The sequence below is a fragment of the Terrabacter sp. RAF57 genome (assembly GCF_052113925.1).
GTDB lineage: Bacteria > Actinomycetota > Actinomycetes > Actinomycetales > Dermatophilaceae > Terrabacter.
The window spans coordinates 55,831-112,775 of the sequence record NZ_JBFRDT010000006.1; the positions used below are offsets into that span (position 1 = coordinate 55,831).

A 56,945-nucleotide genomic window follows, 5' to 3' on the forward strand; every position below is an offset into this window, starting at 1 on the left:
CCCGCACACCGGGTCCGACCTCGGCGGCGCCTACCACCGCAGCGTGCAGTGGTGGTCGCAGCAGGTCGCCTCGGTGGCCGACGACCAGTGGGGCCTGCCGACGCCGTGCAGCGAGTGGACGGTGCGGGACCTCGTCAACCACGTGACGGGCGAGGACCTCTGGACCTCGCCGCTGATGCGCGGCCGCACCATCGCCGACGTCGGCAGCCGGCTCGACGGCGACCTCCTCGGTGAGGACGCCCGGGACGCCGCGGCGTCGGCCGCGACCGAGGCCCTCGGCACCGTCGCCGAGACGCTCCCCTCGCACGGCACCGTGCAGCTGTCCTACGGCGAGGAGTCGATGGACGAGTACGTCCGCCAGCTCGTGGCCGACCACCTCGTGCACGGCTGGGACCTCGCCGCGGCGATCGGGCAGGGCCGCGCGCTCGATCCGGGGCTCGTGGCCGACGTGGCGACGTGGTTCGCCCGCATGGAGGAGGCCTACCGCTCCGGCGGGGCCGTCGGACCGCGTATGCCGTCCAGCGGCGACGCGCAGACCGACCTCCTAGCGCGCTTCGGACGGGATGCCACGTGGGGCCCGAACCATGCGGGTTTCACCGCCTTCGTCGCGGCGTTCGGACGGGGCGACGTCGACGCGATCATGTCGCTCATGACCGACGACTGCGTCTTCGAGGCCACCGGACCGGCGCCGGACGGCCTACGCCATGAGGGCGCGACCGACGTGCGCTCGGTGTGGGAGTCGCTCTTCACCGAGACGGGCAGCCCGCTCTTCACGGCCGAGGAGTCCTTCGTCGCCGGCGACCGCGGGGTGCTGCGCTGGCGCTTCTCCTGGGTCGCCCCGGACGGCTCGCCCGGCCACGTGCGCGGCATCGACGTCGTACGCCTGCGCGACGGCAAGGTCTGCGAGAAGCTCTCGTACGTCAAGGGCTGAGCCCCGAACACCCTCCGGTCAGGCGCCGGACGTGCCCGGGCCGGCCGAGTCGGACGTCGGGTCGGGCTGGGTGGCACCGGGGGCCTGGGCCTGCGGCAGCGCGCCGGGCGCGCCCCCCGGCTGGGTCGACGAGCCGCCGACGGCACCGGGCTGGGTGGACGCCGAGACGGCCGGGGTGCCGGAGCCCCCGACGGCGCTGTCGCCCCCGAAGGAGACGCTCGGGGCGACGGCCTCGGTCGCGGGGGTCTCGAAGTACTCGGCGCGCTTGACGCCCGCCATGTTGGCGACGATGTTCGAGGGCACGCTCTCGACCTTGGTGTTGAGGTCCCGCACGAGGGCGTTGTAGTAGCGGCGCGAGCTCGCGATGCGGTCCTCGGTGCTCGTCAGCTCCTGCTGGAGGGCGAGGAAGTTCTGGTTGGCCTTGAGGTCGGGGTAGGCCTCGGCGACGGCCATGAGGCGACCGAGCGCCTGGCTCAGCTGGCCCTCGGCCTGCGCCGCCGCGGCGGGGGTCGACGCGCCCGACATCGCGGCGGACCGGGCCTGCATGACCTCCTCGAGCGTGCCGCGCTCGTGCGACGCGTAGCCCTTGACCGTCTCGACGAGGTTGGGGATGAGGTCGTGGCGACGCTTCAGCTCGACGTCGATCTGGCGCCAGCCCTCCTCGACCTTGTTGCGCAGGCCGATGAGGCCGTTGTACATGACGACGCCGACGACGGCGAGGAGCACGACGAGGCCGAGCAGGATCCAGACGATGATCATGGGTTCTCCCGATAGAGGGCGGCGAGTCGGTGTGCCGATCGAGCCGATCCTAGTGCTGGGCGCACGCGTGCGGACCGGGTCGCGGGTGCGACGCAGGCGCTGCCCGCCCGGTTCCTGTCGGTGCCGGGCCCTAGCGTGGACGCATGACGACGCTCCGGTTCACGGCCGACCTGTGGCGCTGGGAGGCGCAGACGGGATGGTTCTTCGTGACGGTCGGCGACGACGCGTCGGCGCGCATCCGCGAGGTCCCGCGGCCGCCGCGGGGTTTCGGCTCGGTGCGCGTCCGGGCGACCGTGGGAGCCACGTCGTGGACGACGTCCGTCTTCCCGGACGCGAGCCGGGGCGCCTACGTTCTGCCGGTCAAGAAGGCGGTCCGCCACGCCGAGGGTCTCGGCGAGGGCGACCCCGCCGACGTCGTCCTCGAGGTCCTCGAGTGAGCGGCCTCGACCCACCGGCCCGCAACCGGGTCGATCCCCTCGGCGACGTCGTCGCGGCCCCCGGGCGGGGCGACCTCATGGGCAACCGGGGCCGCCTCCACGACGGCGCCGGCACGCGCGGCGTCCGCCGGCACCACGTCGGACGCGCGTGGATCACGTGCCTGCTCGAGTTCCGCGACCGCCGCGTGCGGCAGTGGGACCCCAGCCACTACACGCCGCTCTTCTTCCTCGACGAGGCGCTCGCCCTCGCGGCCGGGCATCGTCCGTGCGCCGAGTGCCGTCGCGCCGACTTCGGCCGGTTCCGTGACCTCGTCGCGGCGAGCCATCGCACGACCCACCTGCCGGCGCCCGGTCTCGACCGGCTGCTCCACGACGAGCGCTGGGACCCGCGGCGACGCACCCGCCGGCTGCACGCGTACGCCTGGGGTGACGTGCCCGACGGCACCTACGTGCTGCTGGGTTCGGGTCCTGCCGTCGTCACCAACGGCGGCCTGCTGCCGTGGCTGCCCGACAACACGTATGCCGCCACGCCCGTCGAGCGACCCCGCGGCGGCATCGCGACGGTGATCACGCCTCCGTCGTCGGTCGAGGCGCTGCAGGCGGGTTTCGAGGTGCGCGTCGGGCGGCGCCCGGGCGGCCCTCAGGCGAGCCCGAGCTCCTTCAGCGAGAAGGCGTAGCGGTACTCCACGCCGGCCTCGGCGGTGATCCGGTCGCCGGCGCCGGTGGCGCGGTCGGCGATGGTGGCGACGGCGACGACCTCGGCGCCGTCCTCCCGGGCTGCCTCGACGGCGGCGAGCGGCGACGCACCGGTCGTCGTCGTGTCCTCGACGACGAGCACCTGTCGGCCCGTGATCGACGGCCCCTCGATGCGCTGCTGGAGGCCGTGCGCCTTGCCGGCCTTGCGGACGACGAAGGCGTCGAGGCGCTCACCGGCGGCCGCGGCCGCGTGCAGCATCGAGGTCGCGACGGGGTCGGCGCCGAGCGTCAGGCCACCGACGGCGGCATACGTGAGGTCCTTGGTCAGCTCGCGCATGACGATCCCGACGAGGGGCGCGGCCTCCCCGTCGAGGGAGATGCGGCGCAGGTCGACGTAGTAGTCGGCCTCCTTGCCGGAGCTGAGGGTCACGCGACCGTGGACGATCGCCTTCTCTCGGATGATCTCGAGCAGGCGGGCACGGGCAGCGGCGGTGTCAGTGACGGTCACGAGGCTCCATCGTAGGGCCCCACGTCAGTCGGACCGGAAAAGCGCTGTCGGGCGGGCGCGCCCGGGTGGTAGACATCCGGCGTGACGAGCGAGCCCGACGCGCTGGACGGCTGGCTGGCGGCGTCCACCCGGCAGCTCCTCGACGCGCTGCGCGAGGCCGGGCCGGAGCGCGGCTGCTGGACGTGGTGGGGCGACTCGCAGTCGCCCGGGACGTGCGGCGCGGTCGCGCGGCACCAGCTCCAGGAGATCGCGGTGCACACGTACGACGCCCAGCTCACGGTCGGTACGCCTCAGCCGCTCCCCGACGCCGTGGCCCTCGACGGTGTCGAGGAGTTCCTCTCCACGTGCTGCGCGACGACGAGCCCGTGGCCGCACGAGCCCGCCGTCGTCGACTACGCGGCGACCGAAGGACGCTCGTGGCGGCTCTGGGTCTCCGCCGACGGCGCACGCACCGCCCCCTTGCCCGAGACCGCCGGGCCGGTCGATGCCCGCGTCACCGGCACGGCGAGCGAGATCGTCCTCGCCGCGTTCTACGGCCGCCGTCCGCTGGAGGCACTGACGATCGAGGGCGACCGAGAGGTCATCGACCGGCTCATCGCCTGGGAGCCCGAGTAGCCCGACCGCGCGCGCCCTCGTGCAATGGGCGTATGCCGTCCTCCCACTTTCGGTGGGGGTGATCGTGCGGGCCGGTGGACAAACTGGAGGATCAGGCAGCCGCAGGATGGGAAGGACGAGTCATGGCCCCCCCGCACACCCCCGCTCGACGAGCCGTCCTCGCCCTCAGCACCCTCGTGGCCGGCCTGAGCCTCGCGGTCAGCTCCGTCGGGGCCGCGGCAGGCGCCGCCGCCTACCTCTACGTGGGCGGCGGCGGCTGCTCGGACACCGGTGCAGGCACGGCCGCGGTGCCGTTCTGCACCATCGCCAAGGCCGCGAAGGTCGCCGTCGCGGGGCAGACGGTGCTCGTCTCCTCGGGGACGTACACCGACGAGGTGTTCCCCTGGCACTCCGGCACCGCCGGCTCCCCCATCACCTTCCAGCCGGCCGCGGGCGCCGTCGTCACCATCGCGGGCGCCAAGCACGGTTTCACCATCTCCAACCAGAGCTGGATCACCGTGTCGGGCTTCACCGTCCGGGACACCACGAGCAACGCGTTCTACGTCTTCAACGCGACCGGCGTCCGGCTGTCGAACAACACGGCGCGGGGGTCGGGCAGCCCGGTGTCGGGCGCCACGGCATACGGCATGTACCTCAACTCGATGACCGGCTCGGTCGTCACCGGCAACCTCGTCACCGACAACTCGGCGTCCGGCATCTACCTGACGAACGGCTCGACCGGCAACCAGATCACGGGCAACGAGAGCTCGTGGAACGCGTACGGCTACGTGCGCAACGCGGTCGGGATCGACCTGCGGGCGCCCGGCAACCTCGTGAGCGGGAACCGCGTCCACGACAACGAGGACTCCGGCATCCAGTCCTACCCGGGCGGCGACCGCAACACGATCGTCGACAACGTCAGCTACCACAACAAGGGGTTCACGACCGCTGCCCTGACCAACTGCAGCCCCCCGCCGACCGGTAACACGGCCGGGTGCATCACCGGCGACCACGGCATCGACGACTTCGGCGTCACCGGCAGCTCCGTCGTCGGCAACACCGTCTACGACAACGTGGCGGCCGGCATCAACCTCGAAGGCGTGGCGTCGGGCACCCCGAGCGGGTTCACCTTCGCCGACAACATCTCGGTCGACAACGCGGCCTCGTGCCCCAACGGCGCGGGCGGCACGGTGAAGTGTCCCCGGACGAGAGGTGACATCCGCGTCGACGCGACGTCGCAGCTCGGCACGAGACTCGACTACGACCTCGTGAACCTCAGTGTCAGCGGCACGATGATGGTGTGGGGATCGACGTCCTACACGTCCCTGGCGGCGTTCCAGGCGGCGAGCGGACAGGAGTCGCACGCACAGCAGGCCGACCCTCGCTGGAACGGCCCCGCGCAGGCTGACTTCAGCCTCCGCGCCGGGTCGCCGGCGATCGACTCGGCCGACTCGGGCGCGCCCGGCCAGCCGGCGCTCGATGCCGCCGGCCGTCCTCGGGTCGACGACCCGAGCACCACGAACAGCGGGGTCGGCGTGCGCTCCTACGACGACCGCGGCGCCTTCGAGTACCAACCTCCGACAACGAGAGGGGCGACATCATGAGCGCGTCGACGACCTCCACCCACCGCTGGCAGCTCCTGCTCGGCGTCGCTCTGACGATGGTCGTCGCGCTCGGATCAGCCTTCGTCCTCACCGGCGCGGCACGCGGGGGCGCCTCGGCCGTGCAGAGCGCCGCGTCCCAGCCGCTCGGCGGTGACTGCCCCGATATCGGGTCACTCGTCGCGGCCGCCTCGACGACGACCGCGTCGACGACCGCGTCGACGACCGCGACGACGCACGGCGCGTCCGCGGCGGCCCTCCGTGCCGGGCTCGACACCGTTCTCTCCCGGGCCAGGGGCCTCGCGAGGACGACGGCCTCCGACGACGCCCGCGAGTCCGTGCAGAACCTCGCCGACGACCTGGCTGCCTACCGGCTCAGTGTGACCCGACCGGCCACCGACCGCCACGCCGACATCGCCGCGACCGTCCGCGCCGACCTGACCGCCCTGCGTCGGCTCTGCGGACACTGAGGCTCCGTCAAACGACGTAGACGCAGGTCCGGCCCACGCGGGTGTCCGGCGGAGGCGCGGCGGAGGATCGTCGAGTCATGAACGGACCACTCGTCACCTCCCTCGGCCACGCCGGACTGCGCATCGACGCGCCCGGCCTGCGGATGCTGTGCGACCCGTGGATGTCACCACGGGGCGCCTTCCTCGGGTCGTGGTTCCCCTTCCCCGACAACGCCCACGTGCGGACGCCTGCGATGCTCGACGCGGACTGGGTCGCCATCTCACACGAGCACCTGGACCACCTGGACCTGCCACTGCTGCAAGGGCTCTCGCCATCGACACGCCTCGTCATCCCGCGCTACCCCTCGAGGGAGATGCGCAACCGCATCGCCGGCGCGGGCCTGCGCAACGTCGTCATCGAGCTGGACGCGTGGGAGCGGCTGGCCCTGAACGACCGCGGTGACTGGGTGACGGTCATCCCCGAGCTCAGCCCCATGTGCCACGACGCCGCCATCCTCGTCCACGTGGACGGGCACGCCGTGCTGCACACCAACGACGCGCGGCTCAGCGTCAGCCAGCTCCGCCGGGCCGCCGAGGAGTGCGGGCGTCCCCTGGACGTCATGGGGGTGCAGATGTCCGGGGCTTCGTGGCACCCCATCTGCTACGACTACCCGCCTGAGGTCGTCGAGCGGATCAGCTCCGAGAAGCGCTTGGGCAAGTTCCGCGCGGTGACCCGCCTGCTGCGGTCGGCGCCCCCGAAGATCGTCATGCCGTATGCCGGGCCCCCCGCCTTCCTCGACCCAGCGGTCGCGCACCACAACGCCGCGGTCGGGGCTCCCGGCATCTTCCCCGACCAGGCCCAGGCGCTCGCGTTCCTGCGCGACCGGCTCCCGGGCCAGACCTCGCTCTACCTGCTGCCCGGCGACCGTCTCCACGTCGATTCCGGTGACGTCGAGCGCGATCCGACGTGGGCCGGCTTCTCCTTCGACGACACCTCCGAGTACCTCAGGGCGTATGCCGCCCGGCGCGCCGACGAGATCGCCGCGGTGTACGCAGAGCTGCCGGACCCCCCGCCGGAGAGCCGGCTGGGCGAGCGCTTCCGCGACCACTTCCTCGCGCTCGGAGCCCTGTCCGGCTACTTCCTGCAGAGGATCGGCATGACGGTGCGCTTCGAGGTCGTCGGCCGGGCGGGCGGCACGTGGGACGTCCGGTTGGGGCCCGAGACGACGGAGGTCGACCTGGCCCCCGTCGGTGGGACGCCCGGCTACCACCTGACGGTCGAGGCCCGCTGGCTCGATGCGGTGCTCACGGGTCGCATCCGGTGGGAGGACCTCTTCCTCTCGCTGCGCATCCGCGCCAGCCGGGATCCCGACGTCTACAACGACTACCTCGTCGGCCTGCTCAAGCACGCGGACCGGGACGCCCTCGAGGCCATCGAGGGCTACGAGACGCACCGGGACCCGACGGAGACCGTCATGCTGTCCGACGGCGAGAGCGACTACGTCGTGAGCCGCTACTGCCCGCACGCCGGGGAGGACCTCCAGTACGGCGCCGTCGTCCACGACGGGAGACTCCGGTGCCTAGGGCACAACTTCGAGTTCGACCTCGAGACCGGGACCTGTCTCAACGCCAGGTGCGACCCGCTCCAGGTGACCCGGGCGCCGGCGCCGCTGCCGTCCGGTCGCTGAGGCAGGGACCGGAGGGCGGGTCGTCGCGTCGTCGGCGGCGGTTCACTGGGGGTGGAGCAGGTAGACCGCGGTCTCGAGCAGCACGGCCACGGTGCGCGACAGCGACGGAGCGCAGAGATAGCCGGCATCGAGGTCCACCCGGCGCGGGACGACGTGCTCCAGGTACCACGTCTCGGGGTCCGGGGCGGGCTCGGAGGAGACCGCGGCGAGCGGGAGCTCGAGCACCCGTGAGTCGCGCATCCTGATCTGCGCGGGTCCGGTCAGTCCCGGGGTGGCCTCGAGCACCCAGCGGCACCCGGACGGGTAGCGGCGCGCCAACGCGACCGTCTCGGGCCTGGGGCCGACGAGGGTCATCTCGCCGCGAAGGACGTTGAGCAGCTGCGGCAGCTCGTCGAGCGACGTGCGCCGGAGCAGGGCCCCGACCCTCGTGACGCGAGGGTCGCGCCCCATCGTGATGTCGAGACCCTCGCCACCCGAGGTCATGGTGCGCAGCTTGAGGATGGTGAAGGGGCGTCCGCCCGCGCCGACCCGCTCCTGGCGGAACAGCACGGGCCCCGGGCTCGTCGTGCGGATCGCGACCGCCGCCGCCACGACGACCGGCGCGCTCAGCACGAGGGCCACCGCGGCGACCACGACGTCAAGTACCCGACGAGCGCGGCTGACCCGAGTGGGTTCCGTCGTGCTCAGCCGGTCCCGGCCGCGACGAAGACGACGTCGAACTGGCTCGTCACCGCGCGGACGTCGTGTCCCCGGTCCACCACGTAGGCCGACGGCGTCATGTGTGTCCACAGCCGCGCTCCCTTCTTCCGCCTCTGCTCCAGCGCTCTGGTCAGCGCGTTCGGGACGTCCCCCGGGTCGACGAGGGTGACGAGCTGGCCGCGGTAGTGCTGCGCCCAGGTCCAGATGTCGACCGCTCTCGCCCCCTCGGCGAGGGGGATGTCCACGTAGGTGTGCACGTCGGCCTCGGCGCTCGCGACATCGCCGGGGTACGCCCCGGGGTGAGCCAGTGCCTTGCGCGCCTGGAGGGTCACCCGGGTGCCCCACCGGCGTACGGCCTCGCGCCAGCTCTGCTGCATCGCGTCGTCGCGGGAGCTGCCCTGGGAGGCGTACCAGGCATCGTCCTGCAGACCCGGGCTGAGGTCGATGACGTCCACCCCGGAGGCGGCGTAGCCGTCGACCGCGGCGAGGCTCGCTCCGGGGCTCGTGCTCGTGGAGCCGGCACCGCACATGCGCATGACCGCCGTGGACGAGGCGGTCCACGACAGGCAGCCCAGCTCGGGGACGACCACGTCGATGAGCACCTTCGTGCCCGGCGAGGAGGCGTGGATGTCGGCGACGGTGCGCCTCAGCATGTCCGCCGCCTGTTCCGGGGTCGTGCCGTCGTGGTAGCCGAGCTCGTCGGCGACCTTGATGCCGGCCACCCCTCGGCGGCGCGCGAGAGCGAGGGCGGTGCGGAGAACCTGGCGGTAACGGGTCGGCCCTGCGAGGTAGGCCTTGACGACGTCGGACTCGACCCAGACGCCGGTCCCCGTCGCCCTGAGGTCGTCGACGAGCTCGGCGTACCGTCCGTCCGTGGGCGTCTGGGTGCCGAGGACGCTCGCCGCCCGTGGGGTCGCGCTCGGGGCCGGCGCACCGCAGCCGCCGGCGAGAAGGGCCGACGCCGCGACGACCGATGCCAGCACGCGCCTGGTCATCGCGGGGTGCCTGCCGTGAGCCGTCGCACGACGAGCACGGTGCTGACATCGGTGAGGAGGTAGGCGACGGCGCTGGCCACGGCTGCCCCGGTCACCCCGAACGACGGGATGAGGGCGAGGTCGAGTCCGAGTGTCGCGAGCAGGCCGACGGCCTGCAGCACCGAACCGGTGCCGGGGCGCCGGGTCCCCAGCAGGTAGCCGCCGGCCAGGCCTCCCGCGGGTGAGGCGCAGAGGCCGACGGCGATGATGGCGGCCGGCACGACGGACGCGACGAACTCCTGACCGTAGAGGGCCGGCAGCAGGGGTCCCGCGGCGAGCGCCAGCACGACGGCACCGACGATGCCCACGCCACCGAGCCACGGCAGCTGTCGACGCACGACCGTCGCGGAGGCCTCCGGCCCGAGGCGGGCGATCCGCGGATAGCTGACCCAGGTCACCGCGAGCGACGGCAGCCTGACGAGCTCGGCGAACTTCGAGGCCACGGCATACACGCCCAGCGGTGCCGGACCGGCGATGGAGCCCAGGACGAGGAAGTCCAGGCGCAGGTTGAGCAGGTTGACCAGGCCGCCGACCTGACCGAGCAGGCCGAACGACACGATGCTGCGGGCGAGCGGGCGGTCGGGACGCCCGGTCATCCGCATCCCCCGGCCGTGCACCTGGCGCACGAGACGAGCCCACCCCGCCCCGGCGACGACGACGTCGGCGACGATGAGCACGACGACGAGCAGCAGGGACCCGCGTAGTCCGAGCAGCCAGGCGACGCCGAAGGCGGGGAGGAAGGCTGCCTCCTCGCCGGCAGTGACCGCGTTGGACCCCTTCCGGTCGTCGAGCCCCTGGAGGCTCGACTTGGCGACGGCGAGCGGCAGCTGGGTCGCGACACTGACGCCGGCGAGGAGCATGACCAGCGTGCTCGCCGTCGGGAGCAGGACCGCGTGGATGACGGGAACGAGCAGCAGCCACACCGCGGTGCCGATCCCCATGCCGGCGCCGAGCAGCACGAGGATCGTGGGCCACAGCCGCGGGTGCCCCGCGTGCGGGCCGGCGAGGAAGTAGCCCATCGCACCCGGCAGACCACATGCGGCGAGGACGCCGACCAGACCCGGCAGGACGCGCAGCAGGGCGAGGACCCCGACGTCCTCGGCGCCTCCGACCCGCGCGACGAGGATCGTGCCGATCCCGAGCGCGACCACGGCGACGAGCCGGGCGCCGAGGTTGTCGAGGACGGCCCGCCCCGGGATGCGGAGGCGACGGGAGGCGTGGCTCGGGTTGAGACGCACCGACACGTCATCGCCTCCCTGGAGCGGGGGCGGCCAGGACCTCCCGAGCCGGTCGCCGCGACTCGGCCACGTCCGCGAGGATCAGGTCGAGACCGGCGACGAGGCCCAGGACCGCCCACAGGTGCCGGAAGTGCAGCACCTCGTAGAAGAGGCCCGCCATGAGGAACGCCGCGCCGAGGGCGGCGAGGAAGTGCGGCGACGGGACGAGCACCGTCACCGGCCCCGGGTCGCCGCTGCGTCCCGGGACCCCCTCGGCCATGCCACGTCCGCGGCGTCCCGCGACGCGCGCCAGCCGTGCCGCCACGGACGCGAGCAGGACGACGAGGCCGACGCCTCCGATGAGGCCGAGCTCGACGAGCGTCGCCACGTAGTCGTTGTGCGCCTCCTTGACGTAGGGGGCAGGGATCGACGCCAGGGCCTCCTTCGTCCGCCCGGGGCCGACACCGACGAGAGTCCCGTCCCAGAAGAGCCGGACGCCTTCGGAGAAGAGGACCTGCCGGTCCTGGCTCGACGAGTCCCCCCGACCGAACGAGTCGTGCAGGACCGGACCACCGGCGGCGGCGCTCGCCTGCACCGACCCCCAGTCGACCGAGGTGACGACCGCCCCGGCGGCCGCCGCCAGGACGCACGCGAGCCCGGTCGCGGCGATGGCACCACGCGACCGCCATGACCCGACGACGACCCCGACGCCGAGGCCGACCACCATGCCGAGCATGGCGCCGTTCGATCCGGTGAGGACGGTCGCGACGACGAGGAGGAGGACGGTCGCGGCGCGCGCGAGGCGGCGGCGCGGGTATCGCGAGGCGAGGACGACGAACAGGCAGGCGACGAAGTAGTTGCCGGCGAGGTTGGGGTCGCCGAAGGTCAGGGCGGACCGCGAGCCGTCCCGGGTGGTCTGGCCGGCGAGCCACGGGATCCCGGCGAGGCGACCGGCCACGAGCAGGCCGGCGCTGACGATCCCGCTCCAGCACCACGTGACGCACACGAGTCGGACGAGGGAGTGGTCGGCACGCACGGCGTTGGCGATGGTGGCGGCCCAGAGCAGGAGGAACAGGTCCTGTCCGAGGACCGTGGTCGAGCGCACGTCCCGGCTGGCGAGCGCGGCGACGGCACCGGCCAGGACCAGGAGCCACATGCCGGCGGCGTACGGCACGTGGAGGCGTACGCCGTTGCTCGACAGCCAGAGGAGCACCCCACCCATCGCCAGGAGGATGGGCAGGTCCGCAGGTGAGGTGTTGCCAGGACCGGTGGGCGTGAGGACCGGCATGCACGCGATGGCTGCCGCGATGAGGAGGCGCACGGACCGTGACGCCGGGACCACGGCCCGGCGCCCCGGCAGCGGTGCGGACGCAGCGGCCCGTCCTGTCGTCGTGGGCGCGGCCGCCGCCGTCGTGGTCACGACCCCACCTCCGCGAGGAGGGACGCGTGCGCGCGGGCGAACGGCGGTGAGTCGCTCGTCGTCGCCACCTCGCTGAGACCCACGAGCACGGCGTCCCGCCAGGCCATGGTGCTCGGGTCGCGCCCGAGCGCGGGCGCGATGAAGTCGGCCACTCCGGCGGCATACCACCCCTCGCCCCTCAGCAGATGCCGCACGGGGTCACCCCACGCCCCCGCGCGGAGGCCCGCGTGCCCGTGGACCCGGGCACCGCTCGGGGTGTGCCGGTCGAGGTAGAGCGTGTAGGCGAGGGCGAAACGCACGCGGTCCCACAGCGGGGACGCACCGAAGCGAGCGTGCTCCCAGTCGACGACGCCGGTGACCCGACGACCCGTCCGCAGGAGGTTGCCGCACCAGAAGTCGCCGTGGGTGACGTGACCCGTGTCGAGGTCACCCACCCGCGCCCTGGCGCTCCGGCACACCTGCGCCGCCGCCATCCCGACCTCGTCCGGCCAGCGGCTCTCGAGCGCAGCGGCGCCGTCGGCCTCCGGCTGCGGCGGGACCGTTAGGCCGTGCAGCCGGGAGAGCCACCCGGCTGCCGCGTCGAAGTCGGCCCGCACGTCACGGCGACGACCCGTGTGGTGCCAGCGGTGGTAGTCGACCGAGAACGGCCGACCCGACGAGACCGTCGTGACGAGGAACGTGCCCGCCGCGGTCTCGTGCAGGGCGAGCAGGCGGGGGACCGTCCCGCCGACGAGACCGGGGTCGAGCTGCCCCAGCTGCTCGAGTGCGGCGGCCTCGGCACGGACCGACCGGGCGGCCCCACCGGTCAGGGCCACCTTGACCGCGAGGACCGGCGTCGTCGCACCGGAGGGCGTCGCCATGACGACCGCCTTGGGATGGTCGTCCCGCGACATGGCCACGACCGCGAGCCGGACCGTCCCGTCGCCCAGGTGCCGCCGCAGGACGTCCTCGACGGCCCCGAGGTCGGGGAACGCCGTCTGCCTCGTCGACGTGGTCATGGTCGGTGGACGATGACCATGCGCCCGGCCACGAGCGGACCGACCCACCGGACGAGGTGGCGGTTCCGGCCGAGGCACGTCGTGGCCGTGATGAGCAGGGATCCGCGCGACCTCCCCGGGGGGACGGTCGCGAAGGCGTTCCAGAACCACGTCAGGCTCTCGACCGAGTCCTCGACGACGAAGGCTGCCGTCCTCAGACCCGGCAGCACGACGAGCTCACGGTCGACGACGAGGCCGGCCTCCCGGGCGAGACGTGTCAGGCGCCTGGCGCTGAGCCGACGCCCGTCGAGGAGGACGAGCCGCTTCGCCGACGACACTCCCGCGATCGCCGCCGCCGAGCCCCGTCGGGAGCCGCGGACCTCGACCACCGGCGTGCCACCCGGCACGAGCAGGGCCAGCGCGGCCTCGATGGCGCTCACGAGGCCCTCCCCCACCCGGGCACCGGCGCCAGCAGCGGCCGGCGGACCTCGGGGTCGCCGGTGTAGACCTCCTGCAGGGTCGCGCCCAGGGTGCTCGCGTCGTAGCGGGTGCCGAGCTGGGCCGTGGCCCGCTCCGCCCAGGCCGCGGCCTGTCTCGGATGGGTGAGGGCGTGGTCGAGCGCCCGGGCCAGCTGGTCCGGGTCCTGGGGCGCCACGAGCAGACCGGTCACTCCGGGGACCACGACGTCGGAGACGGCGTTCACCGACGTCGCGACCACGGGTATGCCGCACGCCTGGGCCTCGACGATGGCGCACGGCAAGCCCTCGTAGCGGCTCGACATGGCGAAGACGTCGAACGCCGGCAGCAGCTCGGCCACGTCCGTGCGGTGACCGAGCAGCAGCACGCGACGCTCGAGGCCCGACGCCCGCGCTCGACGGGCCGTGTCCTCCAGGAGGGGACCGCCACCGACCCAGACGAGCACGGCCGGCGTCGCCATCCGGGCCAACGCCTCGAGCATGACCTCCGGCGCCTTCTGGAAGTCCATCCGTCCGACCGTGCCGACGACCGTCGCGTCCGCGGGCAGCCCGAGCAGGGCCCGCGCGCGCGAGCGTGACGCCGGCGACGCGGTGACCGACGCGGGCTCGACGGCCGGACCGATCGTGACGAGCTGCTCGGGGCGGACCACCTTGCGCCGGAGCGCCTCGACCGCGACGCCCGTGCCGATGGCGAGATAGGCGTCCGTGACGTGCGAGAGCTCGCGCTCGGTGCGGATGTAGGCCCGCCGCACGGCAGCGGACTGGAAGTCGTGCCAAGGGAATCCGTGCAACGTGTGCACGATGCGGGGCACGCCTGCTCTCGAGGCCGCGACGCGTCCCAGGACGCCCGCCTTGGCGCTGTGGGTGTGCACGACGTCGAAGTCCTCAGCCCTGAGCAGCCGCGAGATCGACCGGAAGGCCCTGGCATCCTGGGCCGGGTTGATCGGTGAGACGAGTTCCGGCACGACGACCACGTCGACGCCGCTCGAGCGGGCGACGTCGAGGAGAGCGTCACCCGAGCCGACGACGAGAGTGCTCGCGTACAGCTCTCGGGGCAGGCTCACCGCCCCGCGCACGGCGACCCCGCCGGCCCCGGCGACGCACCGGGTGATGATGTGCGCCACACGCTGCGTCATGCCCGCGCCCCTGTCATCCCGGGGTTCGTCGCTCGCTCGGCTCGCGCGGTGTGCTCGGCGCGGTCGACGAGCTCGACGAGGGAGGTCCCGGGACGTGCCGGGAGGACGACCTCGACGCAGTGGAGGGACCGGGCGAGGCGCTCCGACTCGCCCACGATCGACGGATGCGCCGGGCCGAGGCCGGTGCCCAGTGCCAGCGTCGCGGCGAAGGCCCAGTACCGGCGCAGCTCACCCGCGGCATACGTGCCGGTGGCGAGGGCTCTCGCGGCGACTGCCGGCGGGACCGGCCTCACGGTGGGTCGCGCACCGGAGCCACGTCGGAGCACGAGCAGCAGGGATGGCGTCATGGCGGGCAGCGTGCCGTCCCACGGCTGCTCCACCCGGCCGTGGGGCATCGACCGACGGCCGACCCGGACCGGGCCCGCGTCGACGCGTCGGGGCTCACGCAGCCCGTGGATCATCGCCCCGTCGTAGGTGCAGAGGTTGTCGCTGACCGACGCGCCCTGGTCCGGCCCGAGGCCGGCGACGAGCGTCGACTTGCCCACGCCCCCCGGCCCGGCGAGGAGCACACCCAGGCCTGCGACCTGCGCCGCCGAGACGTGCAGCGGCACGGCTCCCCCGACACCGGCCCACCACAGGGTCGGGTACTGCAGGAGCGCGGCACGCCAGAGCAGCTCGGTGCGCCCGGGAGCCACGAGGCGCAGGGCGCGGTGGGAGGGCCCCGGGCGGGAGCGTGCCGTCACCGAGAGTGCCCTCGACGACGGCTCGACGAGCAGGTCCAGGCCGCTCGCGCAGGCGTCGGTGAGCACGACGCGACGGTCGTCTGCGAAGGCACCGCGGGTGAGCGGCGTCAGGCCGTGCACCTCGAACGGCTCGCGGGAGGACTCCAGCCGCACGACGACATCGGCGTCCCGGCCCGGCTGCGGCACCTCGGCCCGGTGCGGCGCCTCCGCTCGAGGAGGTTCGCCGAGGGCGCGGTCGATGACCTGCGACCAGCCGCGTGGCACCGACCCGACCTCCAGCGTCAGGCCGCAGGACTCGGCGCGCCGGCTCACGGCATCCTCCACATCTTGTGGCTGCTCAGGGCCCCGTGGTCGACGCGACGCGGGTCGGGGACGCCGTCAGCCGGATCCACCGGGATCTCGGGGGTGACGTCGGTGAGGGGGGTGATGGGGGGACGGTGGACCCGGCCACCCTCCGCGAGCGTCTGCCGGTCGATGAGCCACCGGCGCCGGAAGGTGAGCACGCCGACGACGGGCCAGTCCATCACCGCAGCGGTGCGCGCCAGCTCCTCGAGGTGGCGCTGCGACTCGACGGTCGGGCTGAGCACGATCACGACGGGGTCGGCGGGGCGACCGACGTCCTCCGCCGGCCGCGCGACCGTCGCGTCGGGGGCGTGGTCGACGTGCAGGCCGGTGAGCGCCTCGAGCTCGGTGCAGATGCGCGCAGCCCACCGGTCGTGCTTCCGCTCGACCGGGAGCAGCAGCAACGGCCGCCCGGTGAACCGGGCGCCGAGCACGGCTGCTGCACCTCCGAACTCACGCAGGGCGCGGGCACCCCGTGGCCCCCCGAGGTCGAGCGTGGGCAGGTGCCCGAGGAGCGGGGCGCGCAGCTCGGCCGCCACCCACCGACGGCCCCGGACCCGGGGGTGGAGCGCCTCGAGGATCGCCACGAGGCCCAGAGCGAGGATCAGCGCGGCCAGACCCGCCAGAGCCACGAGCTGGCCGACCTTTGGGCCGACCGGATCAGAGGACGCCGTCGCGGGATCGAGCAAGCCGATGCTCGATCGCTCCGACGCCGCCAGGACGAGGTCGGAGCGCTGCCGCAGCAGGTCCGTGAGGCTCGGTGCCTCCGCCGCGATCCGCGCCTGCAGCTCGAGTACCGCGCCCGGGGCAGCCGTCGCCAGCTGGTGGATCAGGCCGTCTCGCTCCTTCGTGAAGCGGCTGATCTGGTGGTCGAGGGCGGTCATCTTCACGGCGTCGCTCTGGTGAGCGGTGTTGGCGTACTTGAGAGCCTGCTGGACGAGCGAGTTCGCGACGATGACCGAACGGTCCGCGTTGCCCGTGGTGACGAGGACGTCGTTGACCGTGGAGACGCCCACTCGGTTCACGACGATCGAGTGGGTGGCGAAGGGAGTCGGGTCGCCCTTGAGCCCAGCTGCGGCCATGGCGTGACGCACCATGTTGGGGGTCGTGATCACACCCTGGAGCCACTGTGTCGCAGCGTCCGCCTGGACATTGGTGCTGGCGAGACCACCGGACATCTGGACCCGCGCCGAGGCCTGGTACTGCAGGTCCTGGTTGGTGGCGTAGACGCCCGCCGCCAATGACGCCACCAGGACCAGCAACCCGATCAGCCACCAGTAACCACCGATCATGCGGCGGAACGCTTCATCGATGCGCATGTCTTCTCTCTCTCAAGACGTCCGGGAATCAGTGCAGGACGGCGAACGGCCGCATCCGCGCCACCGGGCGGATGATCTGGTGCGAGGACAGGACCGACATCGCCGCGTTGACGCCGGCGTCGTCGAGGTGCGCCGTCTCGCTCGGGGCGGTGTCGTCGTAGCGGAACCGGAGCGTGGAGCGCCCCGCGGGATCGGGCTGGGAGGCCCCGCTCGTCGCGAACTGGTCGATGACGGTGCCCGCCCCGTGGCAGGCGGAGTGGAGGCTCTGGCCGCTGGACGGGCCGGCGACCGCGAGGTACGACGACGTCCGGTGCGTCCCGGGCAGCAGGACCGCCTGACCCGTCTGCGCGAAGGTGGTCCCGGGCACCATGAGGTGCGCCGGGTAGGCGCGGCACGAGTTGTGGCGGTGCACGACGGCACGTTCCCCGGCGACGTCCTCCTCGTAGATCGAGTTGTGGGGCGAGTCGACGACGAGCCTGCCCGGGGCGCCGCCGAAGGCGTCCGCCGCCAGCTGCCGGAGTGCCTGGTAGGTCGCCATGCGGAAGGCGAAGCCGTAGTTCATCGCCGCCGCGTTGGCGAGCATGAGCCGCTTCCCCTCGTCCGAGTCGAGACCGACCGGTGGGCACGCCGAGCTGAAGAAGAGGCGCATCCGCTCGCGGACCTGCTGGGTGGATCGCGCCGTGGCGAGGTGGAACAACGGCTTCTGGACCGCCATCGCCGCCCTCATGACGCGGGCGGTGTCACGCCGGCGGGCGAACAGGTGACCGATCTCGCCCGTCAGCACGCCGCCGCCGGCGTGGTACTGCAGCGTCACCTGGCCCTCGTGGACGCCGAGCTGCCGGGCGGCGACCGGGTCGAGGATCTCCTCGACCACCTGCAGTTCGACGAAGTGGTTCGTCGGACCCACAGTGCCGAAGCGGAGCCGGGCCAGCTGCCACGTGAGCGCGGGGACCTCGGCGACGAGACGCTCGCTGCCGCCCCACGCCGCGAGGTCGATCCGGCCGCTCTCCTCCACCCGCTCGAGCTCGGCGGGGTCGACCCCGTTCCGCTCGACGGCGAAGCCGGCGCCCTCGGTGGCGGCGGCGACCACGTCCCCATACGACAGGTCGCGCCGGTTGGTCGTGGGATAGGGGTAGCGCTCGCGCACCCGGCGGTAGAAGTCGCTGACGGCGGCATCGCTCGGTCGGTCGCAGCCCAGGGCGATGAGCGCCATGCCGCAGTTGACCGACGAGCTCGTGAGCGTCGGTCGGATCGTCCCTGCCGTCGCCACGGCGATGCTCGAGGGCATCTCCATGGCCGACTTGTGGTGGAAGTCGGGAAGCACGACCGGTGGGGCCACGAGGTCCATCCCGAGCGTGGCGGAGTTCAGCGACGCGACGAGGTCTCGGTCCGCCGGGACGCGGTCGCTGTCGAACACGCGTGCCTCGTGATGGCCTGCCGGCCGGTCCGACGTCGGCTCCGCGGCGCGACCGGCGATGACGGTGATCTTCATGGGGCGAACCTGTCCTCGTGGGGTGCGGGCTGCATCAGTAGTCGTCCGGGTACGGGGCGGACGTCTGGAGGGCGAACACGTCGCCGGGTTCGGGGCGGTAGACCGGCAGCACCGCACCGAGGGCGCGGCGCACGTCGTCCGCTGCGTTCCGCCGGGCGGCGTCGTAGAGCGCGAGCATCAGGGCGTCGAAGTGCTCGTGCACCGGGACGGCCTGCGCGCCGAAGATGCGTGGATGACTCGTGGGGAGGCATTCCTCGTCGTCGCTGAACAGCGACTCGTGGAGCTTCTCCCCGGGACGGAGCCCGGTGAACCGGATGTGGACGTCGCGGACGCCGAGCTGCCGTGCGAAGTTGGCCACGAGGTCGACGATCCGGACGGGTGAGCCCATGTCGAGCACGAACGTCTCCGAGCCGGTGGTCAGGTGCGCCGCCTCGAGCACGAGGCCGACCGCCTCCTCGATCGTCATGAAGTACCTCGTGACGTCCGGATGCGTCACGGTCACATCCCGTCCCGCCGCCATCTGGGCCACGAGCACGGGGAGGAGCGAGCCCCGGCTGCCGAGCACGTTGCCGAAGCGCACGGCCGAGACCACGGTGCGGCCTCCCGCGTGCTTCTTGACCACCTGCTCGGCCAGGGCCTTGGTCGCTCCCAGGACGGAGGTCGGGTCAGCGGCCTTGTCGGTGGAGATGGCGACGAAGCGCTCGACTCCCGCCTCGACCGCGGCGACCAGCACGTTCTCGGTGCCCTGGACGTTCGACTTCACGCCCTCGCAGGGATGCTCCTCCAGCATCGGCAGGTGCTTGAGGGCTGCCGCGTGGAAGACGACCTGCGGCTTGTACTGCCCCATGACCTGCCGCATGCGTTCGGCGTCGCGGATGTCGGCCACGACGGTGTCGTGCGACTCGAGGAACGCCTCTCCGCGCAGCTCGAGCTGGAGGCGGTGGAGGTTGGACTCGTCGTGGTCGAGCATGACGAGGCGGTGGGGCACGAAGCCGTTGACCTGACGGCACAGCTCGCTGCCGATCGAGCCACCGGCCCCGGTCACGAGCACCGTTCTGCCCGTGATGATCTCGGCAACCTCCGGTGACGCGACGTGGAGCTCGCAGCGGCCGATCAGGTTGGCGACGTCGAGCGAGCACATGTCCGTGCCCACGACGTCTCGTCGCAGCAGGGCCACGAAGGACGGCAGCCTGCGGACACTCGCCCCGACGCGGGCCGCGGCTGTGGCCAGCCTGGTCACCTCGGCCTCGGGAAGCCCCGGGATCGCGAGGACGACGACGTCGATCCGCTCGGCCGTCGCGACCTGCAGGACGTCGGCCAGCCGGCCGAGCACGGGGAGGTGGCGAACCCGGCGCTTGCTGGGGTCGTCGTCGAGGAAGCCCACGGGACACAGCCCGAAGTCGTCGACTCGCTGCAGGTCCCGCGCGAGAGCCTTGCCTGCTGCCCCGGCTCCGACGATGAGGGTCCGGAGGCTGAGTCCGGGCCCGGCGCTGCCGATCCCGGGCAGACTGACCAGCTGTGACGTCATCGCGTGCCCCCGATCCGCCAGAGCGCCGCACAGACCTCGTCGACGTCGTCATCGCTGAGGTTCTGGTCGAAGGGCAGCGACAGGGTGGTGGCGAAGACGGCGTCGGCGCCGGGAAGGCCGCCGGCAGGCACGACGCAGTGCTCGACGTGCCACGTCAGCCGGTGCAGGGGGATGAAGTGCACCGAGGTCCCGATGCCCAGGTCGTTGAGCCGGTCGATGAGCTCGTCGCGGGCGACCGGGAAGCCTGGGTGGACCCGCACCGCGTAGAGGTGCCAGGCGTGTCGACCCTCGACCGGGCGCGGCGGCAGGCTGACCCAGGGGAGGCTGCTGAGCTGCGCGTCGTAGCGCGCCGCCACCTCGCGACGGCGTGCCTGGTCGGTGTCGAACCGGCGCAGCTGCGCACGGCCGATCGCTGCCTGGACGTCCGTGAGGTTCGCCTTGAGGCCGTCGTCGGCCACGTCGTAGCGCCAGCTCGCCCCGGGCGAGTAGCGGCGCCAGGCGTCGCGGGACATCCCGTGCAACCGGGTGCGGGCCATGACCTCGGCGAAGTCCTCGTCGAGGGTCGTCACCATGCCGCCCTCCCCGATCGCCAGGTTCTTCGTGGCGTAGAAGCTGAAGCAGGTCGCGCGGGAGATCGACCCGACCGGTCGCGTCCCGACCCACGTGCCGAGCGCGTGCGCGGCGTCCTCGATGACGTGGTCGAGTCCGATCCCGGCTGCCGCGGCGGCGGCCTCCACGTCGACCGGGTTGCCGCCGAGGTGCATGACGACCATGGCCGACACACCACCGACGTCGCGCACGGCAGCGCGAATGTGCTCCTCGGTCGGGACGGCCGTCCAGGGGTCGACGTCGGCGAGGACCGGCACGAGGCCGGCATGAGTGATGGCTCCGGCCGCGCCGCAGAACGTGTTCGTCGACATCAGCACGCGCGACCCACGGGCCAGACACAGGCCCCGCAGAGCGAGCTCCAGTCCCGCCGTGCAGGAGCTGACCGCGACGCCCCGGGCGGCACCGACGTGGTCGGCGAACTCTCGCTCGAAGTCGGCGACCTGCTGCCCTGTCGTCACCCACCCCGACTCGAGGACCTGGGCGACGGCGGAGCGGGCATCGGGACCGATCACCGTGCGCGCGAAGGGAATCGAGCGAGCCGCGGCCACTCGTGGTGCGGATGTGTGGACCRTCATGGCTACCCCTGGACGTGAAGAGACTGCGAACGTGGGCGCGGGTGGTGCCCGCTCCCTCGACGGTAGGAACAGGGCGGCAGCCCCACACCCGCTCAGCGCCCGAGTCCACCTACGCCATTCGCGGTAGACGCTCCCTCGGCACTCCGGCCGAGGAGGCCGCCGCGGCGGGCCTCCGCCACGGCCGCGAGCGTCGAGTGGACCTGGAGCCGCCGCAGGATGGCTCCCACGTGCGTGCGGACGGTGTTGGGCGACATGTCGAGCAGCCGTCCCGTCTCGTCCCGCGAGCACCCGTCCATGAGGCAGCGCAGGACGTCCTGCTGACGCGGAGTCAGGCGCAGGGGAAGGCGCTTCGACGCGTCCGACGTCGTCGGGGCGCTCTGTGGGGCCAGCACGGCGGTCATCCGGGACACCGGCATGAACACCTCGTGCGCCCCGACCTCGCGAACGGCGGCCACGAGTCGGTCGAGCGACTCGTCGCTGCACACCCATCCACGGATGCCGGACTCGAGGGCATCACGCACGAGGTCGGACGCGCCCGCCTCGGTCAGGAGCACGATGCCCAGGTCGTGATCGCGTGCGAGTGCAGTGCGCACGAGGTCGGACGACAGCTCCTGGCGCGTGACCGCGTGCAGGACGAGCACGTCCACCCGGCCCGAGCCGAGGAGCTGGGGCAGACCCGCCGACGTGCTCGTGCGGCCCACCACCCGCATGCCGGGTCGCGTCTCGAGGGCCTCCGCCAACGCCTCCAGAACCAGCTGCTGTCGGGCGAAGACCACAACCCGAACAGGTTGGGGCGCCATCGACACAGCATCGTTCGGGACGGCGCCTCCCGCACCCGCCGTCTGGACGACCTCCGGCTACGTCACATGGCCGACCGTGTCGTCCTCAGGCGCGCAGTCGCGCCGGCCAGATCGCCGCACTCCCGTGGTCGGCGAGCAGCGCTGCCGCCTCGAGCCGGGAGTGGACACCGAGCTTGGTGAGCAGGTTCTGCACGTGCGTGCGCGCCGTGCTGTTCTGTACGCCGAGCCGTTGAGCGATCTGCTGCGTCGCCAGTCCCCTCGTGATGCACCACAGCACGTCCCACTCCCGGTCGGTCAGGAAGCGGAGGGCCCAGAGCGGGTCGTGGGCGGACGGAGGCAGGAAGGCACGCTGCAGCAGCGTCGCCTCCACGGCGACCTGCCCCTCGACGGCCCGGTCGAGCATGAGGCAGATCGCATCGAGGGACATCGCCTTGCAGAGGAAGCCGGCGGCACCGACGGAGAGGGCCCCGACGACCGCCTGCGGGTCGGCCGTCGCCGAGAGGACGACGACCTTGGTGCCCGGATGGCGTGCCGTCAGGGCGCGCACCGCCTCGAGGCTCGTCCCGCCCGGGAAGTGCAGGTCGATGAGGCACACGTCAGGAGCGTGCTCGGCGACCGCGGCGACGGCGGCGTCGGGGGCCAGGGTCAGCGCCACGACGTCGTGGCCACGGGCCTCGAGGGAGGCGCCGAGAGCCTCCAGCAGAAGGCGATGGTCGTCGCAGACCACGATCCTCATCGCGCCTCGGCCCACGGCAGGAGTGGCAGCTCGACCGTCGCGACAGCGCCCCCGTGGACACCGTTCTCGAGCCGGAGCCGTCCACGACACTCCTCGAGGACCGCTGCCACCGTCACGAGACCGATGGAGTGCTGGGGCACGAGACGCCCCAGCCCCGGCCCGTCGTCGACGACCCTCAGCACGGCCCACGGTGCGTCCGTACGGACGACGACCGCCACGTGCCCGTCCGTTCCTGCGGCCCGAGCAGCGTTGTCCAGCAAGCAGATCAAGGCACGGACGAGCGAGACGCGCGACGCGAGCACGGGCACGGGCTCCTCCGCCTCGATCGTGACGGTGGACGACGTGACGAGGGCACAGCACGACACCGCGTACGTCGCGACGTCCCTCAGGTCGAGCAGTCCCGGGTCGTCTCCGGGCGCGTCCCCCAGGACGGATCCCACGAGCTCGGTGAGCCAGGCGACCTCGTGCTGGATGCGGCTCAGGCGCTCCTTGCTGTCGAGGACCTGCGGGTCGGCGAGGAGGCTGATCGTGGCCAAGGGCTGGATGAGGTCGTGGCACAGCGCGCGCATCGCGTCATCGCCACCCGGACGCCGTGGCGCCTGGTGCCCACCCTCGATGCGTACGTCGCGACGACGCTGCGCGCCACGACGGATGTAGTCCGACTTTCGGTTCGACATGTGGTCCCCCCGGACTTGTCTTCTGTACTCAGGCCGAGAACCCCGCTCGGCCCGGGTCAGGCGGTGACACGGCAGAGCACCGTCGCGTCCGGCGACGGATCATCACCCATCCCAACGGGTGACGTGACGGGATCTGACCGACGCGGCGGCAACCGCCGGGCACCCCAGCACCCGACGCACATCCGACCCCCCAGGTCGGAAGGCTGCCGTCTCACTGTCATCACTCAGGTCCAGAACTGTAGGAGCTGAGGTCCACCCCCGACCCTCCGGCGGTCGTGGACCTAGTGGTGAGGAGTCGGCGACCTCCTGCCGTTTCACGGTAACACCGGGTTAGGGCGACTGAGCGGGATAGAGCGAGGATCGCCGAGTTCCCTTGTACGAACTGGACATCCGAGACAACTCTCCCTTGGCGGGGCGCTGAACACCGACGCCGGGGCGCCTCGACTCAGCGGCGGACGAGGCGCGCCCGGCGGCGCACGACCGATCGTGGCACCACACGGAGCAGCCCGACGATCGTCTTGTACTGCAGGCCCGGGACCGAGACGACCCGGCCCTTGTCGACGTCGTCGAGGCAGTCGGAGACGAGGCGCGACGGGTCGAGCCACATGAAGTCGGGGCCCGGCTTGCTGATCCCCGCGCGCTGCTGGAACTCGGTGTTGGTGAAGCCGGGGCACAGGGCAGTCACCGTGACCCCCGACCCGGCGAGCTCGCTCGCGAGCCCCTCGCTGAAGGTCGTGACCCACGCCTTGGCGGCGGAGTAGGACCCGGAGGCGATGAAGCCGGCCACCGACGAGACGTTGACGATGCGGCCCCGGCCGCGCTCGCGCATCGCGACACCGGCCGCGTGCGAGAGGACGAGCACCGCCCGCGTCAGCACGTCGAAGGCGGCCTCCTCGACGGCGACGTCGTTGCGCAGGAAGCTGCGGCGCTGGCCGTAGCCGGCATTGTTGACGAGCACGTCGACGGGACGCTCGGGGTCGGCGACGCGGTCGGCGACCGTCTGCAGGGCCGACCGGTCCGAGAGGTCGGCGACGAGCACCTCGGCCGTGACGGCATACCTGCTCGTCAGCTCGGCGGCGACGGCGTCGAGGCGCTCACGGTCGCGCGCGACGAGGACCAGGTCGTGCTGGCGGGCGGCGAGCTGCCGCGCGAACTCGTGTCCGATGCCGGCGCTCGCGCCGGTGACGAGGGCCGTGGGTCGCGTCGTGCGCGGTGCAGTCATGTGACTCACCCTAGGGATCGGCCGTCGGCGCGGCGGTCTAGGGTGGCCGACTGTGCGCATCGCCACCTGGAACGTCAACTCCATCCGATCCCGCGTCGACCGCGTCGCCGCCTGGCTCGAGCGCAGCGAGGTCGACGTGCTCGCGATCCAGGAGACCAAGGCGCGCGCCGACCAGTTCCCGCTCGAGCGGTTCGAGGCTCTCGGCTACGAGGTCGCCCACCACGGGCTGAGCCAGTGGAACGGCGTCGCCGTCGTCTCGCGCGTCGGTCTCGAGGACGTGCAGGTCGGGTTCGACGGGATGCCGGGCTGGGGCGAGCCGGTCGCGCCCGAGGCGCGCGCCATCAGCGCGCTGTGCGACAGCGTACGCGTGTGGTCCCTCTACGTCCCGAACGGCCGCTCGCTCGACGACCCGCACCTCGCGTACAAGCTGGGCTGGCTCGAGGCGCTGGCGGCCGCCGGTCGCGGATGGCTGGCCGACGACCCCGGGGCGCAGATCGCCCTGCTCGGCGACTGGAACATCGCGCCGACCGACGCCGACGTGTGGAGCGTCCCGTACTACGAGGACAAGACCCACACCTCGCCCGGTGAGCGCGCCGCCTTCCAGGGCGTCGTCGACGCCGGCTTCAGCGACGTCGTGCGGCCGCACACGAGCGAGCCCGGCACCTTCACCTACTGGGACTACACGCAGCTGCGCTTCCAGAAGCGGCAGGGCATGCGCATCGACTTCGCGCTGTGCTCCCCCGCCCTCGCCGACCGCGTCGTCGGGGCCGCCATCGACCGCGAGGAGCGCAAGGGCAAGGGTGCCTCCGACCACGCGCCCGTCGTCTTCCAGGTCGCCGACGCCGAGCCCGTCGGGACGACGGGGTCCGAGGCGTGAGGCGCCACGACCGCCGCGGCATCGTCACGCCCGACGGCGCCATCCTGTCGGTGCACACCCACGTCGACCCGGAGCTGCCGGCGGACGCGCCGACCCTCGTGCTCGCACACGGCTGGGCCGTCGACCACGAGAGCTGGATGCCGGTCGTCGAGCAGCTCGCCGACGAGCCGATCCGGGTCGTGCTGTGGGACCAGCGGGGGCACGGACGCTCGACGCTCGGGCTGCGTCGGGCCGAGATCGCGTCGACGTCGGTCGGGCACACGGGACGCGACCTCGACGTCGTGCTGCGCAGTGTCGTGCCGCCCGCCTCCCCGGTGCTGCTCGCCGGACACTCGATGGGCGGCATGACCGTCATGGCGCTCGCCGAGCAGCGGCCCGACCTCTTCGGCACACGGGTACGGGCGGCACTCCTCGTCGCGACCGCGGCCTCCCACGTCGCCCTCGGCGAACGCACCGGTGAGGCGGCCGTCATGCGGCTGGCCGCCCGCGGCCTGCCGCTTCCCCCCGGCGGCAACGCCAGGATCCGCGCCCTCGTGCGCGGCCTCTTCGGCGAGGACGCCGACCCGGCGGACGTGGAGACCGCCTGCGAGCAGGTGGCCGCCACGAAGCTGACGACGTTCGCCGCCTTCTACGGCGCGCTGCTCACCGTCGACCAGCGGGCCGGCTTCCCCGCCCTCGAACGCGTGCGTGTCGCCATCGTCGCCGGTCGCCTGGACCCGCTCATGCCGGTGACGCGGGCTCGCGCACTGCGCGTCGCCCTGCCGCACGCGACGTTCGTCGACATCGCCCGCGCCGGCCACATGCTGCCGTGGGAGGCGACCGACGTCGTCGCCGACGAGGTACGCAGCCTGCTCGCCGAGCTGCGCGCCCGGCCCGCCACCGTCTGAGTCCCGGGCAGGACGCCCGAGCGGCGTCGCCTCAGAGGGCGACGAAGCGGGGTGCGTCGGCGTCTGCAGGCTCGGCGGCGCTCGTCCGGCCGCCCACCCCGAGGGTGAACGCCACGCCCGCCCCGAGCAGGGCGGCGATCGCGCCTCCGAGGAAGACCGTCTGCACCTGCACGACGCCGGCCCCGATGAGCGCGTCCGTGTCGAGCTGGTCGGGCAGCCGGCGCACCGCGTCGAAGTAGCGGTTGAGCCCGATCGACGTGAGCAGCGCGAGCCCGACGACCATGCCGACCATCCGGGCCACGACGACGAGCGAGCTCGCGACCCCGTGCGCGTCGGCCGGTGAGTCGGCGAGCGCCGCGTTGTTGACCGGTGCGAGCGCGAGGCCCATGCCCAGGCCGACGACGACGAGGACGACGGTCGCCGGGACGGTGTCGCCGACCGACGCGAGCGTCCAGCGCGACATGACGACGAGGCCGACCCCGGCGAGGAGCAGGCCGGCGCCGGCGACGGCACCGTCCCCGAGGCGGCGCAGCGACCAGCCGCCGACGAGGGCCCCGACGGGCACGGCGAGGAGGAAACGGACGAGGACGAGCGCCGCACCGGTCTCGTCGTAGGTGTCGGTGAGCCGCGCGAGGAGCGGCACGTCGACGACGACCGAGACGAGGGCCGCCCCGACGAGGAGGCTGACGACGAGCGAGCGGCCGCCACGCGCCCCGACGACGCCACGAGGGATGAGCGGGTCGGCCGCGTGACGGTGCCACCACACGAGGGCGACGAGGGCGACGGCGCCGACGGGCAGCAGGCTGTAACCGAGCGGGCCGACGACCTCCTTCTCCGGGTCGGAGGACGCGAAGGTCAGCACCAGGCTGCCGAGCGCGACGGCCACGAGCAGCGCGCCCACGAGGTCGGCCCGCCGCAGGACGGCCCACCACCGGGGGGCCGTCAGCACCGCGACGACGACGAGCAGCGCGAGACCGACGACACCGACCGGGGTCAGCACGCGCGAGCTGCCGGCGAAGGGCACGAAGGGCGCGCCGAGGGTCACGTCGGTGACGAGCGTCTCAGGAGCAGCGAGCGCGAGCCCGGTCACGGCGAGACCGACGACGAGCAGCACGGCCGTGATCGCCGACAGGACGCGGCGGCTACCGGTGGACCTGGGGCGCGGCACGTCAGCCGACCCCTGGGTGCCCGCGCGGGGACCGAGGAGGTGGATGACGGCATACAGCACGAGGGCGGCAGCGACGTTGAGCCAGAAGATCGCTCGCCATCCGGACCACGCCAGCACGACCGCGCCGAGGACCGGCCCGAGCACCGAGCCGAGCTCCTGCACGGCGCCCACGACCCCGAGCGGCGTCCCACGACGGTGCGGCGGCCAGAGGTCCGCGACGAGGGCGAGGGTGGCCGGGACGAGACCGCCGCCACCGATGCCCTGGAGCACCCGACCGGTCACGAGCACCGGCATCTCGACGGCGAGCGCCGTGACGGCCGAGCCGACGACGAAGACGAGGAGGCACCCGAGCAGGATGCGCCGACGGTCGAGCAGGTCGGAGAGCCGGCCGATGAGCGGCAGCACCGCGATGTAGCCGAGGAGGAAGCCGGAGATGATCGGTGTCGCCCGCTGGAGGGCGTCGATGCCGATGCCGACGCCGGCCATCATGTCGGTGAGCGCCAGGACGACGACGTACGTGTCGGCGGCGGCCAGCGCGACCGCGGCGGACGCGGCCGAGAGCAGCGCGAGGCGATGCGTGCCGGCAGCGGCCCCGGACGGGGGTGGTGTCGTCACCGGCGCGTCAGGGCTTGGTGATGGTGACGGGCTGGCCGTACTGGTCGAGCGTCAGGGTGTAGGTCGACGTCGTGCCGGCGCCGAAGAACGGGCCCGTGATGACGACCTGGCGCAGCTCCTGCGAGTCCGTGAGGCCGTAGGTCACCTGGAACGTGCCGTTGGGGTCGCCGATGAGGAAGAGGTCGGTGACGGCCTTGCCGGGCACGGTGCCCTTGATCGTCGTCAGCACCTCGGAGCCCTGGCGCACCTTCTCGCCCGCGACCGGGGAGGTCGTCGCGGTGAGGAGCGTCGTCAGCCCCTTGTCGGGTAAGAAGAGGACGGCCGGGTCGGGAAGGCCGAAGGTCTTGGGGTCGATCTTGTTGGTGCCCGGGACGAGCGGCAGCTTGGCGTAGACGTCGCCGTCGAGCGAGGTGATCTCGGCATCGGCCTGGATGCCCTTGAGCGTCACCTTGAAGGTGCCCTTGAAGGCCGGTGGGTGCTTGCCCCAGCCGTCGGCCGACACGACACCGCTCGCACCCTGCGGGACGTTGCTGCTCGCGAGCGTGAGGTGCACGGACGGTGCGGCGTCGACCTTCGCCTTGGCGGCCGAGAGCTCCTGGGCCGGCGAGAGCTGCGACGCGCTGGGCGTCGACCCGTCCGGGCTGCTCGAGCAGGAGGCCACCCCGACGACGCAGAGCGCCGAGAGGGCAGCGGCGGCGAGCGTTCCCGTGATGCGCATGGGGGTCAGGCTAACCGAGGGCGCCCCTCCCCTCGGTCCGCCACGGCAATGTGGGTATGGCTAGGGTCGGGGACGATCACGGCGGGACAACCCTGCCACCAGACGAAGGAGCACGAACCCATGGCCCTGCTCGGAGTGATCCTGCTGCTCGGCGGCGCCGGAGTCGGCGTCGTCTCCTACCTGGCGACCCACGCCGCTGCCGGGACGGTCRCCGTCACGGCCTTCGGCTTCACGCGCAACGCGACGCCGCTCGAGCTCGTCGTCTACGGCGCCGCCGCGGTCCTGCTCTTCGCGCTCGGCTGGGCCATGGTCTCGGCCGCCGCCCGTCGCCGTGCCCGCCTGCGCCGCGAGGACAAGGAGGCGACCCGCGTCACCGAGCTCGAGGAGAACGCCGAGGCCGCGCGCCTCGACCACGAGCGCCGCTTCCAGGAGGCCGGCCTGCGGGACGAGGACCTGCGCCGCCGCGAGAGCGAGCTGTCGGCCCGGCACGAGGGCCTCGACACCCGTGAGGCCGAGCTGTCGCGCCGCGAGGCGGAGTGGCGCGAGCGCGAGGGCCCGTCGGTCGCCGACGTCGTGACCGGCCGCGCCGACGGGAGCGTCAACGAGGGCACCGCGTCGTGGGCGGACGAGCCGCGTTCGGCCGGCAGCGTCGAGCGCCCCGCCGAGACGCGGGGCAGCCGTCGCGCCGACCGCACCGACGCGCTCGACCCGGCTGACACGGCTGACACCGGCTCCTCCGACGAGCGCGAGCAGCGCGACTCGACGGTGTGAGGGACCACACCGCCTACGTCTTCGACCTTGACGGCGTCGTCCGGGACTTCGCCCCGGGCGACGCCGACCCCGCGATCGAGGCAGCGCTCGGGCTGCCCGCGGGGCACGTCTCGGCGACGGCGTTCCGCAGCGAGCTGCTCCTGCCGACCATCACAGGTCGGCGCACCTTCGACGAGTGGTATGCCGCCATCTGCGCCGCCCTCGAGGAGGTCGTCCCCGAGCCGGCGCGGGTGCGCGAGCACATGGCGCAGTGGCACGCGAACCGCGGCACGGTCATCGACGAGACCGTCGAGCGCCTCGAGCAGCTGCGTGCGGGCGGCCACCGCACGTACGTCTTCACCAACGGCACCGACCAGGTGCCGCAGGAGATGGAGCTGCTCGGGATCACCCGGCTCTTCGACGGCCTGCTCAACACCGCCGACTTCGGCGTGGCCAAGCCCGACCCGATGGCGTATGCCGCCGCCCACCGCGCCATCGAGGCCGACCTCGGGCGCGTGGTGGCCCGAGCCGAGGTCTGGTTCACCGACGACCGCGAGGACAACGTCGCGGCCGCCCGTGAGTTCGGTTGGGACGCAGAGCTCTTCACGCGCTGAGTGCCGTGTGTCAGACCAGGTCGAGCGCCTCGCCGTCGGCGTCGACACCCACGGTGACCGTCGACCCGTCGCGCACGTCGCCCGAGAGCAGGCCCCGGGCCAGTCGGTCGCCGATCTCCCGCTGCACGAGCCGGCGCAGCGGCCGGGCGCCGTAGGCCGGGTCGTAGCCGCGGGCCGCCAGCCACTGGCGTGCGTCGTCGGTGACCTCGAGGGTGATGCGCCGGTCGGAGAGCCGCTCGGCGAACGCCCGCACCTGCAGGTCGACGATGTGGGCGAGGTCGTCGCGGCTCAGGGCGTCGAAGACGACGACCTCGTCGAGGCGGTTGAGGAACTCGGGCTTGAACGACGAGCGCACCACACCCATGACCGACTCCCGGCGCGCGTCGGGGCTCAGCGTCGGGTCGGTGAGGAACTGCGAGCCGAGGTTGGAGGTCAGCACGAGGATGACGTTGCGGAAGTCGACGGTGCGGCCCTGGCCGTCGGTGAGGCGCCCGTCGTCGAGGACCTGGAGCAGGATGTCGAACGTCTCGGGGTGGGCCTTCTCGACCTCGTCGAGGAGGATCACGGAGTAGGGACGACGGCGGACGGCCTCGGTGAGCTGGCCACCCTCCTCGTAGCCGACGTAGCCGGGGGGCGCCCCGATGAGGCGCGCGACGGAGTGCCGTTCGGAGTACTCCGACATGTCGATGCGGACCATGGCCCGCTCGTCGTCGAAGAGGAAGTCGGCAAGGCTCTTGGCCAGCTCGGTCTTGCCGACACCGGTGGGTCCGAGGAAGAGGAAGCTGCCCGTCGGCCGGTCGGGGTCGGAGACCCCGGCGCGCGTGCGGCGCACCGCGTCGGAGACCGCACGCACCGCCTCGGCCTGGCCGATGAGCCGGGCGCCGATGTGCTGCTCCATGTGCAGCAGCTTCTCGGACTCGCCCTCCATGAGCCGGCCGGCGGGGATGCCGGTCCAGGCGGAGATGACGTCGGCGATGTCGTCGGCGCCGACCTCCTCCTTGACCATCGGCTCCTCGTCGCCGGTCGTGGCCGCGGCCTCGCGCTCCTGGGCGGTCGCGAGCTCCTTCTCGAGGGTCGGGATGTCGCCGTAGAGGATCTTGGAGGCGGCGCCGAGGTCGCCCTCGCGCTGGAGCCGGTCGGCCTGGGTGCGCAGGTCGTCGACGCGGGCCTTGAGGTCACCGACGGCGTTGAGACCGGACTTCTCGGCCTCCCACCGGGCATTGAGGGCGGCGAGCTCCTCGGAGCGGTCGGCGAGGTCCTTGCGCAGACGCTCGAGGCGGTCCTTGCTCGCCGCGTCGCTCTCCTGCTCGAGGGCGAACTCCTCCATCTTGAGCCGGTCGACGGCACGCCGGAGCTCGTCGATCTCGACGGGGCTCGAGTCGATCTCCATGCGCAACCGGGAGGCGGCCTCGTCGATGAGGTCGATGGCCTTGTCAGGCAGCTGGCGACCGCTGATGTAGCGGTCGGACAGGCTGGCCGCGGCGACGAGCGCCGAGTCGGCGATCGTCACCTTGTGGTGGCCCTCGTAGCGCTCCTTGAGCCCACGGAGGATGGCGATGGTGTCCTCGACGGAGGGCTCGCCGACGAAGACCTGCTGGAAGCGGCGCTCGAGGGCGGCGTCCTTCTCGATGTGCTTGCGGTACTCGTCGAGGGTCGTCGCGCCGACGAGACGCAGCTCGCCGCGGGCGAGCATCGGCTTGAGCATGTTGCCGGCGTCCATCGCGCCCTCGCCTCCGGCGCCCGCGCCGACGACGGTGTGGATCTCGTCGATGAAGGTGACGATCTGGCCGTCACTGCCCTTGATCTCCTCGAGGACGGCCTTGAGCCGCTCCTCGAACTCGCCGCGGTACTTCGCCCCGGCGATCATCGAGCCGAGGTCGAGGCTGTAGAGAGTCTTGTCGCGCAGGCTCTCGGGCACGTCGCCCTCGACGATGCGCTGGGCGAGGCCCTCGACRACGGCGGTCTTGCCGACGCCCGGCTCGCCGATGAGGACGGGGTTGTTCTTCGTCCGGCGCGAGAGGACCTGGACGACGCGGCGGATCTCGGCGTCCCGGCCGATGACGGGGTCGAGCTTGCCCTCTCGCGCGCGGGCGGTGAGGTCGGTGCCGTACTTCGACAGCGCCTCGAAGGTGCCCTCGGGGTTGTCGGACGTCACGGGACGCCCCCCGCGCAGCTCGGGGACGGCCGCCTCGATGGCGTCGGCGTCGAGGCCGAACTGCCCCGTGCGCGCGAGCGCGAGCAGCAGGTGGTCGGTGGAGACGTAGGAGTCGCCCATCGCCGTCATGTACTGCTGGGCCTGCTGGACGACGCGTCCCGCCGTGGCCGAGAGCTGCGGCTGCTGGGCGCCGCCGGTGACCTGCGGCATCACGGCCATGGTCCGCTCGGCGACGGCGGTCGCGGCGGCGACGCTCGAGCCACCAGCGGTGAGCAGGGCCGGGGTGGTCGTGCCGCTCTGGGCTGCCAACGCGAGCAACAGGTGTGCCGGCTCGATGTTCGGGTGGTGCTTGCCCGTCGCGGTCGTCGCGGCCTGGGCGAAGGCCTCCTGAGCCTTGTTGGTCAGCTGTAGGTCCATACGTACTCCTGGTGAGGGGATCGGTTCACTGGGGTCAACTGGCGCTGACTTGAGTCTATTCCACTCAACTTCGTGCCTGACCTGACGGTGGCCGGCCTTCAGGTCAGGCAGAACTCGTTGCCCTCGGGGTCCTGCATGACGAGGTAGTGGTCCACCTCCGTGAGCGTCTCGCGCACCACCGTGGCGCCGAGGGCGACGAGTCGGTCAGCCTCTGCCTGCAGCTGTTCGCCCTTGCCCTCGGCAGGACCGGGCACCCCGCTGAGCCGGACGTCGAGGTGCAGGCGGTTCTTCGCCGTCTTGCCCTCCGGCACCTTCTGGAGGAAGACCCGCGGCCCGGCTCCGTCCGGGTCCACGACGGCATACGCGTCGTTCTGGCGCTCCGGAGGCAGCCCCCACGCGGTGAGCGCTTCGGTCCACGTCGCGAACCCCGGCGGCGGGGCGTCCTCGACGTAGCCGAGCACCTCGGCCCAGAAGCCGCCGAGGGCGCGGGGGTCGCTGCTGTCGATGGTCACCTGGAACGCGCGGGACATCGTGACTCCTCAGTCGTGCGGATCGGGGTCGTACCAGCCGTCGTGGGCCGCGGCGAGCGCCTGGAAGCGGACGGCATACGCCCGGTCCGGCGGGGTGCGCACGTAGACGGCCCACTCGTGGGCCTCGGAGTCGTCCTCGCCCGCGAGCGCCTCTCGCACGACGCGGACGTCGGCCAGCCCCTCGGCCTCGAGCTCCTCGGCGAGCTCCTCGGCGGTGTCACGCTCCGGCAGCACGATGAGGTGCTGGGCGTCGTCGGTCGGGCTCACGCGCCCAGCCTAGGACCGACCGACGACCTCGTCCGGCTCGGCGCCGGTCTCGATGACGCGCTGGGCGACCTCGCGCAGCTTGACGTTGTGGTCCTGGGAGGCGCGGCGGAGCACGTCGAAGGCCTCCTCCGACACGATCCGGTGCCTCTCGATGAGGATGCCCATGGCCTGGCCCACGAGCCGGTGGCTCTCGACGGCGCGCTCGAGGTTGGCCTCGTTCTGCCGGAAACGGTCGACCGTGACGATCCGGTCCACCGCCTGCGCCAACGAGTGCAGGAGCAGCTCCGCGACGGTCCGCTCGACCCCCTCGGCAGACGGCGTCCGGCCGACGCCGGCCCACACCCGGCACGTGGCGTGGATCCCCGACGACTCCATGAGGATGCCGCGGGTCCCGGCGTCAGCCGGGTCCATCGTCACCCCGTCGAGGTCGACGGGTCCGGCGAGCACCTCGCGGACGGCCGGGGGCAGCGCGGACGGCGGCACGACACCGGAGGCGCCGGCGAGCAGGTCGTGCTGGGTCGCGGTCACCCGGATCACGGCCTCGCCGACGAGCGCCTCACCGATGGCGGACGCGGCGAGGGAGAGCGCCTCCTCGAGGTCCTCGGAGCGGACCATCAGCCGCGCTGCGGCGGTGATCCGCGCCGCGGCGTCGAGCCAGCGGTCGTCGTTCGCTGCGGTCGCCGGACGCAGGTCGGTCACGGGCCCTCCAGGGTATGCGTGGGAAGGCCCGCGAACTTGGAGGCAGGACAGTGTTGCATCCCGTGACGCCGCCGGACAAAGCACGACACGAGGCAATTGCCGTTCTCGACCGATTCCCCCGGGGCCCAAGGCCGCACGCGCTCGACCTCCGGAGCCCGCGGCTTCGGAGGTCGAGTCTCGGGCCTTGACGTCGATGGTCAGGCCTGGTCGGGGTCCTGTCCGCTCTCGACGACGCGCGCCGCGATCTCGCGCAGCTTGACGTTGCGGTTGAGCGAGGCCTGCCGCAGCATCTCGAAGCCCTGCGTCGCCGTGATGCGGTGGCGCTCGATGAGGACGCCGACGGCGTGACCGATGAGCCGGTGGCTCTCGATGGCCTGCTCGAGCTGGAGCTCCTTCTGCGCGCGCGCCTGCCGCGCGACGACGCGGTCGACGGCCTGGCCGAGCGACTGCGCGAGCAGGTCGCCGACGATGAGCTCGTCGCTCGAGACGAGACGCGGCTCGTCGAACTGCACCCAGGTCCGGCAGTCCGACTCGTGCGCCGTCGGGAGGAGCAGCAGGCCCTCCCGCTTGTCGTCGACCAGGACGTCGTGGCGGTGCGGCGAGGAGTCGAGCCCCTGCCGGATGCCCGGTTCGAGGTCGTCGACGGCCACCCGTCCGCGCGGGGACAGCACGACCGGCTGCCCCTTCGTCGGTGAGACGCGCAGGGTCACCGCACCGTCGAAGAGCACGGTGAAGCCGGTGACGGCCGTGGCGAGCACCTGGTCGAGCTCCTCCGCGGTGGCGAGGTCGACGGCGATCCGGGCGGCGAGCTCGCGCCGCAGACGGGACTCGCGCTCGCGCGTCTCGTCCCGGACGACGACGATGACGAAGCCGTCGTGCTCCGCCGTGCCCGGCACGCTCGCCGACCGGACGTGGACCCAGGCCTCACCGCCACCGCGCCGGAGGATGCGGTAGCGGTCGTCCTCGACGGGTCGGCCGGACCGGAGCATCTCCATGCGTCGCTGGTGCTGGTGGTGCTCGTCGGAGGACTCCGACTCCCGGATCCACCACGGGTACGGCGGCACGAGCGGGCCGTCCGCGAGCGACCAGCCGAAGGTCCGGGTGAACACGTCGTTGACCTGGACGACGAGGCCCTCGGCGTCGACGACGACGAACGGCTCCTGGATGGCTCCGAGGATCGCCCGCAGCCACGCGGCGTCGCGCGACCGCGATCGGGCCCGCACGAGGTTGGCGGCGAGGCGCGCGCGGAGCTCCTGGGGCTGGAACGGCTTGATGACGTAGTCGTCGGCACCCTCGAGCAGCCCCGTGGTGCTGGCCTCGACGCCGGCCCGCGCGGAGAGCAGGACGACGGGCAGGTCGCGCAGGCTCGCGTCGGCCCGGATCTCGCGCACGAGGGTCAGGCCGTCCATGCGGGGCATCATGACGTCGGCGAGGACGATCGACGGACGTCGGGCGCGCAGGTGCTCGAGGGCCTCGACCCCGTCGCGCACCGACACGACGTCGTAGTCCACGACGCAGTGGCGCGCGATGTAGTCGCGCATGTCGTGGTTGTCCTCGACGACGAGCAGGGTCGGACGCACGCCGTCCGGCTGCGTGGCCGGCGACATCGGCCCGCGGAGCGGCTCGGGGTCCGCGGACGACGCCTGCATCTCGGCCGCGACCGCGTCGCGCACGACCCAGCTGCTCGCCTCGTGGATGAAGGACTCGGCCGAGCGCGGCGTGATCGAGGGGCGCAGCGCGGCCCGCTCCGCGGGCCGGCCCCACGGGAAGGACACGGTGAAGATGCTGCCCCTCCCCTGCCGTGACTGCACGGCGACGCGGCCGCCGAGCAGGTCGACGAGCTGGCGCACGAGCGACAGGCCGATGCCGGCGCCCTCGCGCGATCGTCGGTCGTCGCCGCGGTCGAGCTGCCGGAAGCGGTCGAAGACGAGGTCGAGGTCCTTCTCGGCGATGCCGATGCCGGTGTCGCTGACCGAGACGGCGAACCCGGTGTCGGTCCCGCCCAGGTGGAGCGAAATGCGTCCGCGCGTCGTGAACTTCAGGGCGTTCGACAGCAGGTTGAGCACGATGCGCTCGAACATGTCGACGTCGACGTAGGCCTCGTGGTCGAGGTCGTCGCACACCACCTCGAACTCGAGTCCCGTGCGCTCGATGGCCGGGCGGAAGTTCGCTCCGATGCCGGTGACGAGCTCCTCGACGTCGGCCCGGACCCAGTGCGGCTCGACGGCCCCGGCCTCGAGCCTCGTGAGGTCGAGGATGCGGTCGACGAGGCCCGCGAGTCGGTCGGTGTTGCGGAGGATCAGCTCGAAGCGCTGGCGCTGCTCGGGGTCGAGGCCGTCGGCGGCGAGGGCGTCCTGCACGGGGCCGGCGATGAGCGTCAGCGGGGTGCGCAGCTCGTGGCTGACGTTGGCGAAGAAGTCGGACTTCGCCACGTCGAGCTCGGCCAGCGCCTCGGTACGGTGGCGCTCCTCCTGGAGACGGCGGATGCCGCTCAGCGCCATCGCGACGTGGGAGGCGCACAGCTCCGCGTAGACCTGGAGCTGGGCGTCCCACGGGCGGCGGGGGTTCTCGGTCAGCAGCAGGTGCGCGGTGGGCTCGAGCAGCCCGGGCTCGACGACGGGGACGACGTGCACGACCTCTCCGTCGACGGCTCCGCTCGGCGGCTCGTCCCCCTCGACGTGCCACCGGATGTCGCTCGCGAGGTGGTCGTTGACCTGGGAGCCGAGCACCTCCAGCGCGCGGATGCGCACGTCCTCGGGCGTGTCGGCGTCGGCCAACGCCGCCACGAGCCGGGCCGACATCTCGTCGCGCCGCTCGGCGAGCACCTTGGCGGTGGTCTCGGTGGCGATGTCGACGACGCCGACAACCTGGCCGTCGTCATCGTGGATCGCGCCGAAGGACCACGTGAAGTACGCCTCCTCCAGGAAGCCGTACCGGTCGACGACCAGCAGCTCGTCCTCGACCCAGGTCGCGGGACCGCCACTGACGACGCCATGGAGCATCGGTCCGATGACGTCCCAGATCTCGGGCCACACCTCACGGATGGGGCGACCCCACGCGCCGGGGTGCTTGCTCTCGCCGAGGAGGCCGCGGTAGCCGTCGTTGTAGAGCATGGAGAGCTCCGGACCCCAGCAGACGAGCATGGGGAAGCGCGACGACAGGCAGACGTCGACGAGGACGCGCAGGTTGGCCGGCCAGGACTCGACGGGCCCCAGCGAGGTGGCCGACCAGTCGGTGCGCAGGAAGAGGTCACGCATCCCCGTCGGGGACGAGGGCACGCCGCCGCTCGAGGCGTTCGTCGTGGGGGCGGCGCCGGGCAGGCCGCCCTCAGGGTGGTGCGGGGTCACACGACCTCCGGGACTGGGGTCAAGAAACTGCCTCCGGCGGCATTCCACAGCGGCGCGCCCCGTCTGCTTGAGGCGAGCACAGTCTGACACACACAGACGGCTCGGTGAGGCGCGAACCTAGCGCTCGGGCCGCCACACGACGAGCGCCTGCGACGACGGGGCGCGGGGCGGGCGCTGGCCGGGTCGGACCGCCACGACCTCGCCACGTGGACCGACCGCGAAGACCCGGGCGCCGGCCGACAGAGCCGCCTGGGCCGCCGCCAGGTCGGCGGCGAGCTCCTCGACCCGTGACCGGAGGGCGGTCACGTGGTTCTCGAGGTCGAGGATGCGCTGGATGCCGGCCAGCGAGACACCCTCCTGTGACAGGCGCTGCACCTCGCGGAGCAGCTCGACGTCGCGCGTGCTGTAGCGCCGTCCGCCCCCGCGCGTGCGCGACGGTGAGACGAGGCCGAGCCGGTCGTACTGCCGCAGCGTCTGGGCGTGCATGCCGGCCAGCTCGGCCGCGACGGAGATGACGAAGACGGGTGCGTCGTCGTCGTGCCCACCGGGGCGGGCGCTCTTGCGGGCCATCGTCGTCACCTCGCTCGTCAGGCTCGGGCGCGCTGGAAGAGGTCGGCCCGGGGGTCGTGGCCGTTCTCGGCCGCAGCCATCCGCTCGATGGCCTCGCGGGCCTCGTCGGTCAGCCGTTGCGGCACGACCACCTGCACGCGGGCCAGCAGGTCGCCGGCGGCGTCGCCCCGTTTGACGCCGCGCCCCTTGACCCGCAGCACGCGGCCGCTCGGGGTGCCCGGCGCCACCTTGACCTTGACCGACCCGCCGTCGAGCGTCGGGACCGCGACGGTCGCGCCGAGCGCGGCCTCCGCGAAGGTGACGGGCAGGTCGAGGGTGAGGTTGTCGCCGTCACGTCCGTAGACCGGGTGCTTGTCGACCCCCACCGTGAGGATGAGGTCACCGGCCGGTGCGCCGGCGTCGCCCTGGCGACCCTTGCCGCGCAGGCGGATCCGCTGCCCGTCCTTGACGCCCGCAGGGATGCGGGCATTGATGCGACCGAGATCGGGGGAGCTGAGCGAGACCGTCGAGCCCTCGACGGCGTCGCGGAAGCCGATGCGCGTGTTGGCCTGGACGTCGGCTCCGGGGCGTGGACCGGCCGTCGCGCCGTAGCCGCCGTAGCCGGCGCCGGGTGCACCACCGCCGAACATCTGCCCGAGGATGTCCTCGAGGTTGGGCTGGCCGCCTGCGCCACCGGTGTCGAAGCGCACGCGCTGCCCACCGGGACCACCCGCCCCGCCGAAGGCGGAGAAGATGTCCTCGAAACCGGCGCCCTGGCCGCCCGCGCCGCCCGCGGTGAAGCGGGCACCGCCGTGCGACATGGCGCGGATCGCGTCGTACTCGCGCCGCTTCTCGGGGTCGGACAGGACGGCATACGCCTCCCCGACCTCCTTGAATCGCTCCTCGGCCTTGGGGTCGCCGACGTTGTGGTCGGGGTGCATGGTGCGCGCGACCTTGCGGTACGTCTTCTTGATCGTCGCGGCGTCGGCGTCCTGGGGCACGCCGAGGATCGYGTAGAAGTCCTTCTCGAACCAGTCCTGACTAGCCATGGCGCACCTCCTCGTTCACGGTGACTCTCACGCTGCTCCCATCATCGGGTATGCCGCCGGGCTGCGTGCGCAGCCCGGCGGCGGACGTCTCAGGCGGGGTCGGCAACCGAGACCCGGGCGGCGCGGACGAGCCGGTCGCCGATGCGGTAGCCCGGCTGGAGCACCTGGACGACGGTCGTGCCGGTCGCCCCCTCGGGCAGCTCGGCCTCGACGTGCATGAGGGCCTCGTGCACGTTGGGGTCGAACTCCTGGCCGGCCTCGCCGACGCGTTCGACGCCGAAGCGACCGAGGGTCGCCTCGAGCTTGTCGGCGATCGCGGCGAAGGGGCCACCGGCGAGGTCGCCGGCCTGGCGGGCCATGTGGATGTCGTCGAGGACCGGGAGCAGCGACTCGACGACGCTGCCGACCGCGGTGTGGCGGATGACCTCACGGTCGCGGTCGACGCGCTTCTTGTAGTTGACGTACTCGGCCTGCAGCCGCTGCAGGTCGGCGAGCAGCGTCGCGGCCATGGTGTCCTCCTCGGCGAGGGCCACGCCCTCGGTCTCCGAGGACTCGCCGGCGTCGCCGGTCTCGTTGGAATCGGTTGCGGTGTGGTCGAACTCGTCCTCACCACCGGGCTCGGACGACGCGCCCGCGCCGCCCTCGTAGTACGTGTGATGGCGCTCGCCGTGGGCGGAGCCTGCCCGCGGCGGGGTGCCGGCGGCGTCGCCGCCGGCACCCGTCGCGCCCGTCGCGGTCACGTCAGGCTGTTCGCCGGGCGTGCCGTGCTTCGGGGACTCGGTCACTTGGCGTCCTTGACCTCGTCGTCGTCGACGACCTCGGCGTCGACGACGTCGTCGTCGTCCGTGCCGGACCCACCGGGCGTGGTGTCGTCGGCGGGGGCGCCGTGCTGCGCCCCGGCGGCGCCCGCGGCGTTCGCGGAGGCCTGCTCGGTGGCGTACACGGCCTGGCCCATGGCCTGCGACTTCGTGTTGAGGTCCTCGACCTTGGCCTTGATGTCGTCGGCGCTGGCCTCGGACCCCTCGGCGATGGCGGCCTTGAGGTCGGCGAGCGACTCCTCGACCGGCGTCTTGACGTCGGTCGGGACCTTGTCGCCCGACTCCTTGAGGAAGGACTCGGTCGAGAAGACGAGCTGCTCGGCCTGGTTCCTGACCTCGGCCTCCTCGCGACGCTTCTTGTCCTCGTCGGCGTGCGCCTCGGCGTCCTTGACCATCTTGTCGATCTCCTCCTTCGACAGGGCCGAGCCGCCGGTGATCGTCATCTTCTGCTCCTTGCCGGTGCCCTGGTCCTTGGCGGAGACGTTGACGATGCCGTTGGCGTCGATGTCGAAGGTGACCTCGATCTTCGGCACACCGCGCGGCGCCGGCGCGATGCCGGTCAGCTCGAAGGTGCCGAGCGACTTGTTGTGCTGCGCGATCTCACGCTCACCCTGGAAGACCTGGATGAGGACGGACGGCTGGTTGTCGTCGGCGGTGCTGAAGATCTCGGAGCGCTTCGTCGGGATCGCGGTGTTGCGCTCGATGAGCTTGGTGAACAGGCCACCCTTGGTCTCGATGCCGAGCGAGAGCGGCGTGACGTCGATGAGCAGGACGTCCTTGCGCTCACCCTTGAGGACACCGGCCTGCAGGCTCGCGCCCATGGCGACGACCTCGTCGGGGTTGACACCCTTGTTGGGGGCCTTGCCGCCGGTCAGCTCGGTGACGAGGGCGGTGACGGCCGGCATGCGGGTGGAGCCACCGACGAGCACGACGTGGTCGATGTCGGCGACCTTGATGCCGGCATCCTCGATGACCTTGTGGAACGGCGCCTTGGTGCGGTCGAGGAGCGACTTGGTCATCTGCTCGAACTGCGCGCGGGTGAGGTTCTCGTCGAGGTGGATCGGGCCCTCGGGCGTCATCGAGATGTACTGCGCCGAGATGTTGGTGCTCGTCGCGGTGGAGAGCTCCTTCTTGGCGCGCTCGGCCTCGTCGCGGAGGCGCTGCATCGCGATCTTGTCCTTGGACAGGTCCTGGCCGGTCTTGTTCTTCACCTGCGTGATGAGGTGCTGGACGACGACGTCGTCCCAGTCGTCACCACCGAGGTGGTTGTCACCGTTGGTGGCGCGCACCTGGATCGTGGCGAAGCCGTCCTCGGCGTCCTTGCCGACCTCGAGGAGGGACACGTCGAACGTGCCGCCACCGAGGTCGAAGACSAGGATGAGCTCGTCCTCCTTGCCCTTGTCGAGGCCGTAGGCGAGCGCGGCCGCGGTGGGCTCGTTGACGATGCGCAGGACGTTGAGGCCCGCGATCTCACCGGCCTCCTTCGTGGCCTGGCGCTCGGCGTCGTCGAAGTACGCGGGGACGGTGATCACGGCGTCCGTGACGGTCTCACCGAGGTAGGACTCGGCGTCGCGCTTGAGCTTCTGCAGGATGCGCGCGCTGATCTCCTGGGCGGTGTAGGTCTTGCCGTCGATCTCGGGCGACTTCCAGTCGGTGCCCATGTGGCGCTTGACCGAGCGGATCGTGCGGTCGACGTTCGTGACGGCCTGGCGCTTGGCGACCTCGCCGACGAGAACCTCGCCGTTCTTGGAGAACGCGACGACGGAGGGGGTGGTGCGCCCGCCCTCGGCGTTCGCGATGATGCTCGGCTCGCCGCCCTCGAGGACGGAGACGGCCGAGTTGGTGGTACCGAGGTCGATTCCGACGGCACGTGCCATGGGTGACTCCTTGATGATCTAGGTGGAGACCGTGGTGCTGGTGGTCCGGGTGAAACAGGTCCTCGCTCAATCTGCTCCCGCTCCGACGTGATTGTCAAAACCGGACTCGCAAATCTTGCGTTCACCCGACTCAACTCTGGGCTCTCGCGGATTGTTCCCGTCCGGGACACAGTCTTGGTGGCTAGCGTCGTGACCGGAGGTGCCTCATGCCGACGCACACGACTCGCACCGCGCTCGCATCGACCATCGCCGTCGGCCTGAGCACGCTCTCGCTGGCCGCCTGCTCCGCCGGCGCGCCGAGCTCTGCCGGCGCCACCTCCGCGGGCACGTCCTCGACGTCGTCTCCGGCCGCCTCGACGGTGGCGACGACCAGCGCGACGACCGGCGCCGCGACCACCTCCCCGACCACCTCACCGACCACGGGGACGACGCGTACGCCCTCGGCGACCTCGAGCGGGCCGGCCACCCCGACGGGTGCGCCACCCACCTCGACGCCGGGGCGGGCGACCGGGACGGCGACGGTGGTGCGCACCCTGGCCACCGGGATCGACGTGCCGTGGGGCCTGGCCCGGCTGCCCGACGGGACCGTCCTCGTCTCGGCGCGCGACAGCTTCCGGGTCTACCGCCTCGACGTCGCCGCGGCCCGGCTGGGCCGGGTCGGCACGGTGCCGGGCGTCGTCTCGAACGTCGCACAGCAGGGTGAGGCAGGCCTGCTCGGCATCGCCGTCTCGCCCACCTTCCCCCGCGACCACCTCGTCTACGCCTACTACTCCACGGCGGGCGACAACCGCATCGCGGCGATCCCGTGGGACCCGTCCGCGCCGGCAGGTCGCCAGCTCCGGACGCCACGGGTGCTCGTCAGGGGCATCCCCCACAACGTGCACCACAACGGCGGCCGGATCGCGTTCGGGCCGGACGGCTACCTCTACGCGACGACCGGGGAGGCGCAGCAGCCGGCGCTCGCCCAGGACAAGGGCTCGCTCGGCGGCAAGATCCTGCGGATGACGACCGCCGGGCGCCCGGCCCCGGGCAACCCGTTCGGGACGCTCGTGTGGTCCTACGGCCACCGCAACGTCCAGGGCATCGCCTGGGACGCCGCCGGTCGCCTCTGGGCGTCCGAGTTCGGTGACCACAGCGAGGACGAGCTCAACCTCATCCGCCCCGGCCGCAACTACGGCTGGCCGCAGACGGAGGGGCGCACGAGCCGGGCGGGCATCACGGGCCCGGTCGCCCAGTGGGGCCCACCGGAGGACTCGCCGAGCGGCATCGCGATCGCGCAGGGATCGGTGTGGATGGCGGCCCTGCGCGGGCAGCGGCTGTGGCGCATCCCGCTCGACGGCTCGGCGACCGCGGCGACGCCCCAGGACTTCCTCGTCGGTCGCTACGGGCGGCTGCGCAGCGTGCTCGCCGTCGGACCGGACACCCTGCTCGTGACGACGAGCAACCGCGACGGGCGGCAGAGCCCGGGGGCGGGGGACGACCGCATCCTGCTCGTCCGGGTGACCTGAGCCTCCTCAGATCGACAGTCGAGACTGGACAGTCTGGACTGATGAGTTCTACGGTCGGGTCATGGCACCACGCACCGGCTCGCACGCGATCGCGCCGACGGCCGCGCGCGCGGCCCACGACATCCGGGTCACCTTCAGCCGGCTGCGGCGCCGCCTGCGCGACGTCGCCGAGCTCGACGGCCTCACCCCCTCCCAGACCGCCGTCCTGAGCCGGCTCCTGGGCGACGGCGACGCCACGGCCAGCGCCCTCGCCGCGGGCGAGCAGGTGCGACCGCAGTCGATGGCGGCGACCCTGGGGGTGCTCGAGGAGCGTGGACTCGTCGAGCGCCGCCCCGACCCCACCGACGGCCGCCGCCAGCTCGTCGCCCTCACGCGGGAGGGTCGCAGCCGCATCGACGTCAGCCGGGCGGCTCGGGAGGAGTGGCTCTCCCGAGCCCTCACCGACCACTTCACCGAGGCCGAGCGACACACCGTCCTCGAGGCGATGGTGCTGCTCGACCGCCTCTCGCGCCGATGACGCGTCCACCCTCCTCCGGCCGCTTCGACCGGCGTCTCGTCGCGCCGATGGTCCTCGGGTCGGTCCTCAACCCGGTCAACTCCTCGATGCTCGCCGTCGCGCTCGTCCCGATCGGCCTCGCGCTCGACGCTCCCCCGTCGGAGACCATCTGGCTCGTCTCGGCGCTCTACCTCGCCACCGCCGTCGGGCAGCCGGTCGTCGGGCGGCTCGTCGACCTCCACGGCCCCCGACGCCTCTACCTCGCGGGCACCGCGCTCGTCGGCCTGGCCGGCATCCTCGGCGCGCTCGCGCCGTCACTCGGGGTCCTCGTGCTCGCCCGGGTGCTCCTCGGCATCGGCACCTGCGCGGCCTATCCCGCCTCGATGGTGCTCATCCGCAGCGAGTCGGTTCGCACCGGCACCGACTCGCCGGCCGGGGTCCTCGCCGCGCTCTCGGTCGCCAACCAGACGGTGGCCGTCATCGGCCCCACGCTCGGCGGACTGCTCATCGGGCTCGGTGGCTGGCGCACGATCTTCATAGTCAACGTGCCGCTCGCGATCACCTGCCTCGTCCTCGGCTCGCTGCGCCTCCCCCGCGACGAGCAGCTGCACCGCGACGCCGATGCGACCCGACCCCGCGGGCTGGACGTCGCAGGCATGGTCCTGTTCGCCGTCACGCTGACCGCGCTGCTGCTCTTCCTCATGGAGCCCGCGGTGACGCACTGGCCGCTGCTGCTCGTCATCGCCGTCGCCGGCGCGGGACTGGTGGTGCGCGAGCGGCGTGCCGACGACCCCTTCATCGACGTGCGCGTCCTCGCCGGCAACGGCCCCCTGCTCGCGACGTACGTCCGGCAGCTGCTCGCCTTCACCGTGAGCTACGCCTTCCTCTACGGCTTCACGCAGTGGCTCGAGCAGGGTCGTGGTCTCTCCGCCACCGGCGCCGGGCTCGCGCTGCTGCCGATGTTCGTCGTCGCCATCACCGTCACGTCGGTCTTCGGCCGACGCGAGCAGGTCCGCGGCAAGCTCCTCGTCGGCGGGGCGCTCCAGGTCCTCGCCTGCCTGGGGCTTCTCCTGCTCCACGACGACTCCCCCCTCTGGCTCGTCGTCGCCGTCGTCGTCGTGGTCGGGGTGCCGCAGGGTCTCATCGGCCTGGCGAACCAGACCGCCCTCTACCGTCAGGCCGACCCCGACCGCCTGGGCTCGTCCGCCGGCCTGCTGCGCACGTTCATGTACCTCGGCGCCATGCTCGCCGCCGCCGCCAACGCGGCGGCCTTCCCCGACCGCGCCGACACCGCGGGCCTGCACGGACTCGCCGTCGTGCTCACCGTCGTCGCCGTCCTGCTCCTGCTCATGTCGGCCCTCGACCGCTCCCTCGGTCGCCGTCGACCCACCGGCTCGTCCGTCCCCAGCACCCCCGCGACGTCCCCGACCCGAGAGGCAAGCCACCCCTGACCTCGGCGCCCCCAGCCCGGCTAGCTCCCGACGACGCGTCGCTGCTCGAACGCCGCCCGCAACGGGCCGACGTCGGCCTCGGGCACCCGCTCGTGCGCGAGGTCGTACGTCTCCTCGACGAGGGCGACCAGGGTCGCGACCGCGTCGTGCGGGGACGCGACGAGGAGAGACCGGATGCGCTCGACGAGACGGTCGGGCCGGTGGGCGAGCAGGGTGGCCTCGCGGTCCAGCCACTTGTGGAAGGGATGGGGCATCCACACCCGGTTGACGGCGAAGAGCGCGTCGAGCACCCCCTGCACGCCGTCGAGCAGGTCGCGGTGGAGCAGCACGACGTCGTCCCGGGCCGCGAGCATCTCGAGCCGCTCGCGGGGCCTCAGGTCGAGGGCCTCGAGCACCTGGGCGACGGCCAGCGCCTCCGGGTAGACGTCGCACCGCGTCCGCCACGCCTCGATGACCACGTGGCCGTGCAGGGGTATGCCGTCGCGCAGGGCCGTGACGCGCACCTGCAGCTCGGCGTCGGTGTCGCCCGCGAGCACGCGGTCGAGATAGGTGTCGATGGTCGACGTGACGAAGCCGCTGACGTCGGTCTTGACGCCGCCGACGAGCAGGCCGTCGGCCCACTCGTGGTCGTCCTCCTCCGCATAGACGCGGGTGAGCCCGGCGCCCTCGATCGCCGCCTCGCGGTCGGCGACGGTCGGCGGGGAGGACCAGTAGACGTCGAGCTCGATGTCGGACGACGCGTCGGCGAGCCCGCGCGCCACGGACCCGCCGATGAGCGCCGCTGCGACCTTGGGGTTCGCGGCATACGCCCGGACAGCCTTGCGCGCCAACGCGATCCGTCGTTCGACAGCGTCCACGGACATCCCGTCAGCCTGCTGCAGGGATGCGCACGCTCGACACCGTGGTCAGCACCGGGTGGGCGTCGTCGCCGTCGCGGATCTCGCCGCCACGCCAGACGATCGAGAGGTCCCGACCCTGGACGGTGAGCTCGGCGAGACAGTTGTCGAACCACGGACCGTCGGTGACGACCCACGGGTAGGCCGGGTCGGGCACGTGCTTCGAGCGCTCGGCGACGAACCGCATGGGGCGCACCAGCCCACGGGCGAAGGCGGACATCATGACGCGCACCATCCGCGGCATGGGGTTGCGGATCGGCGAGCAGACGGCCTGGATGACGCGGGACGTCGCACCGTGGCGGGTCCTCGCGTCGACGACCTCGGCGACGTAGGAGTTGTGGACGTCGCCCGAGAGGAAGACGACGCTGGCCGGAGCCGCACCGCGCTCGCCCCGCGCCACCTGCATCACCATGTCGAAGACCTCGACGAAGCCGTCGTTGAAGGCGGCCCAGTGCTCGAGGTCGATGGACTGCCGGACCTTCTCGGCCCGGTCGGCGACGACACGTCCGTGCGTGCCCATGGCGAGCACCTCGTCGATCGCCTCGAGGTCGTGCAGCCCGGGAGGGAGCATGAACGGCAGGGACGTCCCGATGAGCAGGTGCTCGACGTCGCCGGTCAGCTGCTCGTCGAGCCAGCTCATCTCGTCGGGGTCGAGCATCGAGCGGTGCTTCGGCTCGAGGACCCGGGCGGCGCGCGAGTCGACGACGACGAGCCGGACGTCACCGAGATCGCGCCGGAAGCTCCAGCGGTAGACCTCGGGGTGGCGGTCGGAACGGCGGGCGAGGTCGAAGACGGCCTCGGTCAGGTCGAGCTCCTCACCGCCGGGGTCGGCGCCGGCGAGGACCTGCGCGTAGATCTCGTCGTCGGCGAGCTGCGACGGGGAGAGGTTGCCGATGTGCTGGTAGACCCAGTACGAGGAGAGGCCGCCCATGAGCCGCTCGTGCCACCACGGGGTGCGGTTGATCTCCTCGTGCCAGGTCCACGACGTGTTCCAGTCGTCGCGGATGTCGTGGTCGTCGAAGATCATGCAGCTCGGCACCGTCGAGAGGAGCCAGCGGTTCGCCGCGTCGCCCCACGCGAGCCCGTAGAGGTGGGCGTACTCCTCGTAGTCCTTGATCTCCTCACCCGGTGGCTCGGTGATGTCGCGGCGGGAGGCGATGAACTCGCGCATCGCCTCGGACGTCTCGTCGGCGTAGACCTGGTCACCGAGGAAGGCCACGAGGTCGGGCCACACCTCCTCGCCCCGGGCCAGGGCGAGCGCGAGCGTGCGCAGCGCGTCGACGCCGTTGGTGCGGTGCCCCTCACGGTCGTGCGGCACGGTGGTGCGGCAGGAGCCGAAGAGCAGCCGCGTGGGTCGGCCGCGGTCGATGGTGCGGATGCGTGGGGGTGGGAAGGCGCTGTCGGGCTGGGGCCAGACCAGTGTGTCGTCGATGCTGACGGTGTAGTCCCACGACCCGCCCGGCTCGAGGCCGTCGACGACGACGAGCGCGTAGTGGTGGCCCTTGACGGCGAAGGTCGGGGCCGTCCAGTCGCGACCGTCGGCGTGCACCGCGACGACTCCCGGACCGGAGGTCTCGACCCACACCGTCGCATCGGTCTCACCGATGTAGCGCAGCATCGGGCCGAGGACGAGCGGCGCGATCTCGTGGCCGGTCACGACGGCAGGTTCTCGTCGAAGAAGGCGAGCGTCCGGTCCCACGCGTCGGCCGCCACCTCGGCGTTGTACTTCGACGGCGAGGTGTCGTTGAAGAAGGCGTGCCCGACGCCGTGGTAGACGCGCGCCGTGAAGTCGACGCCCGCCTGCTCCATCCGTGACTCGAGCTCGGGCACTCCGTCGGTGATGCCGTGGTCGTCCTCGCCGTAGAAGGCGAGGACGGGGCACCCGATCGTCGCAGGGTCGGCGTTCTCGGGGAAGTGGCCGTAGAAGGGCACCGCCGCGCGCAGCCGCGGGTCCGCAGCCGCGAGGGCGAAGGCGTACGTCCCGCCGAAGCAGAAGCCGACGACGCCCACCCGGCCGTCGACGCCCGGCTCGTCGACGAGCGCGTCGACGACGGCGCGCAGGGCGGGCACGGCCCACGTGGCGAACTCCGGCTGCCGGGCCGGCGTGGTGGCTGCGCGCATCTGCGGCTGGGCCGCGAGCCGGTCCTCCTCCGACGCGCTGAACATCAGCTCGAAGATCCGCGCGCCCACCTCGGGCGTCAGCCCGACGTGACCGAGCAGGTCGGGCGCGACGGCGACGTAGCCCTGTGCGGCGACGCGGTCGGTGACGTCCTTGATGTGGTCGGCCAGCCCCCAGATCTCCTGGATGACGACCACGGCGCCGCGCGGCGTCCCGGTCGGGTCGGCGCGGTACGCGGTGAGGTCGTGCTCGGGGAGGTCGATCATCGTGCCCATGCCCCATTCCTACCCCCTGGTGCCGGGTCGCGGGTGTGAGGATGGCGTCGTGCCCACCCAGCCCGCCGCCGTCACGAGGGCGCTCGCGCACGTGCGCGGCCTCTCGACGGGACGCCCGCTCGACCCGACGTTGCGCGTCACCCTCAACTTCCACCCGGACCGGCTCGTGCGCGGCGAGCCGGTCCTCGCCGTCATGGCCCGCGACGGCGTCTACCGCTCCCAGTTCGAGACGGGCACGGGCAACGGTGGGCTGACGGCGCACCCCGGTGGGGACCGGTGGCGCTGGGAGAGCCGGATCTTCGGCGGCGCCTACGACGACGCCGAGCCGGCGCTGCGGCCGAAGTACGGCGCCCTCGACCTGCACCGGAGCCCGTACGGCGCCGCGCCACGCTTCGGGTCGGCCCACGTGCGGCTGGCGGCGCACACGCTGGACCGGACGACGTTCTGCTTCCCCGACAGCGTCTTCGAGCCCGAGCACTTCGGCACCGCAACGGCCTTCGCGCTCGGCGAGCATGCCGAGGCCGCCGACCACGACCTCCTCGACGACTACGTCGAGGCCCACGCCCACGGGGTGCTCGACCTCGCCCGTGACGTCGAGGCGCTCGTGCTCGACCCCGGTTATCGGGGCACCGACGTCGAGGCCGACGCGCTCCGGCTCGGCGTGCCCGTCGAGTGGCACCCGGGCTACCGGCTCGACGTCGGGACCCTCCGCGCCCACCCGGGCTACCGCGRGCCGGAGTTCGTCGCGCTCGGTGAGTCGCTCGCCGTCGACGGCGTCGTCACCCCGCAGGTCATCGGGGACGCCTCACGAGCAGGGCGGCACGACGAGCAGTCCCTCAAGCGGGTCTGGCACTACGTCGCGCGGTTCGGATCCGTTTCTGCCTGAAGGGTGCCCGCCTCGTCGCCGGTGACCACGGTCGTCACGACCGATGTCACCGACGGGCGGCGAGGCGTCGACGAGAAGCCGAACCGGCAGGGCGGGTCGACCGGCGCGAGGCCACCCAGCACCGCACCGTCGAAGCAGCCGTCGAGCGCCGTCACCGCGTGCAGGTCGGTGGCTCCGTAGAACTCCTGACGGCCCTCGAGCGCCGTGCCGCGGGTGCGGACCCCGCGCAGGACGACCCGGGCGACGGGGTCGACGACCGTCGCCCACCTTGGACTCGACGCGACGCGCGCGGGCACGGCCCGCAGGAGCCGGCCGAGCGGCCTACGCCCTCCGACCGTGAGGTCGAGGGACAGGGAGGGCGAGCTGACCTGCCAGCGGTCGCGGCTGGCGCGCACGGTGATCGGCTCGAGCCGCACCTCGTCGAAGGCGTACGTCGCCCCGATGAACGTCGCGACCTCCGGGGTCGGGGCGACGAGCACCCGGTGCCCGTCGGCCGTCTCGACCATCGCGTCGCCGAACGACCCGAGCGGCGTGCGCAGCCACGACCCGACGACGATCCGGACGCCGGACGTGGAGCCGACGCCGGCGATCTGCCCGTGGAAACGCTGCGCTGGCACGGTCCGAGCGTAGGTCAGCCGCGGAGCCGCACTCACTCGACCCGCGAGACGGTCTCCTCGATCCCTGCGACGAGCTTCGAGTAGTCGTCGGTGGGCGAGCCGCCGAGGACCGAGCCCCACGCCGGGACGAGCTCGGGACCGTAGCGGTGGCCGTAGCCGTCAGGCGGGTCGTGGCCGACGGCCATGTCGGTGGTCAGCTGCCAGAAGGTCACGAAGGGGATCCACGTGACGTCGGGGTTGACGTCGTGACCCCGCGGCTCGCGCAGCCAGTCGGGCTCGGCGCCGAGCAGGGCAGGGTTCCACCAGACGACGGGGTCGGACGGGTGCTGGGCGTAGACGAAGCGCGGGAAGTCCCACGCGCCGTAGTCGCGACCGTAGTAGTCGTGGGTCAGCTGGTCGCCGCTCGCCGCGAAACGGATGTGCAGGCCCGCGTCGACGACCGGGACGATCTCGGGCGACCCCTCGTTGCGTCGGGCGGTCAGCGACTCCGCGATGTCGGTGAAGCTCGGGGTGCCGACCCAGACTCCGCCCWGCGCACGGGCCAGCATGTCGTCGGCGTCCTTGAACGCCGCCTGCCCGCCGTAGGACCCGAGCGACTCCCCGCCGACGACGAGCTGCGGACGGTCGTCGGGCGGCAGCGTGCGCCACACGGCATACACCTTGTCGAAGAGCGCCTTGCCCGCCTCGCGAGGAGTGTCGCGGTCGGTCATCATCGACATCGCGCTCGGCAGGTAGGAGTACTGCATCGCCGCGATCGCGCTGTCGCCGTTGCTGAGGTACTCGACGGACTGGGCCGACCAGTCGTCGACCCACCCGGTGCCCGTCGTCGTGAAGACCGCGAGCACCCGGCGGTTGAAGGCTTTGGTGCGCTTGAGCTCGGCGACCACGGCATTGGCGACGTCGGAGACCGTGCGGTCGGGCGTCCGGCCGGCATAGACCCGGATCGGCTCGATCGCGCCACGGTCGGTCGCCGCCGTGATCTGCGCGGCCGTGGGCGCGCTCGTGACGAACATCTGGCCCTGGAAGCCGAGGCTGTCCCACGACTCGAGCGACCCCGGACCGCCCGACCGCAGGGGCGACGTCGGCGCGGCCCGACCGGTCGGGGCGGTGTTGACCTGGGCCGCGACGCCGGCGAAGGCCTGCATGCCGCGGTGGAAGAGCACGCTGTCGGTCACCCACGCCGCCGCGAGGGCCACGACGACGACGGCGGTGAGCGTCGCGATCGTCTTGGGCAGCACGTGACCGGCGGCCTCGGCGAGCTGGTGGGTCGCGCCGCGCAGACCCCGCGCGATCGCGAGGAAGAGGACGGCGACGACGGCCGCGAGCGCGAGCGCCAGGGCCCAGTCGAACGGGTCGAGGGGCGTCAGCCGGACGAACGCCGCCGTGCGCGCCTGCGAACGGACGTTGGCGACCGTCAGCCCGAGGACCGCCACCGCTCCGAAGACCGGCGCTGCGACGAGCAGCCAGTGCCGGGCCTCCCCGCTCACCGTGACGTGCAGGTCGATGAGGCGGGCCACCCGACGGACGACCCACGCGACGAAGACACCGAGCGCGTAGCCGACCACGGCGCACAGGCCGCTGATGAGGCCCTGGTAGTACCACGTGCGCGGCAGCAGGCTCGGGGCCATCGACGTGAGGAAGTAGGCGGCGCCGAAGAACAGCCCGGTGCGCGACACGTGCCACCAGGCCCGGCTCGCGCCGGGCTGGATGCGCTGGTCGGACACGTCGGGCATGGATCCACAGTAGGTCGCACCGCTGTCGCGCCGCCTCGGGTTTGACCCCTAGGTCACGACCCTGACTGGGCACCCTCACCGGGCACCCTGCCGGGCACCCGCCGGCCCGCCGGGGCACGATGGGGACATGCGAGCCCTCGAGAGCCGGATCACGACCTACAGCCGCGACGGGCTGCGCTTCGACGTGACCGACGCGGGGCCCCTGGGCGGTGACGTCGTCGTGCTGCTCCACGGCTTCCCGACCGACCGCACGAGCTGGGACCGGGTCGCCGCCCGGCTGCACGAGGCAGGGCTGCGCACCCTCGCCCCGGACCAGCGCGGCTACTCCCCCACGGCCTGCCCGCCGGGCCGGGACGCCTACCGCCTCGACGAGCTCGTCGCCGACGTCGTCGGTCTCATCGAGGCCTCCGGGCGGGAGCGGGTCCACCTCGTCGGCCACGACTGGGGCGGCGCCCTCGCGTGGCTCGTCGCCGGCAACCACCCGACCCGCATCGCGTCGCTGACCGTCCTGTCGACGCCGCACCCGGCCGCGATGTCGCGGGCCTGGCGGTCCGGCACCGAGCAGAAGCGCAAGTCCTGGTACATGGCGGCCTTCCAGGTGCCGAGGCTGCCCGAGCGGGCCCTCGCCGCCCGCTTCGACCGCCTCATGGCCCGTTCGGGCCTGCCGGCCGCCGACCGGAGCAGGTATGCCGTCCGGCTCGGTCACGCCGAGGCGCTCACCGGGCCGATCAACTGGTACCGCGCGGCCCGGCACTCCGGCGTCGCGGCGCACCGCGTCGCGGTGCCGACGACCTACGTCTGGGGCTCGCGCGACCCGTTCCTCGGCCGGACCGCGGCCGAGCTGACCCACGAGCACGTGACGGGCGACTACGAGCTCGTCGAGCTCGACGCGGGGCACTGGCTGCCCGAGACCCGGGATGCGGAGTCCGCCGCGGCGATCCTGCACCGCGTCGCGCGAGCCGGCTGAACGGCATACGCCCGCTCACCCGGAGGGTGACCGACGCCTCGCCCGATGCGGGGAACACGGGCGCGCGCGGGTAGGTTGCACGACCGTGAAGATCGACATCTGGTCCGACATCGTGTGCCCGTTCTGCTACCTCGGCAAGCGCCGCCTCGAGGGCGCGCTCGCGCAGTTCGAGCACGCCGACGAGGTCGAGGTGACGTGGCACAGCTTCGAGCTCGACCGCAACGCCGAGCCGGCGTCGGACGTCGCGCTCGTCGACCTCGTCGCCGCCAAGTACGGCACGACGCGCGAGCAGGCCGTCGCGCAGCACCGGTCGATGGCCGCGGCGGCCGCCGAGCTGGGCCTTGCGTTCAACTGGGAGCAGGCCCGCTACGGCAACACCTTCGACGCCCACCGGGTCGTCCACCTCGCCGCCGAGCAGGGCCTGGCCGACGCCGCCCACGAGCGCCTCATGCGTGCCTACTTCACCGACGGACTCGCGGTCGGTGACCGCGACGTGCTCGTGCGGCTCGCGACCGAGATCGGTCTCGACGAGGGCGCCGTGCGGGCCATGCTCGAGTCGGACGACTACGGCAACCACGTGCGCAGCGACGAGGCCACGGCCAAGATGCTCGGCATCGAGTCCGTCCCCTTCTTCGTCTTCGACCGGAAGTACGGCGTCTCGGGCGCCCAGCCCGTCGAGGTCTTCATCCAGGCCCTCCAGACCGCGTGGTCGACCCGGCACGAGGTGCCGGAGCCGGTCGCTGCCGGCGGCGGCTGCGGGGGCGGCTGCGGCGCGGGTGGCTGCGGCGGGGTCTGCGGCGCCTGAGGCACCTCTGAGGGGTGCCGGAGCCCTACCGTGGTCGGGTGGCCCACCCCCTGATGTTCGACGGCGCGGACCCCTATCTGGCCCGGGTCCGCGAGATCTGTCTGGCGCTGCCGGGCGCCGACGAGAAGGTGTCGCACGGGCGGCCGAGCTTCTTCACGACGAAGGTCTTCGTCACCTACGGCGGCACCGTCAAGGGCGACCACGACCCGGAGCCCTACCGCCAGTCCGTCCTCGTGCTCCCCGACGCCGCCGAGCGGCCGGCCCTGCTCGGTGACGCACGCTTCTACGACCCTGCCTACGTGGGTCCGTCCGGCTGGGTCGGGCTCGACCTGCGTGCGTGCGGCCCGCCGGAGGAGGTCGACTGGCAGGAGGTCGCCGAGCTCGTCGACGCCTCCTACCGGCTGACGGCACCGGCCCGCCTCGTGCGCGAGCTCGACGCCGGCTGAGCGCGGGCGCGCCCATCGTCCACCCGCAGCCGCGGGGCGCGTAAGGTACCGCTCGCTGGACGACGAAAGGCGCACATGGGACGGCACACCGATCCCGCGGCCATGGGGTCGCGGCGCGCCGCGGTGGTGACCCTGACGGTGTCCGCACTGCTCGTCATGGGCGGCTTCGCGATCCTCCACGAGTCCGCTGGGCTGCGTCCCGGCCACCGGACGACGCCCTCCACGCCCTCGGTGCCGGTGGTCACCCCGAGCAGCCGCGTCGCCGACGCCACCGAGCCCGGACGCACGCCCTCGACCTCGCCGACGACACCATCGACCTCGACGTCGACGTCGTCACCCCAGCCCTCGCTCACCACCCGCGCCCCGGCTCCTCTCGTCACCGCCCAGCAGCCGGCTCCGACCTCCTCCCCGCAGCCGTCGGGAACGGCCGGCCCGAGCCCGATCGGTCCAGCGCCCTCGACGAGGCCGGCGCCGCCGGAACGGGCCGGCGTCGCCCGGCAGGTCGTGGCCCTCGTCAACGTCGAGCGCTCCCGCGCGGGCTGCGGCCCGGTGTCGGCGAACGTCGGCCTCCGACGCGCCGCGCAGGGTCACAGCGACGACATGGCGAGCCGCGACTACTTCTCGCACACGAGCCCCGACGGGGTGACCTTCGCCCAGCGGATCCGCGCCGCGGGCTACGACGGTGGCGCCATCGCCGAGAACATCGCGGCCGGCCAGACGAGCGCCAAGGAGGTCATGCGTGCCTGGATGGCGAGTCCCGGGCACCGGGCGAACATCCTCGACTGCGCCTACCGGGACCTCGGCGTCGGCTACGCGACGGGCGGCACCTACGGCACGTACTGGACCCAGGCGTTCGGCGGCTGAGCCACCCCTAGGTTGGTGCCATGCAGCCGTGGCACGCGCAGGACCGGCACGTCGTCCGACTCGACTGGGGACCCGGCGCCGCCGAGGCCCAGACGGCGTATGCCGTCGCCGCGGGCTCGCCCGTGTGCGCGGTCGTCGTCGACGTCCTCAGCTTCACGACGTGCGTGTCCGTCGCCGTCGACGCGGGCGTCCGGGTGCACCCCTACCGCTGGAAGGACGGGTCGGCCCGGGCCTTCGCCGACGGGATCGGCGCGACGCTCGCCCGAGGTCGGTCCGAGGCCCGCGTCGACGGCGGGGTCAGCCTGTCCCCGGCCTCGATCCGTGCGGCCGGACCGCTGGGCGACCTCGTCCTGCCCTCGCCCAACGGCTCGACGACCACCGCCGTGCTGGCCGGCGCCGGGGCCGACGTCGTGGCGGCCTCGCTGCGCAACCGCGCTGCGGTGGCTGGCTGGATCGTCGACTGGCTCGACGCGTCCCGGCGCTCGCACGGTCCGGCGTCGCAGCCGGCGGTCCTCGTCGTCCCGGCCGGTGAGCGCTGGCCCGACGGGTCCCTGCGCCCGGCCGTCGAGGACCTGTGGGGTGCGGGAGCGGTCGTCGCCGCCCTGGCCGGCCTCCTCGAGCACCGAGGCGGACCCCTCCTGCTCAGCCCCGAGGCCGAGGCCGCCGGCGCGGCGTGGCTCGCCGTGGAGCACCGGGTCGACGAGGCCCTGCACGCGTGCGCGAGCGGGCTCGAGCTCGTCGAGCAGGGCTGGCCCGACGACGTGGCGGTCGCGGCCGAGCTCGATGCGTCGTCGCTCGTGCCGGTGCTGACGGACGGCGCCTACACCGCGCACCGCGCCTGAGCCGACCAACGCGGCGGCACGGCACTCGGCAAGCGGACCGCCGGCCCTACTGGCCGAGCGCCGTCCAGAAGGCCGAGGCGGCCCGGGAGGGGCGGCCGGTGCGGCGCTCCGACCAGTCGGCCGAGGTCATGAGCGCGGTGACGGCGTTGACGCCGAGCCAGCGCAGCGGCTCGGGCTCCCAGTCGCGCGATGTGCGCCCCGCCCAGGGCAGCGTCGCCAGGCCCTCGGGGTCGTCGCCGCGGATCATCGCGGCCAGCGTGCGGCCCGCGAGCGCCGAGGTGGCCACGCCGTCCCCGACGTAGCCGCCCGCGAAGGCAAGCCCGGTGTGGCGGTCGTGACGGACCGATGGGAACCAGTCGCGCGGCACGCCGAGGTTGCCGCCCCAGGCATGCGTGAAGGTGACGCCGTCGAGGACGGGGAAGAGCTCGAGGAGGATCCGGCGCAGGGCTGCGTGGACGCGCTCGTCGCGGTCGTAGAGCGGGGAGACCTTGGACGCGTAGTGGTAGGGAGCGCCCCTGCCGCCGAAGGCGATCCGTCCGTCCCGGGTGCGCTGGCCGTAGATCGTCAGGTGCCGGTTGTCGGCGAAGGTCGTGCGCTTGTCGAGGCCGATCTGCGCCCAGGTGTCGTCGGGTAGCGGCTCCGTCGCGGTCATGAGCGAGTAGATCGGTGCGATGGCGCGGCGGCGGCCCGCGACGGTCGGCGTGTAGCCCTCGGTCGCGAGCACGACGTGCTCGGCACGCACCGTGCCGTGCGGCGTGACGACCCGTCGGCTGCGCACGTCGACGGCCGTCGTGCGCTCGTGGACGACGACGCCGCGGCGCTCGACGGCGTCGGCGAGCCCGCGGACGAGCAGCGCCGGGTGGATGGCGGCACAGTGTGGGGTGAACGAGCCGCCGAGCGCGTCGCTGACGCCGGCGACCGCGGTGACCTCGTGCGCGTCGAGGAGACGGTGGTCGTCCTCGCCGAAGCCCCACTCGCGATGGTCGGCGACCTCCTCGCGGACCCGTTCGAGCTGGGCCGGGTTGCGCGCGACGGAGA

At 72.8% G+C, this 56,945-nt stretch carries 56 protein-coding genes (2 of these 56 only partly in view); 20 read left to right on the top strand and 36 right to left on the bottom strand.

Annotated features, from left to right (window positions below):
* Positions 1–931: the 3' portion of a TIGR03086 family metal-binding protein gene (locus AB4Y83_RS10010; RefSeq protein WP_442296752.1), read on the top strand. It extends 20 nt beyond the left edge of the window; 931 of the gene's 951 nt are visible here — the last part of the coding sequence; its start codon lies off the left edge, out of view; the stop codon is at positions 929–931.
* A gap of 18 nt (positions 932–949) precedes the next feature.
* On the opposite strand, the gene AB4Y83_RS10015 is transcribed toward AB4Y83_RS10010, so the two are convergent.
* Positions 950–1,690 (bottom strand): LemA family protein, encoded by a 741-nt coding sequence (locus AB4Y83_RS10015; protein WP_442296753.1) that lies wholly within the window; start codon positions 1,688–1,690, stop codon positions 950–952.
* Between the two features lie 143 nt (positions 1,691–1,833).
* Here AB4Y83_RS10015 and AB4Y83_RS10020 point away from each other — a divergent pair, with 143 nt between their 5' ends.
* Positions 1,834–2,127, top strand: coding sequence for a DUF1905 domain-containing protein (locus AB4Y83_RS10020; protein ID WP_056772051.1), 294 nt, complete (start codon positions 1,834–1,836; stop codon positions 2,125–2,127).
* A complete protein-coding gene (locus tag AB4Y83_RS10025) occupies positions 2,124–2,804 on the top strand; it encodes a hypothetical protein (protein WP_442296754.1) in 681 nt (226 codons plus the stop codon). The genes AB4Y83_RS10020 and AB4Y83_RS10025 overlap by 4 nt, the downstream gene beginning before the upstream one ends.
* Here AB4Y83_RS10025 and pyrE read toward each other — a convergent pair.
* Positions 2,768–3,331, bottom strand: coding sequence for an orotate phosphoribosyltransferase (gene pyrE / locus AB4Y83_RS10030; RefSeq protein ID WP_442296755.1), 564 nt, complete (start codon positions 3,329–3,331; stop codon positions 2,768–2,770). The genes AB4Y83_RS10025 and pyrE overlap by 37 nt on opposite strands.
* 81 nt (positions 3,332–3,412) lie before the next feature.
* Here pyrE and AB4Y83_RS10035 point away from each other — a divergent pair, with 81 nt between their 5' ends.
* From AB4Y83_RS10035 to AB4Y83_RS10050, 4 genes are all read left to right on the top strand, one after another.
* Positions 3,413–3,946, top strand: coding sequence for a maleylpyruvate isomerase family mycothiol-dependent enzyme (locus AB4Y83_RS10035; protein ID WP_442296756.1), 534 nt, complete (start codon positions 3,413–3,415; stop codon positions 3,944–3,946).
* A 122-nt stretch (positions 3,947–4,068) separates the two neighbouring features.
* The gene (locus tag AB4Y83_RS10040) at positions 4,069–5,529 is read left to right on the top strand and encodes a right-handed parallel beta-helix repeat-containing protein (RefSeq protein ID WP_442296757.1); all 1,461 of its coding nucleotides are present in this window, start codon (positions 4,069–4,071) and stop codon (positions 5,527–5,529) included.
* The gene (locus AB4Y83_RS10045; protein ID WP_442276057.1) at positions 5,526–5,996 is read left to right on the top strand and encodes a hypothetical protein; all 471 of its coding nucleotides are present in this window, start codon (positions 5,526–5,528) and stop codon (positions 5,994–5,996) included. The genes AB4Y83_RS10040 and AB4Y83_RS10045 overlap by 4 nt, the downstream gene beginning before the upstream one ends.
* Before the next feature lie 77 nt (positions 5,997–6,073).
* The gene (locus AB4Y83_RS10050; protein WP_442296758.1) at positions 6,074–7,663 is read left to right on the top strand and encodes a Rieske 2Fe-2S domain-containing protein; all 1,590 of its coding nucleotides are present in this window, start codon (positions 6,074–6,076) and stop codon (positions 7,661–7,663) included.
* Between the two features lie 42 nt (positions 7,664–7,705).
* Here AB4Y83_RS10050 and AB4Y83_RS10055 read toward each other — a convergent pair whose 3' ends face one another.
* From AB4Y83_RS10055 to AB4Y83_RS10130, 16 genes are all read right to left on the bottom strand, one after another.
* The gene (locus AB4Y83_RS10055) at positions 7,706–8,350 is read right to left on the bottom strand and encodes a sugar transferase (protein WP_442296834.1); all 645 of its coding nucleotides are present in this window, start codon (positions 8,348–8,350) and stop codon (positions 7,706–7,708) included.
* A complete protein-coding gene (locus tag AB4Y83_RS10060; RefSeq protein WP_442296759.1) occupies positions 8,347–9,357 on the bottom strand; it encodes a hypothetical protein in 1,011 nt (336 codons plus the stop codon). Before AB4Y83_RS10060 ends, AB4Y83_RS10055 begins: the two co-directional genes overlap by 4 nt.
* Positions 9,354–10,640 carry a lipopolysaccharide biosynthesis protein gene (locus tag AB4Y83_RS10065; protein ID WP_442296760.1) on the bottom strand — a complete coding sequence of 429 codons (1,287 nt, stop codon included), beginning with the start codon at positions 10,638–10,640 and terminating at the stop codon, positions 9,354–9,356. Before AB4Y83_RS10065 ends, AB4Y83_RS10060 begins: the two co-directional genes overlap by 4 nt.
* 1 nt (position 10,641) lies before the next feature.
* Positions 10,642–12,033: an O-antigen ligase family protein gene (locus tag AB4Y83_RS10070; protein WP_442296761.1), complete on the bottom strand. Its 1,392-nt coding sequence runs from the start codon at positions 12,031–12,033 to the stop codon at positions 10,642–10,644.
* Positions 12,030–13,031, bottom strand: coding sequence for a phosphotransferase family protein (locus AB4Y83_RS10075; RefSeq protein ID WP_442296762.1), 1,002 nt, complete (start codon positions 13,029–13,031; stop codon positions 12,030–12,032). Before AB4Y83_RS10075 ends, AB4Y83_RS10070 begins: the two co-directional genes overlap by 4 nt.
* Complete coding sequence (locus AB4Y83_RS10080; RefSeq protein ID WP_442276063.1) at positions 13,028–13,450, bottom strand: hypothetical protein; 423 nt, start codon at positions 13,448–13,450, stop codon at positions 13,028–13,030. Before AB4Y83_RS10080 ends, AB4Y83_RS10075 begins: the two co-directional genes overlap by 4 nt.
* Positions 13,447–14,622 carry a glycosyltransferase gene (locus AB4Y83_RS10085; RefSeq protein WP_442296763.1) on the bottom strand — a complete coding sequence of 392 codons (1,176 nt, stop codon included), beginning with the start codon at positions 14,620–14,622 and terminating at the stop codon, positions 13,447–13,449. The genes AB4Y83_RS10080 and AB4Y83_RS10085 overlap by 4 nt, the downstream gene beginning before the upstream one ends.
* Entirely contained in the window at positions 14,619–15,677 is a 1,059-nt protein-coding gene (locus AB4Y83_RS10090; protein WP_442296764.1) for a hypothetical protein, read from the bottom strand. The genes AB4Y83_RS10085 and AB4Y83_RS10090 overlap by 4 nt, the downstream gene beginning before the upstream one ends.
* Positions 15,674–17,026, bottom strand: coding sequence for a hypothetical protein (locus tag AB4Y83_RS10095; protein WP_442276066.1), 1,353 nt, complete (start codon positions 17,024–17,026; stop codon positions 15,674–15,676). Before AB4Y83_RS10095 ends, AB4Y83_RS10090 begins: the two co-directional genes overlap by 4 nt.
* 28 nt (positions 17,027–17,054) lie before the next feature.
* On the bottom strand, positions 17,055–18,518 hold the full coding sequence (locus AB4Y83_RS10100; RefSeq protein WP_442276067.1) for an RtcB family protein: 1,464 nt from the start codon (positions 18,516–18,518) through the stop codon (positions 17,055–17,057).
* A 34-nt stretch (positions 18,519–18,552) separates the two neighbouring features.
* Positions 18,553–20,046 (bottom strand): polysaccharide biosynthesis protein, encoded by a 1,494-nt coding sequence (locus AB4Y83_RS10105; RefSeq protein WP_442276068.1) that lies wholly within the window; start codon positions 20,044–20,046, stop codon positions 18,553–18,555.
* Positions 20,043–21,230 carry a DegT/DnrJ/EryC1/StrS family aminotransferase gene (locus tag AB4Y83_RS10110; protein WP_442296765.1) on the bottom strand — a complete coding sequence of 396 codons (1,188 nt, stop codon included), beginning with the start codon at positions 21,228–21,230 and terminating at the stop codon, positions 20,043–20,045. Before AB4Y83_RS10110 ends, AB4Y83_RS10105 begins: the two co-directional genes overlap by 4 nt.
* 92 nt (positions 21,231–21,322) lie before the next feature.
* Entirely contained in the window at positions 21,323–22,030 is a 708-nt protein-coding gene (locus AB4Y83_RS10115; protein WP_442296766.1) for a response regulator transcription factor, read from the bottom strand.
* An 85-nt stretch (positions 22,031–22,115) separates the two neighbouring features.
* A complete protein-coding gene (locus tag AB4Y83_RS10120) occupies positions 22,116–22,766 on the bottom strand; it encodes a response regulator (protein WP_442296767.1) in 651 nt (216 codons plus the stop codon).
* Positions 22,763–23,443, bottom strand: coding sequence for a sensor histidine kinase (locus AB4Y83_RS10125; RefSeq protein WP_442296768.1), 681 nt, complete (start codon positions 23,441–23,443; stop codon positions 22,763–22,765). The genes AB4Y83_RS10120 and AB4Y83_RS10125 overlap by 4 nt, the downstream gene beginning before the upstream one ends.
* Before the next feature lie 445 nt (positions 23,444–23,888).
* On the bottom strand, positions 23,889–24,665 hold the full coding sequence (locus AB4Y83_RS10130) for an SDR family NAD(P)-dependent oxidoreductase (protein WP_442276073.1): 777 nt from the start codon (positions 24,663–24,665) through the stop codon (positions 23,889–23,891).
* 52 nt (positions 24,666–24,717) lie between these two features.
* Between AB4Y83_RS10130 and AB4Y83_RS10135 the strand changes: the two genes are divergently transcribed.
* A complete protein-coding gene (locus AB4Y83_RS10135; protein WP_442276074.1) occupies positions 24,718–25,542 on the top strand; it encodes an exodeoxyribonuclease III in 825 nt (274 codons plus the stop codon).
* Positions 25,539–26,429, top strand: coding sequence for an alpha/beta fold hydrolase (locus AB4Y83_RS10140; RefSeq protein WP_442296769.1), 891 nt, complete (start codon positions 25,539–25,541; stop codon positions 26,427–26,429). The genes AB4Y83_RS10135 and AB4Y83_RS10140 overlap by 4 nt, the downstream gene beginning before the upstream one ends.
* 31 nt (positions 26,430–26,460) lie before the next feature.
* On the opposite strand, the gene AB4Y83_RS10145 is transcribed toward AB4Y83_RS10140, so the two are convergent.
* Positions 26,461–28,212, bottom strand: a complete 1,752-nt coding sequence (locus tag AB4Y83_RS10145; protein WP_442296770.1) for an MFS transporter — start codon at positions 28,210–28,212, stop codon at positions 26,461–26,463.
* 7 nt (positions 28,213–28,219) lie between these two features.
* The gene (locus AB4Y83_RS10150; RefSeq protein WP_442296771.1) at positions 28,220–28,930 is read right to left on the bottom strand and encodes an LppX_LprAFG lipoprotein; all 711 of its coding nucleotides are present in this window, start codon (positions 28,928–28,930) and stop codon (positions 28,220–28,222) included.
* A 120-nt stretch (positions 28,931–29,050) separates the two neighbouring features.
* On the opposite strand from AB4Y83_RS10150, the gene AB4Y83_RS10155 reads away from it, so the two are divergent.
* Together AB4Y83_RS10155 and AB4Y83_RS10160 are read left to right on the top strand one after the other, a co-directional pair.
* Positions 29,051–29,701 carry a hypothetical protein gene (locus AB4Y83_RS10155; protein WP_442296772.1) on the top strand — a complete coding sequence of 217 codons (651 nt, stop codon included), beginning with the start codon at positions 29,051–29,053 and terminating at the stop codon, positions 29,699–29,701.
* Entirely contained in the window at positions 29,698–30,294 is a 597-nt protein-coding gene (locus tag AB4Y83_RS10160; RefSeq protein ID WP_442276079.1) for an HAD family hydrolase, read from the top strand. The genes AB4Y83_RS10155 and AB4Y83_RS10160 overlap by 4 nt, the downstream gene beginning before the upstream one ends.
* A gap of 10 nt (positions 30,295–30,304) precedes the next feature.
* Here AB4Y83_RS10160 and clpB read toward each other — a convergent pair whose 3' ends face one another.
* The 10 genes from clpB to AB4Y83_RS10210 form a co-directional block, all read right to left on the bottom strand.
* Positions 30,305–32,866 (bottom strand): ATP-dependent chaperone ClpB, encoded by a 2,562-nt coding sequence (gene clpB, locus AB4Y83_RS10165; RefSeq protein ID WP_442296773.1) that lies wholly within the window; start codon positions 32,864–32,866, stop codon positions 30,305–30,307.
* 98 nt (positions 32,867–32,964) lie between these two features.
* On the bottom strand, positions 32,965–33,396 hold the full coding sequence (locus tag AB4Y83_RS10170) for a VOC family protein (RefSeq protein WP_442296774.1): 432 nt from the start codon (positions 33,394–33,396) through the stop codon (positions 32,965–32,967).
* Between the two features lie 9 nt (positions 33,397–33,405).
* The gene (locus AB4Y83_RS10175) at positions 33,406–33,663 is read right to left on the bottom strand and encodes a hypothetical protein (RefSeq protein ID WP_442296775.1); all 258 of its coding nucleotides are present in this window, start codon (positions 33,661–33,663) and stop codon (positions 33,406–33,408) included.
* 9 nt (positions 33,664–33,672) lie between these two features.
* Complete coding sequence (locus tag AB4Y83_RS10180; protein ID WP_442296776.1) at positions 33,673–34,362, bottom strand: ANTAR domain-containing protein; 690 nt, start codon at positions 34,360–34,362, stop codon at positions 33,673–33,675.
* Between the two features lie 197 nt (positions 34,363–34,559).
* Positions 34,560–37,709, bottom strand: coding sequence for an ATP-binding protein (locus tag AB4Y83_RS10185; RefSeq protein WP_442296777.1), 3,150 nt, complete (start codon positions 37,707–37,709; stop codon positions 34,560–34,562).
* A gap of 117 nt (positions 37,710–37,826) precedes the next feature.
* A complete protein-coding gene (locus tag AB4Y83_RS10190; RefSeq protein WP_442276085.1) occupies positions 37,827–38,279 on the bottom strand; it encodes a heat shock protein transcriptional repressor HspR in 453 nt (150 codons plus the stop codon).
* Between the two features lie 17 nt (positions 38,280–38,296).
* Positions 38,297–39,307 (bottom strand): DnaJ C-terminal domain-containing protein, encoded by a 1,011-nt coding sequence (locus tag AB4Y83_RS10195; RefSeq protein ID WP_442296778.1) that lies wholly within the window; start codon positions 39,305–39,307, stop codon positions 38,297–38,299.
* Between the two features lie 89 nt (positions 39,308–39,396).
* Positions 39,397–40,092: a nucleotide exchange factor GrpE gene (locus tag AB4Y83_RS10200; protein ID WP_442276087.1), complete on the bottom strand. Its 696-nt coding sequence runs from the start codon at positions 40,090–40,092 to the stop codon at positions 39,397–39,399.
* Positions 40,089–42,002: a molecular chaperone DnaK gene (gene dnaK / locus AB4Y83_RS10205; protein ID WP_442296779.1), complete on the bottom strand. Its 1,914-nt coding sequence runs from the start codon at positions 42,000–42,002 to the stop codon at positions 40,089–40,091. Before dnaK ends, AB4Y83_RS10200 begins: the two co-directional genes overlap by 4 nt.
* Positions 42,003–42,183: 181 nt before the next feature.
* Positions 42,184–42,534 (bottom strand): hypothetical protein, encoded by a 351-nt coding sequence (locus tag AB4Y83_RS10210; protein ID WP_442296780.1) that lies wholly within the window; start codon positions 42,532–42,534, stop codon positions 42,184–42,186.
* On the opposite strand from AB4Y83_RS10210, the gene AB4Y83_RS10215 reads away from it, so the two are divergent.
* The 3 genes from AB4Y83_RS10215 (at position 42,524) to AB4Y83_RS10225 (ending at position 45,457) form a co-directional block, all read left to right on the top strand.
* Entirely contained in the window at positions 42,524–43,510 is a 987-nt protein-coding gene (locus AB4Y83_RS10215; RefSeq protein ID WP_442296781.1) for a PQQ-dependent sugar dehydrogenase, read from the top strand. The two genes, AB4Y83_RS10210 and AB4Y83_RS10215, sit on opposite strands and share 11 nt — an antisense overlap.
* 61 nt (positions 43,511–43,571) lie before the next feature.
* Positions 43,572–44,027, top strand: a complete 456-nt coding sequence (locus AB4Y83_RS10220) for a MarR family winged helix-turn-helix transcriptional regulator (RefSeq protein WP_442276091.1) — start codon at positions 43,572–43,574, stop codon at positions 44,025–44,027.
* A complete protein-coding gene (locus tag AB4Y83_RS10225; protein ID WP_442296782.1) occupies positions 44,024–45,457 on the top strand; it encodes an MFS transporter in 1,434 nt (477 codons plus the stop codon). The genes AB4Y83_RS10220 and AB4Y83_RS10225 overlap by 4 nt, the downstream gene beginning before the upstream one ends.
* 20 nt (positions 45,458–45,477) lie before the next feature.
* On the opposite strand, the gene AB4Y83_RS10230 is transcribed toward AB4Y83_RS10225, so the two are convergent.
* The 3 genes from AB4Y83_RS10230 to AB4Y83_RS10240 are packed head-to-tail and all read right to left on the bottom strand — an operon-like array spanning position 45,478 to position 48,747.
* On the bottom strand, positions 45,478–46,320 hold the full coding sequence (locus AB4Y83_RS10230; protein WP_442296783.1) for a hypothetical protein: 843 nt from the start codon (positions 46,318–46,320) through the stop codon (positions 45,478–45,480).
* A 4-nt stretch (positions 46,321–46,324) separates the two neighbouring features.
* Positions 46,325–48,010 (bottom strand): alkaline phosphatase D family protein, encoded by a 1,686-nt coding sequence (locus AB4Y83_RS10235; RefSeq protein ID WP_442296784.1) that lies wholly within the window; start codon positions 48,008–48,010, stop codon positions 46,325–46,327.
* Positions 48,007–48,747: a dienelactone hydrolase family protein gene (locus tag AB4Y83_RS10240; protein WP_442296785.1), complete on the bottom strand. Its 741-nt coding sequence runs from the start codon at positions 48,745–48,747 to the stop codon at positions 48,007–48,009. Before AB4Y83_RS10240 ends, AB4Y83_RS10235 begins: the two co-directional genes overlap by 4 nt.
* Before the next feature lie 49 nt (positions 48,748–48,796).
* Here AB4Y83_RS10240 and AB4Y83_RS10245 point away from each other — a divergent pair, with 49 nt between their 5' ends.
* Positions 48,797–49,633 (top strand): DUF3626 domain-containing protein, encoded by an 837-nt coding sequence (locus tag AB4Y83_RS10245; protein WP_442296786.1) that lies wholly within the window; start codon positions 48,797–48,799, stop codon positions 49,631–49,633.
* Here AB4Y83_RS10245 and AB4Y83_RS10250 read toward each other — a convergent pair.
* Together AB4Y83_RS10250 and AB4Y83_RS10255 are read right to left on the bottom strand one after the other, a co-directional pair.
* Positions 49,600–50,250, bottom strand: a complete 651-nt coding sequence (locus AB4Y83_RS10250; RefSeq protein ID WP_442296787.1) for a hypothetical protein — start codon at positions 50,248–50,250, stop codon at positions 49,600–49,602. The two genes, AB4Y83_RS10245 and AB4Y83_RS10250, sit on opposite strands and share 34 nt — an antisense overlap.
* 32 nt (positions 50,251–50,282) lie before the next feature.
* Positions 50,283–51,983 carry an alpha/beta hydrolase gene (locus tag AB4Y83_RS10255; protein WP_442296788.1) on the bottom strand — a complete coding sequence of 567 codons (1,701 nt, stop codon included), beginning with the start codon at positions 51,981–51,983 and terminating at the stop codon, positions 50,283–50,285.
* A gap of 127 nt (positions 51,984–52,110) precedes the next feature.
* Here AB4Y83_RS10255 and AB4Y83_RS10260 point away from each other — a divergent pair, with 127 nt between their 5' ends.
* The 5 genes from AB4Y83_RS10260 to AB4Y83_RS10280 all read left to right on the top strand — a co-directional run bounded on the left by AB4Y83_RS10260 (position 52,111) and on the right by AB4Y83_RS10280 (position 55,907).
* Positions 52,111–52,950, top strand: coding sequence for an alpha/beta fold hydrolase (locus AB4Y83_RS10260; protein ID WP_442296789.1), 840 nt, complete (start codon positions 52,111–52,113; stop codon positions 52,948–52,950).
* Positions 52,951–53,035: 85 nt separating this feature from the next.
* Positions 53,036–53,755 carry a DsbA family oxidoreductase gene (locus tag AB4Y83_RS10265; protein ID WP_442296790.1) on the top strand — a complete coding sequence of 240 codons (720 nt, stop codon included), beginning with the start codon at positions 53,036–53,038 and terminating at the stop codon, positions 53,753–53,755.
* A gap of 38 nt (positions 53,756–53,793) precedes the next feature.
* Complete coding sequence (locus tag AB4Y83_RS10270) at positions 53,794–54,201, top strand: MmcQ/YjbR family DNA-binding protein (protein ID WP_442296791.1); 408 nt, start codon at positions 53,794–53,796, stop codon at positions 54,199–54,201.
* A gap of 75 nt (positions 54,202–54,276) precedes the next feature.
* Positions 54,277–55,065: a CAP domain-containing protein gene (locus tag AB4Y83_RS10275; RefSeq protein WP_442296792.1), complete on the top strand. Its 789-nt coding sequence runs from the start codon at positions 54,277–54,279 to the stop codon at positions 55,063–55,065.
* Between the two features lie 20 nt (positions 55,066–55,085).
* Positions 55,086–55,907, top strand: a complete 822-nt coding sequence (locus AB4Y83_RS10280; protein ID WP_442296793.1) for a 2-phosphosulfolactate phosphatase — start codon at positions 55,086–55,088, stop codon at positions 55,905–55,907.
* Positions 55,908–55,953: 46 nt separating this feature from the next.
* On the opposite strand, the gene AB4Y83_RS10285 is transcribed toward AB4Y83_RS10280, so the two are convergent.
* Positions 55,954–56,945, bottom strand: the 3' portion of a protein-coding gene (locus AB4Y83_RS10285; RefSeq protein ID WP_442276104.1) for an NAD(P)/FAD-dependent oxidoreductase. It continues 391 nt past the right edge of the window; only the last 992 of its 1,383 coding nucleotides appear in the window; its start codon lies off the right edge, out of view — the gene reads right to left on this strand; the stop codon is at positions 55,954–55,956.

What these genes read in the sequence shown, in the direction of transcription:
- AB4Y83_RS10015 (WP_442296753.1), bottom strand. Translation starts at nt 1,690, where the DNA reads ATGATCATCGTCTGGATCCTGCTCGGCCTCGTCGTGCTCCTCGCCGTC.
- AB4Y83_RS10020 (WP_056772051.1), top strand. Translation starts at nt 1,834, where the DNA reads ATGACGACGCTCCGGTTCACGGCCGACCTGTGGCGCTGGGAGGCGCAG.
- AB4Y83_RS10040 (WP_442296757.1), top strand. Translation starts at nt 4,069, where the DNA reads ATGGCCCCCCCGCACACCCCCGCTCGACGAGCCGTCCTCGCCCTCAGC.
- AB4Y83_RS10045 (WP_442276057.1), top strand. Translation starts at nt 5,526, where the DNA reads ATGAGCGCGTCGACGACCTCCACCCACCGCTGGCAGCTCCTGCTCGGC.
- AB4Y83_RS10050 (WP_442296758.1), top strand. Translation starts at nt 6,074, where the DNA reads ATGAACGGACCACTCGTCACCTCCCTCGGCCACGCCGGACTGCGCATC.
- AB4Y83_RS10060 (WP_442296759.1), bottom strand. Translation starts at nt 9,357, where the DNA reads ATGACCAGGCGCGTGCTGGCATCGGTCGTCGCGGCGTCGGCCCTTCTC.
- AB4Y83_RS10075 (WP_442296762.1), bottom strand. Translation starts at nt 13,031, where the DNA reads ATGACCACGTCGACGAGGCAGACGGCGTTCCCCGACCTCGGGGCCGTC.
- AB4Y83_RS10085 (WP_442296763.1), bottom strand. Translation starts at nt 14,622, where the DNA reads ATGACGCAGCGTGTGGCGCACATCATCACCCGGTGCGTCGCCGGGGCC.
- AB4Y83_RS10095 (WP_442276066.1), bottom strand. Translation starts at nt 17,026, where the DNA reads ATGCGCATCGATGAAGCGTTCCGCCGCATGATCGGTGGTTACTGGTGG.
- AB4Y83_RS10100 (WP_442276067.1), bottom strand. Translation starts at nt 18,518, where the DNA reads ATGAAGATCACCGTCATCGCCGGTCGCGCCGCGGAGCCGACGTCGGAC.
- AB4Y83_RS10105 (WP_442276068.1), bottom strand. Translation starts at nt 20,046, where the DNA reads ATGACGTCACAGCTGGTCAGTCTGCCCGGGATCGGCAGCGCCGGGCCC.
- AB4Y83_RS10115 (WP_442296766.1), bottom strand. Translation starts at nt 22,030, where the DNA reads ATGGCGCCCCAACCTGTTCGGGTTGTGGTCTTCGCCCGACAGCAGCTG.
- AB4Y83_RS10120 (WP_442296767.1), bottom strand. Translation starts at nt 22,766, where the DNA reads ATGAGGATCGTGGTCTGCGACGACCATCGCCTTCTGCTGGAGGCTCTC.
- AB4Y83_RS10125 (WP_442296768.1), bottom strand. Translation starts at nt 23,443, where the DNA reads ATGTCGAACCGAAAGTCGGACTACATCCGTCGTGGCGCGCAGCGTCGT.
- AB4Y83_RS10130 (WP_442276073.1), bottom strand. Translation starts at nt 24,665, where the DNA reads ATGACTGCACCGCGCACGACGCGACCCACGGCCCTCGTCACCGGCGCG.
- AB4Y83_RS10150 (WP_442296771.1), bottom strand. Translation starts at nt 28,930, where the DNA reads ATGCGCATCACGGGAACGCTCGCCGCCGCTGCCCTCTCGGCGCTCTGC.
- AB4Y83_RS10170 (WP_442296774.1), bottom strand. Translation starts at nt 33,396, where the DNA reads ATGTCCCGCGCGTTCCAGGTGACCATCGACAGCAGCGACCCCCGCGCC.
- AB4Y83_RS10190 (WP_442276085.1), bottom strand. Translation starts at nt 38,279, where the DNA reads ATGGCCCGCAAGAGCGCCCGCCCCGGTGGGCACGACGACGACGCACCC.
- AB4Y83_RS10220 (WP_442276091.1), top strand. Translation starts at nt 43,572, where the DNA reads ATGGCACCACGCACCGGCTCGCACGCGATCGCGCCGACGGCCGCGCGC.
- AB4Y83_RS10225 (WP_442296782.1), top strand. Translation starts at nt 44,024, where the DNA reads ATGACGCGTCCACCCTCCTCCGGCCGCTTCGACCGGCGTCTCGTCGCG.
- AB4Y83_RS10230 (WP_442296783.1), bottom strand. Translation starts at nt 46,320, where the DNA reads ATGTCCGTGGACGCTGTCGAACGACGGATCGCGTTGGCGCGCAAGGCT.
- AB4Y83_RS10240 (WP_442296785.1), bottom strand. Translation starts at nt 48,747, where the DNA reads ATGGGCACGATGATCGACCTCCCCGAGCACGACCTCACCGCGTACCGC.
- AB4Y83_RS10260 (WP_442296789.1), top strand. Translation starts at nt 52,111, where the DNA reads ATGCGAGCCCTCGAGAGCCGGATCACGACCTACAGCCGCGACGGGCTG.
- AB4Y83_RS10275 (WP_442296792.1), top strand. Translation starts at nt 54,277, where the DNA reads ATGGGACGGCACACCGATCCCGCGGCCATGGGGTCGCGGCGCGCCGCG.
- AB4Y83_RS10280 (WP_442296793.1), top strand. Translation starts at nt 55,086, where the DNA reads ATGCAGCCGTGGCACGCGCAGGACCGGCACGTCGTCCGACTCGACTGG.